Annotated in this window: 49 protein-coding genes (2 of these 49 cut by a window edge); 18 read left to right on the top strand and 31 right to left on the bottom strand. The window is 59.3% G+C overall.

Annotated features, from left to right (window positions below; all coding sequences use genetic code 11):
* Window positions 1-877 carry the 3' portion of a [FeFe] hydrogenase H-cluster maturation GTPase HydF gene (hydF, locus tag BN3659_RS08095; protein WP_091536067.1) on the top strand. The gene continues 302 nt to the left of window position 1, outside the view, so 877 of the gene's 1179 nt are visible here — the last part of the coding sequence; its start codon lies off the left edge, out of view; its stop codon occupies window positions 875-877.
* Window positions 878-1300: 423 nt separating this feature from the next.
* Here hydF and BN3659_RS08090 read toward each other — a convergent pair whose 3' ends face one another.
* Both BN3659_RS08090 and BN3659_RS08085 read right to left on the bottom strand, forming a co-directional pair.
* Window positions 1301-1855, bottom strand: coding sequence for a hypothetical protein (locus BN3659_RS08090; protein WP_141682536.1), 555 nt, complete (start codon window positions 1853-1855; stop codon window positions 1301-1303).
* A gap of 420 nt (window positions 1856-2275) precedes the next feature.
* Window positions 2276-3148: a Cbp1 family collagen-binding glycoprotein adhesin gene (locus BN3659_RS08085; RefSeq protein WP_091536064.1), complete on the bottom strand. Its 873-nt coding sequence runs from the start codon at window positions 3146-3148 to the stop codon at window positions 2276-2278.
* A 360-nt stretch (window positions 3149-3508) separates the two neighbouring features.
* Between BN3659_RS08085 and BN3659_RS08080 the strand changes: the two genes are divergently transcribed.
* Window positions 3509-3877 (top strand): DUF3127 domain-containing protein, encoded by a 369-nt coding sequence (locus BN3659_RS08080; RefSeq protein WP_091536062.1) that lies wholly within the window; start codon window positions 3509-3511, stop codon window positions 3875-3877.
* A 241-nt stretch (window positions 3878-4118) separates the two neighbouring features.
* Here BN3659_RS08080 and BN3659_RS08075 read toward each other — a convergent pair whose 3' ends face one another.
* From BN3659_RS08075 to BN3659_RS08060, 4 genes are all read right to left on the bottom strand, one after another.
* The gene (locus BN3659_RS08075) at window positions 4119-5231 is read right to left on the bottom strand and encodes an FKBP-type peptidyl-prolyl cis-trans isomerase N-terminal domain-containing protein (RefSeq protein WP_091536099.1); all 1113 of its coding nucleotides are present in this window, start codon (window positions 5229-5231) and stop codon (window positions 4119-4121) included.
* A 91-nt stretch (window positions 5232-5322) separates the two neighbouring features.
* Window positions 5323-6039: an FKBP-type peptidyl-prolyl cis-trans isomerase gene (locus tag BN3659_RS08070; protein ID WP_091536061.1), complete on the bottom strand. Its 717-nt coding sequence runs from the start codon at window positions 6037-6039 to the stop codon at window positions 5323-5325.
* A complete protein-coding gene (gene nhaA, locus BN3659_RS08065) occupies window positions 6036-7430 on the bottom strand; it encodes a Na+/H+ antiporter NhaA (RefSeq protein ID WP_224757832.1) in 1395 nt (464 codons plus the stop codon). The genes BN3659_RS08070 and nhaA overlap by 4 nt, the downstream gene beginning before the upstream one ends.
* A complete protein-coding gene (locus BN3659_RS08060; protein ID WP_091536057.1) occupies window positions 7427-8479 on the bottom strand; it encodes an agmatinase family protein in 1053 nt (350 codons plus the stop codon). The genes nhaA and BN3659_RS08060 overlap by 4 nt, the downstream gene beginning before the upstream one ends.
* Before the next feature lie 165 nt (window positions 8480-8644).
* On the opposite strand from BN3659_RS08060, the gene BN3659_RS08055 reads away from it, so the two are divergent.
* From BN3659_RS08055 to BN3659_RS08025, 6 genes are all read left to right on the top strand, one after another.
* Window positions 8645-9640 carry a 4-phosphoerythronate dehydrogenase gene (locus tag BN3659_RS08055; protein WP_091536055.1) on the top strand — a complete coding sequence of 332 codons (996 nt, stop codon included), beginning with the start codon at window positions 8645-8647 and terminating at the stop codon, window positions 9638-9640.
* Between the two features lie 29 nt (window positions 9641-9669).
* Entirely contained in the window at window positions 9670-11091 is a 1422-nt protein-coding gene (locus BN3659_RS08050; protein ID WP_091536053.1) for a quinone-dependent dihydroorotate dehydrogenase, read from the top strand.
* A 4-nt stretch (window positions 11092-11095) separates the two neighbouring features.
* Window positions 11096-12352 carry a competence/damage-inducible protein A gene (locus tag BN3659_RS08045; RefSeq protein WP_091536051.1) on the top strand — a complete coding sequence of 419 codons (1257 nt, stop codon included), beginning with the start codon at window positions 11096-11098 and terminating at the stop codon, window positions 12350-12352.
* A 739-nt stretch (window positions 12353-13091) separates the two neighbouring features.
* Window positions 13092-13325, top strand: a complete 234-nt coding sequence (gene rpmB / locus BN3659_RS08035; protein ID WP_091536048.1) for a 50S ribosomal protein L28 — start codon at window positions 13092-13094, stop codon at window positions 13323-13325.
* Between the two features lie 14 nt (window positions 13326-13339).
* Entirely contained in the window at window positions 13340-13522 is a 183-nt protein-coding gene (rpmG, locus tag BN3659_RS08030) for a 50S ribosomal protein L33 (protein WP_091536047.1), read from the top strand.
* 13 nt (window positions 13523-13535) lie between these two features.
* Window positions 13536-13694: a DUF4295 domain-containing protein gene (locus BN3659_RS08025; protein WP_091536045.1), complete on the top strand. Its 159-nt coding sequence runs from the start codon at window positions 13536-13538 to the stop codon at window positions 13692-13694.
* A gap of 211 nt (window positions 13695-13905) precedes the next feature.
* On the opposite strand, the gene BN3659_RS08020 is transcribed toward BN3659_RS08025, so the two are convergent.
* Window positions 13906-14832: a hypothetical protein gene (locus tag BN3659_RS08020; RefSeq protein WP_091536043.1), complete on the bottom strand. Its 927-nt coding sequence runs from the start codon at window positions 14830-14832 to the stop codon at window positions 13906-13908.
* Window positions 14833-15185: 353 nt separating this feature from the next.
* Between BN3659_RS08020 and ftsY the strand changes: the two genes are divergently transcribed.
* From ftsY to BN3659_RS07985, 6 genes are all read left to right on the top strand, one after another.
* Window positions 15186-16214: a signal recognition particle-docking protein FtsY gene (gene ftsY / locus BN3659_RS08015; protein WP_091536042.1), complete on the top strand. Its 1029-nt coding sequence runs from the start codon at window positions 15186-15188 to the stop codon at window positions 16212-16214.
* Between the two features lie 12 nt (window positions 16215-16226).
* Window positions 16227-17531, top strand: coding sequence for a 30S ribosomal protein S12 methylthiotransferase RimO (gene rimO / locus BN3659_RS08010; RefSeq protein ID WP_091536040.1), 1305 nt, complete (start codon window positions 16227-16229; stop codon window positions 17529-17531).
* A gap of 442 nt (window positions 17532-17973) precedes the next feature.
* Window positions 17974-18273 (top strand): hypothetical protein, encoded by a 300-nt coding sequence (locus tag BN3659_RS08000; protein ID WP_091536037.1) that lies wholly within the window; start codon window positions 17974-17976, stop codon window positions 18271-18273.
* A gap of 212 nt (window positions 18274-18485) precedes the next feature.
* Window positions 18486-18779 (top strand): cell division protein ZapA, encoded by a 294-nt coding sequence (locus BN3659_RS07995; RefSeq protein WP_091536035.1) that lies wholly within the window; start codon window positions 18486-18488, stop codon window positions 18777-18779.
* Window positions 18780-19074: 295 nt separating this feature from the next.
* On the top strand, window positions 19075-20622 hold the full coding sequence (gene rny, locus BN3659_RS07990; protein ID WP_091536034.1) for a ribonuclease Y: 1548 nt from the start codon (window positions 19075-19077) through the stop codon (window positions 20620-20622).
* An 810-nt stretch (window positions 20623-21432) separates the two neighbouring features.
* Window positions 21433-22062 (top strand): HD domain-containing protein, encoded by a 630-nt coding sequence (locus BN3659_RS07985; protein WP_091536097.1) that lies wholly within the window; start codon window positions 21433-21435, stop codon window positions 22060-22062.
* 88 nt (window positions 22063-22150) lie between these two features.
* On the opposite strand, the gene BN3659_RS07980 is transcribed toward BN3659_RS07985, so the two are convergent.
* The 18 genes from BN3659_RS07980 to BN3659_RS07895 form a co-directional block, all read right to left on the bottom strand.
* Complete coding sequence (locus tag BN3659_RS07980; protein ID WP_091536032.1) at window positions 22151-23242, bottom strand: nucleotidyltransferase domain-containing protein; 1092 nt, start codon at window positions 23240-23242, stop codon at window positions 22151-22153.
* Complete coding sequence (locus tag BN3659_RS07975; protein ID WP_091536031.1) at window positions 23239-24315, bottom strand: DUF1972 domain-containing protein; 1077 nt, start codon at window positions 24313-24315, stop codon at window positions 23239-23241. The genes BN3659_RS07980 and BN3659_RS07975 overlap by 4 nt, the downstream gene beginning before the upstream one ends.
* 10 nt (window positions 24316-24325) lie before the next feature.
* Window positions 24326-24766 carry an acyltransferase gene (locus BN3659_RS07970; RefSeq protein WP_224757831.1) on the bottom strand — a complete coding sequence of 147 codons (441 nt, stop codon included), beginning with the start codon at window positions 24764-24766 and terminating at the stop codon, window positions 24326-24328.
* Between the two features lie 126 nt (window positions 24767-24892).
* Entirely contained in the window at window positions 24893-25996 is a 1104-nt protein-coding gene (locus BN3659_RS07965) for a glycosyltransferase family 4 protein (RefSeq protein ID WP_091536028.1), read from the bottom strand.
* A gap of 27 nt (window positions 25997-26023) precedes the next feature.
* Window positions 26024-27082 (bottom strand): hypothetical protein, encoded by a 1059-nt coding sequence (locus BN3659_RS07960; protein WP_091536026.1) that lies wholly within the window; start codon window positions 27080-27082, stop codon window positions 26024-26026.
* Window positions 27079-28221 carry a glycosyltransferase family 4 protein gene (locus tag BN3659_RS07955; protein ID WP_091536025.1) on the bottom strand — a complete coding sequence of 381 codons (1143 nt, stop codon included), beginning with the start codon at window positions 28219-28221 and terminating at the stop codon, window positions 27079-27081. The genes BN3659_RS07960 and BN3659_RS07955 overlap by 4 nt, the downstream gene beginning before the upstream one ends.
* Window positions 28218-29039: a LicD family protein gene (locus BN3659_RS07950; RefSeq protein ID WP_091536023.1), complete on the bottom strand. Its 822-nt coding sequence runs from the start codon at window positions 29037-29039 to the stop codon at window positions 28218-28220. The genes BN3659_RS07955 and BN3659_RS07950 overlap by 4 nt, the downstream gene beginning before the upstream one ends.
* On the bottom strand, window positions 29032-30150 hold the full coding sequence (locus tag BN3659_RS07945; RefSeq protein WP_091536096.1) for a sugar-transfer associated ATP-grasp domain-containing protein: 1119 nt from the start codon (window positions 30148-30150) through the stop codon (window positions 29032-29034). The genes BN3659_RS07950 and BN3659_RS07945 overlap by 8 nt, the downstream gene beginning before the upstream one ends.
* A 6-nt stretch (window positions 30151-30156) precedes the next feature.
* On the bottom strand, window positions 30157-30576 hold the full coding sequence (locus BN3659_RS07940) for a hypothetical protein (protein WP_091536022.1): 420 nt from the start codon (window positions 30574-30576) through the stop codon (window positions 30157-30159).
* Window positions 30567-31997 carry a lipopolysaccharide biosynthesis protein gene (locus BN3659_RS07935; protein WP_091536020.1) on the bottom strand — a complete coding sequence of 477 codons (1431 nt, stop codon included), beginning with the start codon at window positions 31995-31997 and terminating at the stop codon, window positions 30567-30569. Before BN3659_RS07935 ends, BN3659_RS07940 begins: the two co-directional genes overlap by 10 nt.
* On the bottom strand, window positions 31985-32896 hold the full coding sequence (locus tag BN3659_RS07930) for an ornithine cyclodeaminase (RefSeq protein ID WP_091536019.1): 912 nt from the start codon (window positions 32894-32896) through the stop codon (window positions 31985-31987). The genes BN3659_RS07935 and BN3659_RS07930 overlap by 13 nt, the downstream gene beginning before the upstream one ends.
* The gene (locus BN3659_RS07925) at window positions 32893-34722 is read right to left on the bottom strand and encodes an aminotransferase class I/II-fold pyridoxal phosphate-dependent enzyme (RefSeq protein WP_091536016.1); all 1830 of its coding nucleotides are present in this window, start codon (window positions 34720-34722) and stop codon (window positions 32893-32895) included. Before BN3659_RS07925 ends, BN3659_RS07930 begins: the two co-directional genes overlap by 4 nt.
* Window positions 34723-34768: 46 nt before the next feature.
* The gene (locus tag BN3659_RS07920) at window positions 34769-35785 is read right to left on the bottom strand and encodes a metallophosphoesterase (RefSeq protein WP_091536014.1); all 1017 of its coding nucleotides are present in this window, start codon (window positions 35783-35785) and stop codon (window positions 34769-34771) included.
* Window positions 35766-36560 carry a hypothetical protein gene (locus BN3659_RS07915; protein WP_141682535.1) on the bottom strand — a complete coding sequence of 265 codons (795 nt, stop codon included), beginning with the start codon at window positions 36558-36560 and terminating at the stop codon, window positions 35766-35768. Before BN3659_RS07915 ends, BN3659_RS07920 begins: the two co-directional genes overlap by 20 nt.
* Window positions 36561-36568: 8 nt before the next feature.
* Window positions 36569-37087: a UpxY family transcription antiterminator gene (locus BN3659_RS07910; protein WP_091536009.1), complete on the bottom strand. Its 519-nt coding sequence runs from the start codon at window positions 37085-37087 to the stop codon at window positions 36569-36571.
* A gap of 505 nt (window positions 37088-37592) precedes the next feature.
* Window positions 37593-38639 (bottom strand): site-specific integrase, encoded by a 1047-nt coding sequence (locus BN3659_RS07905; protein WP_091536002.1) that lies wholly within the window; start codon window positions 38637-38639, stop codon window positions 37593-37595.
* 862 nt (window positions 38640-39501) lie between these two features.
* Window positions 39502-40842, bottom strand: coding sequence for an NADP-specific glutamate dehydrogenase (gene gdhA, locus BN3659_RS07900; protein ID WP_091536001.1), 1341 nt, complete (start codon window positions 40840-40842; stop codon window positions 39502-39504).
* Window positions 40843-40938: 96 nt separating this feature from the next.
* Window positions 40939-43911: a PEP/pyruvate-binding domain-containing protein gene (locus BN3659_RS07895; protein ID WP_091535998.1), complete on the bottom strand. Its 2973-nt coding sequence runs from the start codon at window positions 43909-43911 to the stop codon at window positions 40939-40941.
* Between the two features lie 81 nt (window positions 43912-43992).
* Between BN3659_RS07895 and BN3659_RS07890 the strand changes: the two genes are divergently transcribed.
* Window positions 43993-45198, top strand: a complete 1206-nt coding sequence (locus tag BN3659_RS07890; RefSeq protein ID WP_091535997.1) for a hypothetical protein — start codon at window positions 43993-43995, stop codon at window positions 45196-45198.
* 36 nt (window positions 45199-45234) lie between these two features.
* Window positions 45235-46335, top strand: coding sequence for a glycine cleavage system aminomethyltransferase GcvT (gene gcvT, locus BN3659_RS07885; protein WP_091535994.1), 1101 nt, complete (start codon window positions 45235-45237; stop codon window positions 46333-46335).
* 676 nt (window positions 46336-47011) lie between these two features.
* Here the strand turns inward: gcvT and BN3659_RS07880 are convergent.
* The 6 genes from BN3659_RS07880 to BN3659_RS07855 form a co-directional block, all read right to left on the bottom strand.
* Window positions 47012-49594: a calcium-translocating P-type ATPase, PMCA-type gene (locus tag BN3659_RS07880; protein ID WP_091535993.1), complete on the bottom strand. Its 2583-nt coding sequence runs from the start codon at window positions 49592-49594 to the stop codon at window positions 47012-47014.
* Between the two features lie 4 nt (window positions 49595-49598).
* On the bottom strand, window positions 49599-51044 hold the full coding sequence (rodA, locus tag BN3659_RS07875; protein WP_091535990.1) for a rod shape-determining protein RodA: 1446 nt from the start codon (window positions 51042-51044) through the stop codon (window positions 49599-49601).
* A complete protein-coding gene (gene mrdA / locus BN3659_RS07870) occupies window positions 51034-52857 on the bottom strand; it encodes a penicillin-binding protein 2 (protein ID WP_091535989.1) in 1824 nt (607 codons plus the stop codon). The genes rodA and mrdA overlap by 11 nt, the downstream gene beginning before the upstream one ends.
* Window positions 52854-53375, bottom strand: coding sequence for a rod shape-determining protein MreD (locus BN3659_RS07865; RefSeq protein WP_091535986.1), 522 nt, complete (start codon window positions 53373-53375; stop codon window positions 52854-52856). Before BN3659_RS07865 ends, mrdA begins: the two co-directional genes overlap by 4 nt.
* Window positions 53372-54214 carry a rod shape-determining protein MreC gene (gene mreC / locus BN3659_RS07860; RefSeq protein ID WP_317041652.1) on the bottom strand — a complete coding sequence of 281 codons (843 nt, stop codon included), beginning with the start codon at window positions 54212-54214 and terminating at the stop codon, window positions 53372-53374. The genes BN3659_RS07865 and mreC overlap by 4 nt, the downstream gene beginning before the upstream one ends.
* Window positions 54215-54664: 450 nt before the next feature.
* Window positions 54665-55684, bottom strand: a complete 1020-nt coding sequence (locus tag BN3659_RS07855) for a rod shape-determining protein (protein ID WP_091535981.1) — start codon at window positions 55682-55684, stop codon at window positions 54665-54667.
* A 193-nt stretch (window positions 55685-55877) separates the two neighbouring features.
* On the opposite strand from BN3659_RS07855, the gene BN3659_RS07850 reads away from it, so the two are divergent.
* Window positions 55878-56888 (top strand): NAD(P)H-dependent glycerol-3-phosphate dehydrogenase, encoded by a 1011-nt coding sequence (locus BN3659_RS07850; protein WP_091535979.1) that lies wholly within the window; start codon window positions 55878-55880, stop codon window positions 56886-56888.
* Window positions 56889-56919: 31 nt separating this feature from the next.
* Window positions 56920-57671, top strand: the 5' portion of a protein-coding gene (locus tag BN3659_RS07845; protein WP_091535976.1) for a glucose-6-phosphate isomerase. It continues 583 nt past the right edge of the window; the window shows 752 of its 1335 coding nt (coding positions 1-752); the start codon lies at window positions 56920-56922; the stop codon falls past the right edge of the window.

The following is a 57671-nucleotide window of genomic DNA, read 5'->3' as shown; positions in this document are numbered from 1 at the left end:
CGCCGCCGAGCTCGACTGGCTCGGGCAGTTCCGGGCCCGCGAAATCCCCGTCATCGCCGTCCTCGCGCAATGCGACCGGCTGACCGATCCCGCCCGTGCAGCTCGCGCCGTCGAGGAGCGCACCGCCCTGCCCCCCCTCTGCGTAAGCGCCGCGACGGGGCAGGGCATCGAAGAGCTGCGGCGAGCGCTTGCCGCAGTGCACCGGGACGAACCGCGCGAGATCACCGCAGGAGTGGCCGAACAGGGCGATACCGTGCTGCTGGTGATGCCGCAGGATGCCCAAGCCCCCAAAGGGAGGTTGATTCTGCCGCAGGTGCAGACGATCCGCGAACTGCTCGACAAAGAGTGTACGACGATATGTTGCACGCCGCAGGGCATGAGCGCGGCACTCGCGGCGCTCGCCCGTCCGCCGAAGCTGATCGTTACCGACTCGCAGGCGTTCGAGGCCGTCTACCGACAGAAGCCCGCCGCGTCGCGGCTCACCTCCTTCTCCGTACTTTTCGCCCGCTACAAGGGCGACATCGACGCTTTCACCGACGGGGCTGCCGCCATCGGACGCCTCACCCCCTCGTCGCGCGTGCTGATCGCCGAAGCCTGCACCCACGCTCCCCGGACGGAGGACATCGGCCGGGTGAAACTGCCAGCGATGCTGCGCAAAAAGATCGGAGCGGAACTTCGCGTCGACGTGATTTCGGGAGCCGATTTTCCGGACGACCTCACCCCCTACGACCTCGTGATCCACTGCGGGGCCTGCATGTTCAACCGGCGTCATGTGCTCAACCGCATCGCCCGGGCTCGGGCCCAATCCGTTCCGATCACCAACTACGGGGTAGCCATCGCCGCTCTCATCGGTATTCTCGACCGGATCGAATACTGATTCCGCACCGAACGCGAACTGCCGGCGACTGCCGGAACATACGTCCTGTTGCATACCCCGCAAAACGACCGACCGAATTCCGATACCCCGGCGAAACGGTATTTCGCACCGGACAGACCGATCCGGGCTATCGAAACGAATGGAAGAATCAGGCAACTATTTCCAATAAGAAAATAGCCGTCGTATTCTTCGAGCGAGAAGGTATCGTAACCTTGACCGCGCAAAAAGGCTTCGGCCTCTTCGAAAGTCGGAACGGCACCGGAAAGAGTGTCGGCCGCCCGAGTGAGGGCGCCCTCACTCGGATCGGACTGCGGGACAAAAACAGACTCGGTTTCATCGGACTCGCCGCATCCGACGAGACCGAAACCGGTCAAAGAAACAAATAATGCGGCAAGAAGTCTTCTTTTAAGATTTATAATTCAGTCAATAGAGGTTGGTAATTCCAGTAACATAAGAACTGTTGACGAACATCACGCCGAGACGATATGTCGGTGTACGGTAAAAGACCCCCTCTTTCTCTATGGTGAGGTAAAACTCGTAATCGCCACCTTCCGGTACGGGCAACATGATCTCTGTACACTCCATCTCCAGACCAAGGTCGGGTATGGCGAATAAGTGAAAATGGAGTTTGGCGGAAGACGACAGGGACAAATCGGCCGGCGGGTACTCCGTAGAGTAAATGTCTTCCCAGACATCGAATCTTTTGTCGGAAACGAAGTGAACCGTAGCGGTCGATTGGTCGAAAACAGATACGAGAGGGGTCTGGAAGGGAAAGTAAAAAAGCATGGTAATACTCGAATTGCTTTGATAGACTGTAAAATTAGCTCCACGAAGCTGCTGCTTGGTTATGCCTTTTAACCCCTCCAATACCGTGTATTCGGGTTCTGCAGTTTCGGATTTTTCGCAGGAAACGGACAATACCGCACAACCGAGAGTTACCGACAAAAACAAACCGGAAAAGAATGATCGAGTTTTCATACTATTTATCATTGGGTTCGAAAAATTAAATTTAATACTTCAATGAGCATACATCCGATAGACAAGATAATCATTCATTTCCACACATTCAAAATTTATCGAGGCCGTCCAACGAGTCTCAGACGGTACTTTCTCGTTCGTACTGCAATCGGGAATTTTCCCGAACAGGCGATTACCGAAGGGTCAAAAACTTGTCGGACAGCCCATTTACATGGTTGACGCTCATAAGAACAAAGAAAAACAAAGAGGACTTTCCGGCACCGGTATCGGAATCAACCGGCCCCACTCATTCAGACGATCGTATGCCTCGGCAACTGCCCGCTGTGCCGAACCGCCGTACCCCTGCCCGGGTACCGATCCGTTGTCTCTGCGCATCGTCCGCAAGCCGAAACGGCCGATCGTATTACGCGGCCAATGCCTTTATTTATAGCTGACGATCAGAATCTTCGACGCCTCCCAAAACCGTTCGGGATCGAGAATGCGAAGCGATTCGACCGTCTTGCCCTCGCCTTCGATCAGCCGGTACGAATCCTCCGGATGGCTCGTTACGACCGTAACGTTCTTATGCCCCACGGGAATCTCATCCAGAAAACGGGAATCGCCCTTGGTGAAACTGTCGAGATTGCGCTTTTCGTTGACGGTCAGCGTACGGCCGATGAATCCCGATTTGCGGACGATCTGCGTATCGAGCAACTCTTTCTGCGGTCCGACGATGTAGTACACCGCATACAGACGCGCCGTCTTATCCGCCACGTCGGCCTCCAGTTCGCCCTTCTCGGTCGTCAGCACTTCGAGCCGCTCACCCTGCTCGATCACCTGCGTCGAGAGGGTCTCGACCTGCACGCCCATCTGTGCGAGCTCCTTCTTCAGCGACCCCACCTCCCGGTTCTTTACATCGAGCTGCGCGGCGAGGTTCTCGATCATCCGCTCCAACCCCTCGATGCGTACATGGGCCTTGCGCAACTGCGCGGCCGAACGTTCGAGCGCTTCGATCTTCATACGGTTGTCCAGCAAGAGTTTGTCGATCGCAGCTATGTCTTCGTTGATCTGCTCCGCAGGACGTTTGCCGCTCTCGCCGTTGCCGACCGTCAGAATGTTCTCGCGCGTCTTGATCGCCGAGAGATTGTCCGAAATGGCATTCACGGCCGCGAAGACTTCCCCCAGCAGCGAATCCTTTCGATCGAGCGCCGCGGCGAGCGAATCCCGTTGAGTCTCGATCCTCTCGGCCGTTCCACGGCTCACGCACGACGCAAAACACGCCGCACACAGCAATACGAAACAAATTTTTTTCATAACGGTTTCAAAAAGTTTTACGACCTTGCCTGCCTCGACGACAAATATAAGCTATATAACGATACGTCGAACGCCCGGCTGCAAAAAACCGCCCCTTCGCGACACCCCGGCGGCTCCCGGGGATTTTCCGGCAATTTTCCGGAGCACCCCCATCGAAACGGAGTGTTGGGCCGCCACCCCTGCTACGCGGCGGCCCGGCACCACCGCCGAGAGCCGCCGCCGATCGGCTGGAAATCAGCCCGCGGCGAAACTGCAAGCCGACACCACGTCCCGATCCGCATCATCAAAAAAAGAGCCGAGCTGCCCGTTTTCACACAAAAAAACGCTATCTTTGCTCCACGAAACTTAATACGCTGAACTATGGAATTCGAAGGAACCGTTTACAAAATACTGCCCCTCACGAAGGGGACGTCGGCACGCGGCGACTGGCAGCGGCAGGATGTGGTATTCGAAATGAACGAAGGGTCGTTCGCGCGCAAAATCTGCGTTACATTCTTCAACAAGCCCGACGATGTGGCACGTCTGCGCGAAGGCGCCGCCTACAACGTCTCGGTGAACGTCGAATCGCGCGAATACAACGGCCGCTGGTACACCGACGTGCGTGCTTGGCGGCTCCAGCCCAAGCAGGAGCAGACCCCGCCGGCAGCTCCCGCCGGCGGCATGCCGCCCATCGTCGAGGAGCCCTCCTACGCTTCATCGCCCGCCGAAGTAGACGATCTGCCGTTCTGACACAGACACGGCGTCCCCTTCCTCCGGCAGTTAAGCCGGGGAAAGGCCGTCCAAACGAGTTTTTTCTCTTCGGAAACTACCACTCGGGAAACACCCGAACAGCAGCAGTACGAATAAGGGGGGGGGACAAGTTTTTTTAACCTTCTGAGAATTGCGTATTCGGAAAAGTTCCCGATGAGCAGTACGAATAAAAGGGGCTGTCCAAGATTTGTTAGACAGCCCCTTTTATCACGCGTTCGGCTTATTTTATCTTGACCTCCTCCAATGCGGGGACTTTGACGGCTTTCGTCGTGTCGATCTCGACATAAGGTTCGACGTCGATCAGATCCACGTCGAAGCGGAGCGCTTCGTTGGGGCCGATCAGATTGCCGGCACCGCGCTGGCCGTAGGCCAGATCGGCAGGCACCCAGAGGGTGATCTTACCGCCCTTGCCGACGAATTTCATGCCTTCGGTCCATCCCTTGATGACCTGATTGAGCGGGAAGTCGATGGGCTCGTCCTTGTCGTAATCCTCGGGGAAACGTTTTTTGAGCATCTCCTGCATCTCGGGTGTCTTATCGGCAAAACGCGATGCATCGAAAACCACTCCCTTGCGGGTCGTGCCCTTGTAGTGCACCTTCACGCGGTCGCGGTTATCCTTGGCCATCACCGACGTGTCGCCCAGCTTCTCGATCTTGTAGAGCAGTCCCGACTCGGTCTTATGAACGCCCGATTTCTTGGCCGTCTTCTCCAGCCACTCGGTCGAGGCTTTCAGGTTCTCGGCAGGAAGTTTCTCCATATAATAATATCGGATGTAGTCCTGCATCTGCTGCTCGCTCATCCGAGCCTTGCCGCCGCGGACCTCCTTCATCGCTTCGAGCACCCAGACGATCTGCACGGGAACTCCCGCCTGACGGATGCTGTACCCCCAGTTGTTGCCGAACGCATACGAAATCGAATCGCGCTCGCCGTCGGATGCGAAAAGCGACGGATCGCTGCCGTACTCGACCTTCGTCGTGTCGCCGTTGGCGCGGCGGATGCTGTCGGCCTCGGCACGCTGCGCACGCAGCGCTTGCAGGCGCGGGAAGCGCTTCGTCATGAAATAGGTGCGGAGCTGCTGCATCATCTGTTCGCGGTCGACCTTCACCTTGTTCAGCGCACCGTCCTCCATACCTTCGTCGAAGCGCGCATAATCGAACGGAATATCGCTCAGATCGCGGTCGATGCCGTAGCCGATATTCGCTCCGATCGCATAGGAAAGCGAGTCGAACTCGCCGGAGAGGCTGCCCATACGGACGCCGTCCTTATCGCTGCCGCCGCAGGCAGTCAGCATGGCGGCACAGACCATCGCTGCGCCAAAAAGTGTTTTTTTCATCGTGGTAACCATTATGTTTTAACTGTTTATCCGCTTGCCGTGTCTACAACGCGCAAATATAGCAAATAATTGTCAATGATACGCGCGCGAACTAAAAAAGCTGCGATCCGGACCTTCTGCGAGCCGAATATTTGTCCACGTCCACCAGTTCGATCTCGAAAAAGAGCGTGGCATTGGGTGCGACCCCCAGTTCGCTATCGCCCGCCGCGCCGTAGGCGCTCGCGGCAGGTACCCACGCCTCCATCTTGCCGCCCTTGCCGATCAGCCGCACGCTCTCCTGCAACCCTTTCAGCAGGTCGCCGAGCGCGGCGCGCACCGTATCTCCGCGGTCGTAGGAGGAGTAGAGCTGTTTGCCGTCCGCCGTGCGCATGACATAGCGCACCCAGACCGTATCGCGGGCATTGGCCGGAGTGAATGTTTCGTCGCCCACCGCTTCGACGGTATAGGTCAGCCCGCTTTTGGTACGGGCATAGGAGCGGTTCGACTGCCGAATATCCTCCAAAAACTGCTCTTCGTAGGCGCGGATCCGCTCGGGGCGTTCGTAGGTGATGTGACGCAGATAGTAGGTGCGGGCCTCCTCCACCGTAAACCGGGCGTTGCCGCCGAGGTAATCGCGGATGCCTTCACACACGGCATCGACACGGATTGAGGAATCCATGCGCTGGAGGTTCATCCCCACGTTCATTCCGATAATATAAGCCAGCGAGTCGGCCTCGTCGGCGAGTTTCACGCTTCCCGTGTTTTTCGAACAGGCCGCCGTCAGCAGCAGCACGGCGACGGCCAATGCGGCCGCAATCGTCTTTTTCATCGTTTATCCGGATTTTTTTTCGAGAATATCAGAATGAGCAGCGTCCCCAGCAGCGCCGCCGAAGCCGATCCCATGAGGATGGCGATCTTGCCGCGGTCGATCAGATCCGCGTCGGAGTAGGCCAGCGAATCCACGAAGATCGACATCGTAAATCCGATACCGCCCAGACAAGCTACGGCCAGAAGCATCCGCCACGACGCCCCTTCGGGCATCACGGCCAGCTTCGTCCGCACCGCCGCCCAGCTCGCAAGGAAAATTCCGAGCGGCTTGCCGGCGACCAAACCGAAGAAGACGCCCATCCCCACCGAGCCCGTCGCCGAGGTGTGGTGGAAGATATTGAGGTATTCGGCCGAAGCGATCGGCACTCCGGCGTTCGCAAGGGCGAAAACCGGCATGACGAGGAACGTTACGTAAGGCGACAGCCGGTGTTCGAGCCGGTAGCTGAGCCCCACGGAATTCAGCGAAAGGCTCGCCATCCGCCGCAGATAGTAGCGGTGTTCCTCATTGGGAAATTCGTCGTCATCCCCGCTGCACGCCACCTCGCCGATCGCCTTGCGGTAATAACGCAGCTTATGGGCGAAGTACTCCCTGCTGTAACGGGGCTTCATCGGGATGAGCATGGCCATCGCCACGCCCGAAATGGCCGAATGCACGCCCGAATAGTAGAACAGCGCCCAGACCGCGACGGCCGGCACGAGGTACCAGAACAGGCGCGTTTCGCCCAGTCGTTTCATGATGTAGACGCCGATCATGATCATCACGGCAATCAGCAGACAACCGAGCTGCACCTCACCGCCGTAAAAGAGGGCGATCACCAGAATCGCACCCAGATCGTCCGCAATGGCCAGCGCCGTGAGAAAGACCTTGAGCGACACGGGCACGCGGTCGCCGAGCATCGAGAGAATGCCGATCGCGAATGCGATGTCCGTCGCCGTGGGGATTCCCCAGCCGTTCGCGGCCGCCGTCCCGGCGTTGAACGCGAGGAAGATCGCCGCCGGCGCCAGCATGCCGCCCGCAGCGGCCAGCACCGGCAGAATCGCCTTGCGCACCGAGGAGAGCTGTCCGCAGACGATCTCGCGTTTGATTTCGAGCCCCACGACGAAAAAAAAGACTACCATCAGTCCGTCGTTGACGAACTTCTCGACGGTCATCCCGCGCGGGAACAGCCAGTCGATCACCCCATCGGGACTGCTGACTTTCAGGGCCAGATCGGTTTCGAGCAGATGCTTGTAGTAGACCGACGTAGCCGGAATGTTGGCCAGCAGCATGGCGATCGCCACACAGGCCAGCAGCACTGCGCCGCCCGCCCACGGAGCACGGAAGAATCCGCGGCCGCTCACTTCGAGCCGGTGTCTCCAGCGCACCCAGCCGTACATGGAAAAAAGTCTCATACCATCCCTCCCCTCATTTTCGAAAGAAGCGTCAAAAGACACAATTTATAAAGAACGCGCGCGCCCACTGCGGCATCCACCGGCTCTTCCGCACGGGGCACCACCTCCACCACGTCGAATCCCACGATCCGACGCCCCGAGCGGGCTGCGCACTCCACCAAGTAGAGCGCCTCGCCGAATCCGAGGCCGCCCGGAACGGGCGTACCGGTGTGGGGACAGTTTTCGAGCGTCAGTCCGTCGATGTCGAAACTCACGTACACATCCTGCGGCAGCGCGTCGACGATCCGCCGGCACTGTTCGGCCCACGCCGCACCGGCGAAACGGGCCAGCGCGAGGTCGCGGTCGCCGAACAGGGCGATCCGCTCCGACCCGGCCGCCAGACGCGCCTCGCCCTCGCTGTAATCGCGCACGCCGACCTGCACGATCCGCCGCACGGCGGGCACGTCGCGCAGGACGTTGTACATGATCGAAGCGTGCGAGAATTCGAACCCCTCGTAAGCTTCCCTCAGGTCGCAATGGGCGTCGATGTGCAGAATACCGAACTCGCCGCCGCGTTCGCCGAGCGCGCGGATCAGCCCGTAGGGCGTCGAGTGATCGCCGCCGACCAGCCCCACGGTCTTGCCCTTCGAAAGCCATGCCGAAGCCTGTGCGCGGATGTTGTCGTTCATCTGCGCGCAACCTTCGTTCACACGGCGAATCCGGCGCACGACATGATCGTCCGTCACACGGCCGCCGCTTTCGAGGTGCTCGATCACCTTCGCGGCCTCGGCGCGCAGCCGATGCGAATGCTCCAGCAGCGAGTAGTCCACATCGGCCGTAGCGATCCCGCGGCGCCAAAGCCCCGGAGCCGCCGGATCGTAGAAGTCGAGCTGCGTCGAAGCCTCGATGATCGCATCCGGCGCATAGGCCGTGCCGGCCCCGTACGAGACCGTTACGTCCCACGGTGCCGACAGAAGTACCAGCTCGGCATCGTCCGGCGCGAACGGAAAGCCGAAATAGGCGCCGTTGGCTACGCCGACGCCGTCGGGATTGAATTCATTTGCATCCATCGTCTTCAATTAAAGAGGCTTCGATCGGCAAAGATACGAAAAAGTCGGGCGCAAAAGCAAATAAATCCGCTTTTACCGGACAGGAGTATCCAAGACGAAGTCAAAGGTACGAAAATTTTAATTTTTACCTATCTTTGCCGCTCGGAATAAACCGACGAACCGTTTATGAAAATCATCGCCGACAGCGCCGTTCCGTTTCTGCGGGGCGTGCTCGAACCCTATGCGGAGGTCCGCTACCTGCCGGGACGGCAGATCGCTCCCGAGGCCGTCCGCGACGCCGACGCGCTCATCGTCCGCACGCGCACGCGATGCGACGAGACACTGCTCGCCGGCTCCTCCGTGCGGCTTGTCGCGACGGCGACCATCGGCTTCGACCACATCGACACGGCATGGTGCGCGGCGCACGGCATCCGCGTGGCGACGGCCGCCGGCTGCAATGCGCGGGGCGTCCTGCAATGGGTGGCCGCCGTGCTGGCGCACCTCGCGCGGACACAGGGCTGGGTCCCTTCCGCACGGACGCTCGGGATCGTCGGCGTGGGCCATGTCGGGTCGCTCGTGAAGGAATATGCCGAAGCGTGGGGCTTCCGCGTCGTCTGCTGCGACCCGCCGCGCGAAGCGCGCGAACACCTCGGCTTCCGTCCGCTGGAGGAGGTGGCCGCCGAGGCCGATCTCATCACGTTCCACACGCCGCTCGACGCCTCGACGCGCCGCATGGCGGGCGAGGCGCTCTTCGCCCGTATGAAGCCGTCGGCCGTCGTCATCAACTCCTCGCGCGGCGAGGTCGTAGAGGGCGACGCCCTGCTGCACAGCGGACTGGCATGCGTGCTCGACGTCTGGGAGCATGAACCGCAGATCGACCGCGCCCTGCTCGCACGCACGCTGCTCGCCACCCCCCATATCGCCGGCTACTCGGCACAGGGCAAAGCCAATGCCACGGCGCTCGCAGTGCGGGCCGTGGCCGGCTGTTTCGGTCTCCCGCTCGGCACATGGTATCCGCCCGAGGTGCGGCCCTCGGAGCCGCGGCCCGTAAGCTGGCGCGAGATGTGCGGCACGATCGGCGGACGATTCGACATCGAAGCCCAAAGTCTCGCCCTGAAAAGCGACCCGGCATCTTTCGAATCCATGCGCGACGACTACCGCTACCGCGAAGAGTACTTTTAACGGATTTTTGCGTAACTTTGTAAGAAGAAATGTATCACCGGATCATCAAACCGATTCTCTTCTCGCTCAGCATCGAGCGGGCGCACCGCGCGGTTCTCGGGCTGCTGCGGCTGGCCGGACTGATCCCCGGGGGCCGCTGGCTGCTCGGCAAATGCTGGGCCGTGCGCCATCCGGCGCTCGAACGCGAGGTCTTCGGCATCAAATTCAGCAATCCCGTCGGGCTCGCCGCCGGTTTCGACCGCGACGCGGAGGCGTTCCGCGAACTGGCGGCCATGGGATTCGGCTTCGTCGAGGTGGGGACCGTTACGCCCCGCCCCCAGCAGGGCAATCCCCGCCCCCGCGTCTTCCGCCTTCCGAAGGACCGGGCGATCGTCAACCGCATCGGTCTCTCGAACCGCGGTCTGGAGCACATGATCCGCCAGCTCCGGCGGCCCCACGAGGGCGTGATCGTCGGATGCAACATCGGCAAGAACACCGCCACGCCGCCCGATAACGGAGCGGCGGACTACCTGCGTCTGTTCCGCAACCTCTACCAGTACGCCGACTACTTCACCGTGAACATCAGCTGCGACAACGGAGGCTGCGAGCATTCGTCCCATACGCCCGAACACATTCTGCGCATCCTCGATCCGCTGTTCGATTTCCGCCGGGGGCAGAATCAGTACCGCCCCATCCTGCTGAAAATCTCGCCCGATCTGACCGACCCCGAGATCGACCGCATCACCGACCTGATGCTCGAATCGCCTCTCGACGGCATCGTAGCCACCAACGGCACCCACCTGCGCCAAGGACTGCGAACGAGCCGCGCCGCGGTCGAACGCATCGGCAACGGACGCCTCTCGGGCGCACCGCTCAACCGCCGCGCCGTCGAGGTCGTGCGCCGCATCCGCCAACGTTCGGGCAACAACTACCCGATCATCGGCTCGGGCGGCCTGATGTCCGCCGACGACGTACGAGCCATGCTCGACGCGGGCGCATCGCTCGTGCAGCTCTACACGGGCTACGTCTACGAAGGTCCCGCACTGCTGAAAAAGATCTGCCGGTCGCTCATCGCAAACCGCCCCGGCGCCGCGTCTGCCGCAGAGGCGGCGCCGAAACCTCCGGCAGAGCGAAAACTGCCGGAATCCGCCGTGGAGCGGAAAGCCGCCCCCTCGCAGGAGCCCGCCGCATCCGCTCCCCCCGAACCGGAATCGACGTCGGGATACTCCGCAAAGCACGTTTCGAAGATACGGAAGACGGAACGACCCGCACCAAAACCGGCACGGCACGGACAGGTTCCCTCAGCCGGACAATCCGAACGAAAACGGGCGCAGTCCGGGCGGATCGGCCCCGACGAGCGCCCTGCCCAAAAGCCGGTACAATCCGGACCCGACACCTCTGCCGACCAACCCGGACAAGGACCGGCGCACCCCTCTTCGCCGGATGCACGGCAGACCGAAAAACAGGCCTAACGAAATGAAAGCGTCCATTCTCACCATCGGCGACGAAATCCTCATCGGACAGATCACCGACACCAACTCGGTCTCCATCGCCCGCCGCCTCAATGCGGCCGGCATCGCGGTACTCGAAAAATGTTCGATCGGAGACGAGCGCACGCAGATCGTCTCCGCAGTCGAACGGCTCCTCGCCGCCTCCGAAATCGTCGTTCTCACGGGCGGCCTCGGCCCCACGAAGGACGACATCACCAAGAAGACCCTCGCCGACCTTTTCGGCTCGCGGCTGGTGCGCGACGAAGCCGTGGACGAACACGTCCGGCGGATGCTCGCACAGCGGGGCATCGCCTACAACGAGCTCAATCGGGGGCAGGCTCTCGTGCCGGAGTGCTGCACGGTGCTCTTCAACGCCCACGGCACCGCTCCGGGCATGTGGTTCGAACGCGGCGGACGGGTGCTCGTATCGCTCCCGGGCGTCCCCTTCGAGATGGAACACCTCATGGAGGACGAAGTGATGCCGCGTCTCAAAGCGCACTTCGCACTGCGGCAGATCGTCCACCGCACGATGATCACGGCCGGACTGGCCGAGTCGATGCTCGCCGAACGGATCGCGGCATGGGAGAACGCTCTGCCGTCCTACCTCAAACTGGCCTATCTGCCCAGTCCGGGCACCGTCAGGCTGCGGCTCTCGGCCTACGAGGTCGACGGCGCGAGCGTCGCGCAGGAGATCGACCGCCGTTTCGAAGAGCTGCGGCGCATCATCCCCCACCACTTCATCGGCTTCGAACGCGCCTCGGTGCAGGAGTTGATCCACGGCCTGCTGACCGGGCGCGGACAGACGCTCGCCACGGCCGAGAGCTGCACGGGCGGCACCGTCGCCGCCAAATTCACGGCTCTCGCCGGTGCCTCGGCCTACTTCCGCTGCGGCGTGGTGGCTTACAGCAACGACGCCAAACGCACCCTGCTCGGCGTCGGAGCCGACGCGCTCGCCCGCTGCGGCGCCGTCAGCGAAACCGTGGCCCGGCAGATGGCCGAGGGCGTGCGCCGCATTTCGGGCGCGGACTACGCCGTCGCCACGACCGGCATCGCAGGCCCCGCGGGCGGCACGCCCGAAAAACCCGTCGGGACCGTCTGGATAGCCGTAGCGACTCCCGAGCGCACGGTCGCACTCCTCAAGCAATGCGGCACCGACCGAGGTCAGATCATCGACCGCGCCGGCGCCTTCGCCCTCGGGCTGCTGCGCGACGAACTCAACGGCACAGCAGCAGCCTCGGAATAACCCTTACAGCCCCCGTTCAGGCCGTCCCCACCGGAAGCTCTCTGCGGACCGCACTCCTCAACTCCGCAAAGCTCCGCCCGGCAGAAGCCGGTCGGAACGGCCGGAAAAGACAACCGAGTGCATTCGTATCCACAATCGCCCGAATCATTCGTTCGCACGAAAAACATCCACCATCGCACTCCCCGGCACGTGTCGGTCGGCCGCCGGCGCATTCGCAGCCTGTTCCGAAGCCGCCCTCCCCAGAATCTCCGGGGGGGGGAGACCGTCCCTCTCCGGCGCGCACACCGCATCGAAGAGTGAAGCCGCGCCGTCCGGAGCGAAGACGACGTCGTGGAAATCGGCGGCATCCGCCGCTCCGCAATCCCGGCTCCAGACACCTGTTTCCGCCCCTCGGCTGAGACGTCGCGGAACAAGCGATTCCCTCCGGAATCCGCGATGCCGCCGCAGGCACACGCTCGTTTCCACAGAGCGATAAGTTCGGCTCCCCGGCCTCTTATCATGCAACAAACGGCCCCGGCCCTTGCGATTTCGACGACCGCGATCCATCCGCATCCTCCGGCGGACACTCCGGCCTCCGGCGGCCGGCAGTCCGGCCCCGACCGCCCTACCCACCCGTACGGTCCCGCACGGCCGCACCGAAAACCGCACGCCCTCCGCTTTTTCGCGGAGGGTTTTGCTATTTGCCGAAAAGGTTGTATATTTGCATCCCCTCAGAGGGGCTAATTAAATCTAAAACACAATGAAAGTCTGCGAAATCACAGGTAAGGTGGCAGTGGTGGGCAACAACGTCTCCCACTCGCACCACAAGACCAAGCGCAAATTCGCTCCGAATTTGAAAACCAAACGCTTCTGGTCCGAGCAGGAAGGCCGCTGGATCACCCTCAAGGTAACGGCCGCCGGCATGAAAACTATCAACAAAAAAGGTCTCGCGGCAGCTCTGCGCGAAGCGGCGGCTCCCAAGAAGGTCTATTAAAATCGACGTAGCAAATGGCAAAGAAAGGCAACCGCGTTCAGGTGATCCTCGAATGCACCGAACAGAAAGAGAGCGGTGTTGCGGGAATGTCCCGTTACATCACCACCAAGAACAAGAAAAACACGCCCGACCGTCTGGAACGCAGGAAGTACAATCCGTTCCTCAAGAGGGTAACCGTACACCGTGAAATCAAATAACAAGTAAGGCTATATGGCAAAGAAAGTAGTTGCAACGCTCAAAACCGGCACCGGCAAACAGTTCACCAAGTGCATCAAAATGGTCAAGTCGGAGAAGACGGGCGCCTATGTATTCAAGGAGGGTATCATTCCCAACGATCAGGTCAAAGATTTCTTCGACGGCAAGAAATAAGAACCATTTCGTTAGGCCGACCGCAGAGCCGAACTCGTTCGGGCTATGCCGAGGCGGGAAATGGACGAAAGAAATTCAAGTATTTTTAAGAGCGATCTTAAAATACAAAGGGCATCCTTTCGGGATGCCCTTTGTATTTCCGCCACCTGCGGGAGCGCCGGCCCACGGCCGCCACCGCGGTTTTCCGGAAGCACGACTGCACCGAATCCGCTCAGAATTTATGAACCGCACGCACCAGAAACCGGTCGCTTTTCGGAATAGCCCGCACATAGGGTGGCTCCGGCGACGTGTGGGTGCAGAGCGCCGACCTCGCATCCCGCTCGGTCGAAGAGTAGTAGAACACCAGTCGGTCCATCCGCTCGCCGCCGTTCTCGCGGAGCGCAGCATTGAAACGGCGGCGCGTCTCACGGTCGCTGGCGATCCGCAGACCGCCGTTGTAATTCGCACAGATCTGCAACAGCTCGTCGATGGCCGGCAGATACCACCCTTCGCCTCGGGCGCGGCACCACTCGAATGCGGGAAAATCCGCCCACGTCAGTCCGTTCTCCTCGATATGGCGCTCCACCGCCCGCATGTTGACCTCTCCGTCCGACGTGTCGTCCGCGCCCGCGGCCCGCAGACCGGATCTGCGGAGCGTACTCCACGGCAGATAAATTTCGTCGACCGACAAAATCAGCCCGTGCAATTTGTCCTCCGTAAGCGAGCACACCACGCCCCGCACTCTGCCGCATTCGTACCAATCGCCGACGGCATAGGTGCGCAGCACACGCATCTCGGACGTGTGCGGCTCCGTCTGCGCCGGTTCGTCGGATTGCGCCGTCCCGGCCAGATTCGCCGACGGAGCCGCAGCGGATTCGACAGGCGCACCCGTGAATCCGGCGGAAGACCGACCGGCAGACGTTTCGCCGAACAGGTCCGTCTCCCCGTTGGGATAGACGATCCGTCGCACCTCCGAAACAGGCAGCACATAGGTCGGACCGTTGGGGTTGGAGTACCGTTTGTAGCGCACCGTCTCGGGCGAAATCTCCAACACCTCGGCCTCGATCCGCGTCCCGTCCGTGCGGACGATCCGGTCCTGTGCGAAAACGCCTCCCGCAATGCAGGTCAGCACGAAAAGAAGCGATAGAATCTTTTTCATTCGTTCCAATGAGTTTCGGACAAAGATAGCGGATTTAACGCTTATCCGCAACGACACGTCCGGTCCGGCACAAAGAAAGAAGTGAAGGGCCGGCGATACCAGCCGACAGCCGGGCGCAGCCCGCTCCGGTCCCGGCCTTTGCGGCCGGCGGCGGCAAACGTTCGCAGAGCAGATCCGCGATTCCGTTTCCGCACCGTCGGGTACGGAAACGGCAAACGGAACGGAAATTTGTTTTTGCGAGCCGTTTGCACTATCTTTGACCTGTTTTAAGAGAGGCCGGCAGTCCGGATCCGCCCGCACGAGTGCGATTCGCCGCCCGCCTTATTGCGACATGTGGCAATTACTACGAAAGTATGGGATTTTTCGATCTTTTCAAGAAAAAACAGGATACGGCCGCCCCGCAGGAGGCCGCACAGACGGAGGCACGCTCCTCCGAAGCGCCCGCACGTCGGCAGGAAGAGCTGAACGCCGGGCTGGAGAAGACCAAATCGGGCCTCTTCTCGAAACTAGCACGGGCCGTGGCGGGCCGCTCGACGGTCGACGCCTCGGTGCTCGACGACCTCGAAGAGGTGCTCATCACGTCCGACGTGGGCGTGGAGACCACCGTGAAGATCATCGAACGCATCGAAGCCCGCGCAGCACGGGACAAATACATGAATACGGCCGAACTGCACTCCATCCTGCGCGACGAGATCGCCCGCCTGCTGGAAGAGGCGCACGGCTCGGCGGAGAATTTCGGGCTCGATGTCCGGGAGGGCGAACCCTACGTGGTGATGGTCGTGGGCGTGAACGGCGCAGGCAAGACCACCACCATCGGCAAGCTCGCGGCGAAGCTCACCCGTGCGGGCCGCAAGGTTTGGATCGGTGCGGCCGACACGTTCCGCGCTGCGGCGATCGACCAGCTCGGCGTCTGGGCCGAACGGGCCGGCGCGACGATGATCCGGCAGGAGATGGGGTCGGACCCCGCGTCGGTGGCTTTCGACACGCTCAAGTCGGCCAAGGCCAACGGCGCCGACGTCGTGCTGATCGACACGGCGGGACGCCTGCACAACAAGATCGGCCTGATGAACGAGCTGACGAAGATCCGCAACGTGATGGCTAAGGTGATCCCCGGCGCTCCGCACGAGGTGATGCTCGTGCTGGACGGATCGACCGGACAGAACGCCTTCGAACAGGCCCGGCAATTCACGCAGGCCACGCAGGTAACTTCGCTGGCGATCACCAAGCTCGACGGCACGGCCAAGGGCGGCGTGGTGATCGGCATCAGCGACCGGTTCCGCATCCCGGTGCGCTACATCGGCATCGGCGAGGGCATCGACCAGCTCCGCATGTTCGACCGCCGCGAATTCGTCGACGCGCTCTTCGGCGAAACCGGCAAATAGCGTTCGGCTCCCATGAAGAAAATCAACGTCATCACCCTCGGCTGCTCGAAGAACACCGTGGACAGCGAGCACCTGATGGCGCAGCTCGCCGCCTCGGGCTACCGGATCGCGGCCGACAGCGACCGCACGGACGCCAAGGTGGTCGTAATCAACACCTGCGGATTCATCGGCGACGCCAAGCAGGAGTCCGTCGACATGATCCTGCGCGCAGCGGCCGCCAAGCAGGCCGGGAAGATCGAACGTCTGTTCGTCATCGGCTGCCTCTCGGAGCGCTATGCCGACGAGCTCAGAGCGGAACTCCCGGAGGTGGACGAATTTTTCGGCGTGCGGGACTGGGCGGGCATCGCCCGTGCGCTGGGTGCCGAGCACCGCACGGAGCTGGAGACCGAGCGCCGGCTCACCACGCCCAAGCACTATGCCTATCTCAAGATCTCGGAGGGCTGCAACTGGCGGTGCGGCTACTGCGCCATCCCGCTCATCCGCGGTCCGCATGTCTCCGTACCGATGGAAACACTCGTCGAGGAGGCCGGGAAACTGGCCTCGCGCGGCGTGCGCGAATTGATCGTCATCGCACAGGACACGACCTACTACGGTCTCGACCTCTACGGCCGCCGCCGCCTCGCCGAACTGCTCACGCGCCTCTGCCGGATCGACGGCATCGAATGGATCCGCCTCCACTACGCCTATCCCACGGGCTTCCCCGAAGAGGTGATCGACGTGATGGCCCGCGAGCCGAAGATCTGCAAATACCTCGACATTCCGTTCCAGCACATCTCCGACGCCCAGCTCGCGGCGATGCACCGCCGCCACACCAAGGCCGAAGCCTACGAGCTGATCCGCAAACTCCGCACGGCGATCCCCGACCTCGCACTGCGGACGACCCTGCTGGCAGGCTATCCGGGCGAAACGGAGGACGATTTCGCCGAGCTGGAGCAGTTCGTGCGCGACGTGCGCTTCGAACGGCTCGGTGTTTTCGCCTACTCCGAGGAGGAGGGTACCTATTCTGCCGAGCGGCTCAAGGACGACGTGCCCGAAGCCGTGAAACAGGAGCGCGTGGAACGCATCATGGCCCTGCAAAACGGCATCGCGCTCGCCGGAAACCTTCGCCGCGTGGGAAGCGTGCAGCGCGTGGTGATCGACTCGCGGCAGGGCGACCACTACGTCGGCCGCACGCAGTACGACTCGCCCGAAGTGGATCAGGAGATCCTGATCCCGGCAGCGGGCAAACGTCTGCTGCGCGGACATTTCTACGACGTGCGCATCGTCTCAGCCTCGGACTACGACCTCTACGGAGAGGTCGCCGCCGCACGGAAATAGATTGCGAAGCCTCGCTCCGCCGGAAAGAATCGGCCGTTCATGCGGTCGTACCCGGCACCGGCTCGGCCTCCGGAAACGAAGTTCGAAGCACGCGGAGAGCGGACGCGGACGGAGCCGGGGACGCACGGCAGCCACGCGCCCGAAGACGGAAGCCAGCGGATGCCGAAGCGGACGAGGAGCGAAGACAAACGGCCGGAGACGGGAACCGGATGCACCTGAGGCGGACCGAACGGGGAGGCACGATCGAAGCGGACCGGAACCGGCCGGAACGCTTCCGTCCGATCGACAGGCGGGCGGCGGAAACTTCGTTCGCACCGAGACGGAACGACACGCCGTCCCGAAAAGACGAGGGAGGGGAGGAAGCCGGTTCCGAAAAAAATTTGCGAATATGCGTTCTTTTTCCTACCTTTGAAAGGCAAAAGACTACCTGCTCCGAAAGAATATGGCGGACAAAAGCGTGATAACCAATCTCGGAATACGGATCCGGCAGCTCATCGACGACCATCGGCGCCTGTCGGGAGTATGCGGAGAACTGACGGCGGAGTGCCGCCGCCAGAAGACCGAAAACCGAGCTTTGCAGGAGCGAATCCGCGAACTGGAAAGCGAACTGGCACGCATGCAGCTCGCCGCCGGACTGGCAGGAGACAGACGGGACAAGGAGAAAGCGCGCACACGGGTTAACCGCCTGATGCGGGAGGTGGACAAGTGCATCGCGCTGCTCGACACACCGCGGGAATCCTGAAGATCGCTTCATGCGGCCCGCTCGATCCCGAAAGCCGGAAGGCCCGAGGATCGGAGGGGGGGGGAGAGGGCAAGAGTCGGCAAACCGGAGCCCCGGACCGGAAGTTCGGAGAGGTGCCAGACCGGAAGGTCGGGGCGCAGCCGTTCCCGCTGCCTAACGGGTGGGACTGCGGCAGGAGGCAGGCGACCGCAATGTGAAATTAACGGAAAGCGATGGGCAAACAAGCGATAAAGCTCAAGATTCTGGGCAAACCCTACTCTTTCAGCATCGACAGCGAGAAAGAGGAGTTGTATCGGTTGGCCGAGCGCGAGGTGAACAACAATCTCGTCTCGATCCGGCAGAAGAACATACAGGGCTGGTCCGAAGTGGATTATCTGGGCATGACGGCGCTCAAGTTCGCCATCGAAAATTTGGATATGCGACAGAACCGCGAATTGAAGAGCGACGAACTGAAAGCGGTCGAAGCGCTCGACGCCGAGATCGACGCCTATCTCAATACGATTTGAAATCACCGGTCCGCAGCGGCCGGAGCGTTCTTTACATACGACAAGGAAAAATCTACCCGCATAGATTCCTTACAGCTTTGCGAAACTGAACATTTATTAAATTGGGGCAACTCACGGTTTTTCAAAATCAGGCCTTAACCCCTCGCGGGATGCACCGCGCGTGCCGTTGGAAGATTGCGATCTTCGGAGCCCCCACCATTGACAGATCTTGCAGATTCGTCAAACAAGACAAGGAATCCTATGCGGGATTTTTTATACGAACCATTAACAAATAACCAAATAATAACACAAACGAATGGGTATCTACATTTTAATCGCCTGCATCTCCGCCATAGCCGCTATCGGAGTGTATGTACTGGTGGTCAATTTCATCACCAAGAACAGCATCCGCAAGCGCTGCGAGGCCGCCGTGAAGGAAGCCGAAGCCGAAGGCGAGATGATCAAGAAGGAGAAGATCCTGCAGGCCAAGGAGAAGTTCATACAACTCAAGAGCGAACACGACCGCATGGTCAACGAGCGCAACCAGAAACTCGCGCAGAGCGAACAACGCGCCAAGCAGATCGAAAGCAATCTGCAAAACCAGCAGCGCGAACTGGAGAACCGCATGAAGGAGAACGAACGGCTCCGCGAGCAGATGCAGAACCAACTCCAGATTCTCGAACACAAAAAGGAGGAGGTCGATCAGATGATGCGCGAGCAAAATTCGCGTCTGGAACAGATCTCGGGCATGAGCTCCGAGGAGGCCAAGAACATCCTGATCGAGAACATGAAGGCGGAGGCCAAAGCCGATGCCGCCACCTACATCAACGAGACCATCGAAGAGGCCAAGCTCACCGCGACGAAAGAGGCCAAACGCATCATCGTATCGTCGATCCAGCGCGTAGCGACCGAGACGGCCATCGAAAACGCCGTTACGGTCTTCAACATCGAGAGCGACGAGGTGAAGGGCCGCATCATCGGCCGCGAGGGCCGCAACATCCGTGCGCTCGAAGCCGCAACCGGCATCGAAATCATCGTCGACGACACGCCCGAAGCGATCATCCTCAGCGGTTTCGATCCCGTGCGGCGCGAAATCGCCCGTCTGGCGCTCCACCAGCTCGTAACCGACGGCCGCATCCACCCCGCCCGCATCGAGGAGGTGGTGGCCAAGGTCCAGAAACAGATCGAGGAGGAGATCGTCGAAGTCGGCAAGCGCACGGCCATCGACTTGGGCATCCACGGGCTACACCCCGAGCTGATCCGCATGATCGGCAAGATGAAATACCGCTCGTCTTACGGCCAAAATCTGTTGCAACACGCCCGCGAGACGGCCAACCTCGCCGGCATCATGGCCTCGGAGCTGGGACTGAACCCCAAGACCGCCCGCCGCGCCGGCCTCCTGCACGACATCGGCAAAGTGCCCGACGACGAACCGGAACTGCCGCACGCTATCATCGGCATGAAGCTGGCCGAGAAGTACAAGGAGAAACCCGAAGTCTGCAATGCCATCGGCGCCCACCACGACGAGGTGGAGATGACTTCGCTCATCGCCCCGATCATTCAGGTCTGCGACGCCATTTCGGGTGCACGCCCCGGTGCACGCCGCGAGGTGGTCGAGAGCTACATCAAACGGCTCAAAGAGATGGAGGACATCGCGCTCTCCTACCCGGGCGTGCAGAAAACCTACGCCATTCAGGCCGGGCGCGAGCTGCGCGTGATCGTCGGATCGGACAAGCTCTCCGATACCGAATCGGAAAGCCTGTCGCACGAAATCGCCAAGAAGATTCAGGACGAAATGACCTACCCCGGACAGGTCAAAATCACGGTGATCCGCGAAACCCGCTCGGTCTCCTACGCGAAATAGACCGAAAAAATTCGCCGGACAGAACGGCACGGAAGCCGTCCCTGCCGTCTCTGCCCGGAATCCGAATGAAAAAGAGGGTGTCTGCCAAACTCAGACACCCTCTTTTTTCGTACTCCCATCCGCGAACCGTTCCGAATATGCGATTCTCAGACGGCAATAGCACTTGCCGGAGCACCTGTTTCATGCAGAAGAGCTATTTTGCCGCTCCGTCCGTTTCGGCATCCGGTCCGACCGCTCCGAGCCCGTCGGCCCCGGGTTCGGGTTCCGTCATTTCGCCGATTGCTCCGGGCGCAGAAGATCCCTCCGAATCACCGCCGGTCGCTGTTTTCCGCGACCGAATGACTGCCGGCCGAACCGCAACGAATTCCGCAAACCGCACATGCCTGCGGACCGTCGTCGCAAACGCCGAAGTCGGTGTACGAACAGCCGGCCCGGCTGCGATTTCCCACCGATCGAACGCTTCTTCGGAAACTCTGTGCTTTTTCACTTGCGGCTCAGCCGCTCTCCGTCCGGCAAAAACAAAGGAGACGAATTCTTTCCGTGTCGTCGCTCGCCGATCCGCAGCCGGTGTAGGATGCGAACGAACCATCCGGAACCGAACGGCCTTCCATACCGCGCGGTTACCGATCCGACATTCTTCGGGACTATCCGAAGAATGGACAAGCCGTCGCAATATCACGATACGGGATTATTCCGACAACGGATGAATCCGCATGCATTCTCGGATCGGTCCGGACCTCTACAAGCACCGCGCCCCGAAAAATGTCGATGAATTTGCTTTCGCACCCGATTTATCCGTACCTTTGCCCGATGCCGAACCAAGAACTCATACACTACATCGAAACGGAGATCATTCCCCGCTACGAAGCCTTCGACAAGGCACATCGCACGGACCACGTGCGGAGCGTGATCGAACGAAGTCTCGCACTCGCAACCCCGTACGGCGCCGATCCCGACATGGTCTACACCGTCGCCGCCTATCACGACACGGGGCTCTCGGTGGAACGCGAACGCCACCATCTCTATTCGGGAGCGATCCTCGCAGCGGACCTCCGTTTGCGCCGCTGGTTCACCGAAGAACAGATCGGAATCATGCGCGAAGCGGCGGAGGATCACCGCGCCTCATCGGCCCATGCACCCCGCACGATCTACGGCCGGATCGTCGCCGAAGCCGACCGACTGATCGACCCCGAAACGATCCTCCGTCGCACGGTCCAGTACGGTCTGGCCCACTACCCCGCACTCGACCGCACAGGCCACTTTCTCCGTCTGAAGGAGCATCTCGACCGCAAATACGCCGACGGAGGCTACCTGCGCCTCTGGCTTCCCGAGTCGGACAATGCGAAGCGCCTCGCGGAGTTGCGCCGCATCATCCGCGACGCCGGGCGCCTGCAGACGCTCTTCGACCGCATCTTCGACGAAGAGACACGCCGCCCCTGATCCCGTCTGTCGCTCCGCGGATAAAACAGAACAGGGCGACAGCTCCTCGTGTCTGTCGCCCTGTTTCCGCGAAGCGGTCGTCCGCCGATCACTCTTTCGAATCGAAAATCGTACCCGGATTCCTGAGATGTGTCAATGCAGAACGCCAGATGTGGCCGGCAAAGCTGCAATGCAAAACTCTTCGGAGCACCCAACGTCGCTCTATGAGCCGCGCGGTTTTGAACCGCAGAATCCCGAACGGATTCCGTGTTCGTATCGCATGGGCATGGTAATCGAGAATATAACGCAAGACTTTCTCCTGAAGCGCCTTCTCGTGCGGCGAACGGACGGGCGACTCGAAGCGGGCACCGAGGCAGTCGGTCGCAATGCCGGTCAGAATCCGGTAAAACGTCCCGAGCTTCAGTTCATCGACATAACGATCGAATTCGCTCCAGTCGATCCGCACGCTGTTCGCATGTACGAACAACATCCAGTCGCAAACGTGCCTCAGCCCGATGCCCCGCTCCAGATGGCGGGCCGTGTGTCTCAGCAGAAACAGAGCGTCGGCCGTGGGCGGCAACACCCTAAAACGCATGCCGTCCAACGACTGCTCCTCCGAAAACACCTCCTGCGCAAGAAGATACTCCTCCAGCATACGATCGATCCCGTAAAGGCTCGTATCGAGAAACGTACGATGATTCTCCACCATCACCGAACGGTAAACGAACACCGAATGTTTTTCGTTTCCCGATGCGTCCACCGTAATTCCCTGCCGCCGCATGAGTTCGTCGAACACAGGCGCCCGCTGCCCCAGATAAATGTCGATATCGCCACAGGGCCGGTGTTCGGGAATCGGATACAGACGGCTCAATGCAATACCTTTGAGCAGAACGGGATGCAAATCCCGCTCTTCGCACCATCTGAAAAGAGTCCGCGCCGCCTTCGTCTGACGATCGTAACGAGTTTCGATCTTCTCGACGTTGACCGCCCATCCGAACAACACGTCCCTCGGCGGACGAAGTTCCGCAGGCAAAGCGTTCAAACCGTCGTACGCAAGAGCCAACACCCCCTGACGCGCAGCCAGTTTATAAACCGCCAGCCACTCTTGCGCCGTCAGCGACGAGAGTGCGCTCCCGCCGGACGGCTCCTCCCGAAGCGCGCTGCGCAACAGGACGAACAAAGTGTCGTGAATCCTCTTCATCGGAACAAACGTTCGTATTTTTCGCAGATCGTCGTCCAACGGTAACGGCGGACGGCGATTCCGGCCATTTCCCGAGCTATCGCCGACAGCATTTCGGAGGTCAATCGCTCTACCTGCTCAGCTAATTCCGCAGCACTGCCGAAATAAAGTGCCTTCCCTTCGGTCGTAGCCCGATTGTATTTCACGTCGAACGCACAGACGGGAAGCCCGAGCGACATGGCCTCGACCAGCGAAGGATTGGTCCCGCCCGCACTGTGCCCATGGATGTAGAGGCGGCAATTTGCACGCAGCAGGTTGATCTCCCAAGGTTCGTAAATCGGATCCATCATCCCGATATTGGGGTACGAGGCATAGCGCCGGCGCAAGGCTCTTCCGTATTCGGAACGGTTCCAGTTGCCGACCACGACCAGCCGTTCGCGGGGAAGCATGGCGAAGGCTTCCAGTACCATCCCGATGTTGTTCTCGGGTTCGATACGTGCAACCTTGAAACAATAACCGCCGCGCTCCAATCCGTATTCGGATTTCAGCCGTTCGTCGTCGCGGACCGCCACGGCATTGTCGCCGCCGTATTCGATCACCACGGAGTTTTTCCCATAGCGGTCGGCGACATACTCCCGAATCGCCACATTGTCGGCCACGCAAACGTCGGCGGCACGGACGGCTTCGTTCATGCAGAATCTCAACACCTTTTTGGCCGCTCCGCCCCACTTTTCACGGGCACTTTCGATACCGTCTACATTGACGATCAACTTTTTGCGGCAAACCAGACGGATCAGTCGGACGATCGGACAGGAACATCCCAAAACGAGCAGCCGGTCGGCCGTGAAACAAGCGTGCAGCAAGGAAAGTGAATCGTAGACCATGGCCTGCCATCCATTCGCTTTCAGAGGCAAGTATTTCAGTTCGGCCCCTTTGTAGCAGCGTATCTTTTCGGAGTAAGCCTTCGAACTGCAATAAACACGATACGCAATATCGGGATTCCGTCTGTAGTCCAACAGGTTCTCGACGAGCGTCTCGAAGCCGCCGTAGTTCGCGGGTACGCCTACGGTGCCGATAACAGCTACCTTTTGCATAAATTCAGGGTTACAGTTTCCGGACGAAGCGAGCCGGATTTCCGGCCCACACCTCTCCGGCAGGAATATCTTTGGTAACGACGGAACCCGCCCCGACGACAGCTCCGTCGCCGATAGCCACCGATTTGCAAACGATCGTATTCACTCCGATAAAGACACCCTCGCCGACAACGACCCGGCCGGTGCGGAAATCTCGGGTGAACGGATCGTAATAATGGGTCAGAACGGTCGTTCCGGCAGTGATCAGCGTATGGTTTCCGATGGTGATGTTTTCCGGACAAAGCGTATCGAAACGTACGCCGGCCCCTATGAAAACATCGCATTCCGAGGGGGGGGGAAATTTTATACCCGCCATACGCAAAACGAAATGACGTTTGTGTCCGGGAATAGGCAATTTAGCCATTTGCAAAAACAGATAGCGACGGATTCGTCCGAACGAGTAGCGGCGCATAAGAAATAATGGATTAACGGAAATGACAGACAACCCTATCAGCAAGTACGGAGACAACAGCCGACAACATCGGCCATCTGTCCGGCTGAAGGATTAGAGAAGTTCGGTACCGACTCTTAGACGATGTCAGAGGTCGGTCAAATACGCATAATATTCCTTTGCGATGGATGCCCAGTCATATCTCCGCTCTACCGCCTGCCGGATCCTTTCGAGCCGTTCGGGATCGCGGAAAGCGGGACTGAGGCCCAATTCGATTTTTTCGATCGTCTGATCCAAATCCTCGGGATCATACGTTCCCTCTCCGAAAAAGCGGAAATCCTGCATCGCCGTGCGGTTCGAACAGATACAAGGGACACCCGCTACGGCCGCCTCCAACGGCGGGATTCCGAAACCTTCGGCAATAGACGGATAGACGAAAAGCGAGGCGCACTTGTACCATGCGAGCAACTCTTCGAACGGCTTCTGTTCGAAAAAAAACACGTTTTGCCTTATATCTTCAGGCAGTTTCTCGCAATACCTGTGCAACTCGGGTACGGGAATGGATGTCTTACCGATGAAAACAAGCGCATAGCCGCGTTCGTAGAACCGCCCTTCCACATAGGCCCGCAGCAGCAGCAAGTGATTTTTGCGGGGTTCCACACGGCTCACGTAAAGGATATATTTTCCGACCCGTCCGTCGAGCAAGGCTTCCGCCTCGCTTCGCCGGACCAGTCCGTACCTTTCGTCCACCGCATTGGGCGTTATTCGAACGGGCTTTCGCGGACGGTAAAAGCGTTCGAGACGTTCTTTGCTGTATTCGGAAACCGTAAGCAGAAGATCGGCCCTGCGCGCGGACCTTCCGAAAAGCCATTTCTTGCTGTGATAATAGGATGCGGGAAAATACTGCGGATAGTCCAGAAACAGGACATCGTGTATCGTAACGATCTCCTTGCATCTTTTGACCAAGGGCGACGTATATTGGAAATGCGCCGCATCAATTCCGAGTCGCCGGACGATACGAGGTATTTCGAAAGCCAAACGCCGGTACTTGTTTTTCGAACCGTATTTCACGTAATGGACATTCTCTCTCGTACCGAAGATACTTTCCAGACGCATCGTATCCTGTGCGGCAAAATAAAAATCGATGTCGGACGCTGTTTTCACCAACTCCTTATAAAGTCCCTCGATATAAGTCGTTACTCCCTGCGAAATACCTCCGTCGAAAGCATGCGCGTCTACGAATAATCTCATAACCAAACCAGTATTTGCGATCCGCTCTCAAGGATGGGAGCGATTCAGATATGAGTCGTATAAGATCGACCAAATGATCATATTTCCGAAAATCAACACGAACGTGAATAGGGATTCGGACAATCCGAACACGAGAAACCCGGCCAAAACGGGTAATACGCCGATCGTGCTCCGATTCATCCGTCGGACGGTTACGACATAAAGCACATAAAAAATTACGAAAGCCAAAACTCCGCCTTCGAACAGGATATGCAGATAAGAGCTGTCGATCGTCTCTTCGTTCACCAGCGGAGTCCCGAACAAATAGGCCGTTTTTCCGATACTCCCCAAGAATACGCTGTAAAGTTCCAGCCGACCCGAGAACACGAGGTTGAGCAACGGAAATTGTCCGGAATAGCGGGACATGTACAGAATACATCCCATCAAGACAATCGGAATCAAATACAGAATTCCCTTGAATTTGAGAATGACCGACCGAACCACCCGATTCCTCACACACCAATGCACCAAAAGCAAAACCAAAGTGGCAACTAAAAACGTGCGGGATTTCGTATAACAATAGACTCCTATCCCCGTCAGGAAAAGAAGCAGAGAGAGCATCCTCCCGTACTGCCGGGCGAAGTATACATAGGCGTTCACCATGATCGAATAGACGAACAGAGCGAACGTATTCGGATTTCCGTAGCCGAAGTCCCAGCGCTCGCGCTGATCGAGAAGCGATTGTTCGAACATCTCGGAATGGGTTATCCCCGCCCAGAGCATCAGGGCCGTGGCGCCGAAGACCAATGTCTGCATACAGAGATTGATCGAAGCCAGTTCCCGTATGGAAAACTCCCGAAGCGCATAGACCGAGGCAAATATCAGGAAGATATTTCTGGCTGCCGGATTCAGGACCGAAATAACGGCAAAAAGGACGACGACGAAAAATTCGGGTCGGAACTTACGGTCGACCAATCCTGCGATCAGCAGCATGTAAAGCAGCAGATCCAGCAGCAGATTGCTCTCGTCCAGCACGATCTGCACGACGAATTTCACGTACAGCGTGGCTATGAGCAGAATCAGAACGGCTCTTTTCAACTCCCTCATACCAGCAGCCGTTCGTACAGCGCCACCCACTGCTTCATCACGCGCTCCATCCGATAACGTTCCACATTGCTGCGGGCGGCCCGCCCCATTCGGCGCCGGAGCCCCTCGTCCCGCATCAGCCGCTCCATCCCTTCGGCCAGCGCCTCGCAATCGCCTGCCGGCACCAGCAACCCGTCTTCGCCGTTGCGAATGATTTCGCCGGGGCCGCATTTGCAGTCGAAAGCCACCACGGGCAGTCCGCAGGCCATCGCCTCGATGACCACCAGCCCGAAACCTTCGAAACGCGAAGAAAGGACCGAAAGGGAGCTCTCCGCAAAACGGTCGAACACATCGTTCACGGCATGCTCCAAGCGGACATCGTCCAATCCGTGCGTGGCCGCATAACGTTCGAGTTCGGGCCGGGCCTCGCCGTCGCCGTAAATGACGAGCTCCCAATCGGGAAATTCCCGCCGCACCTTCTCCCACGTCCTCAGCAGCAGATCGTATCCTTTCTGCGGCACGTACCTTCCGGCAGCCACGACCCGCTTTGCTCCGCCGTCCGAGACTCTTTCCGGAAAACAGGTCAGTGCATTCGGGATCACGGTTTTATAACGCACCTCGTGCCACGCGCGGGCGTCATCCTCAGTCAGCACGACCAACTCGTCCAGACGCCGCACGCACGCGATCAACTGACGGTTGCGAAGCCACGCCACACAGCGGCGCAACAGCGAGGATCGTCTTCCCATGGCAATGAATCCGAGCCGAAAATCCTTGTAAAAATGATTCTCTCCGATTTTCTTGCTCCCGTCCCGCAGTTTATGCAGAAAGTCGATTTCGTGCGACAGCAGCGAAGTCGTAATATCCGGCCGCAGATGCATCAACAGTTTTTCCAACTCCCGACGGTATGTGCGGATCTTACGGACATACGCCACGGACTTGCCGAGGATGCCGCATCCGTAATCCGCGCGGAAATCGAGATCCAGCTCCACGATTCGCACGGAGGGGTGCAACGGGAAATAGGGCGCTCCTTTCTGCCGTTCGGTCAGGACGATATGGATTTCCCAACCGTAGTGTTCGGCCAGATAGTTCACCTTATTGGTCAGCACACGCTCCGTACCGCCGGCCGAATCGAGCGAAGGTATGCAATAAACGAGTTTCATCGCTCTTGTTCGTAAATGATTACGTCGGCCGTATGCGGAACGATCCTGTCGAGCGGCGGCAGTTTCTCATAATCCCCGTAGATGTGCCTCAGATAAGTATCCGTATCGCAGGGGACCGGCAACATCGCCCCTTCGAACGGGATTCTCTTCAGCGGAAAAACCGTTCGAAGATCACGGCTCTTATAAAAACAGACCCCGAACGTATGGTTTACCGGATTGCGGGGCCATAATCCGTATACGGCTCTGAACAGCGGCCAAATCGCATATCGTTCGCATCCGAACAGCACGTTCGCCGCCGCACGTCCGAACCGACTGCGGCCGCTGTTTCCGGCCGACAGCCGTTGCACCCGCAGATGAAACCAGCCCAGCGCTTTAGAAAGGGGGTACTTGTTGACCTCCAACGGAAAAATATCGATGTATATCCCTCGATAGGCAAACCCGAGGTCGATGTCGTCGTTTTCCCGCAGCACCGAATGCATATCGCGCAATTTGGCGAACGGGAAAAAATAACCGTTGTCCGTGCTATGGGTCTGCAAACGGTACCTGCCCTCTTTTTCGGTACGCAGCACCCGAAGCAGTCTCTTGTAATCCCTGCGCAGCAGTTCGATGTCCACGTCGTCGTCCCACGGAATGAATCCTCCGTGGCGAACCGCCCCCAACAGAGTGCCCGAACTGAGCCAATAGGGAATATCGTGTTGCACGCACACACCGTCTATGTAGGTCAGCATCTCCAGCATCCGGAGCTGATGCCTGCGCAGAAGCGATCCGTCGGGGTTGAACCGCGCCCGCAACTCCTGTTGTAGACTCGAATTATTCATAAAACAATCTGCGGAAGTCCGCCATCAAGCCGTGTTCATAATCCTGATGTCCGTTGATCTCCCAATTGTCGTTGCCCTCGATGAATATCGGTCCCATCTCGCCGAGCGCGATGTCCCAGCCGATCGAATGCATGCCGAGAAACGAATGGAAATATTTGGCCTGCTCGATCATCGTGTCGAGGTGGGGCAGCACGAACGTTCCGAACCTGATTCCCGAATCGGGATGAACCGTCGTCGTAAGTCCGAATTCGGGTTTGAAAAATCCCAACTCATTCAATCTTCCGGTTTGCAGATCGAATCCGACCGCAATGCCGCCCTGCGAAGTGTTGTCCACCCTGCTGCCGTTCGCTCCCACGCGCAAGATCGACGGCAGCACCTCGATTCCGCCGCTTCTGAGATCGCGCACCGTTACCAATCGAACCGTGTTGACCGCACCTGCATACAATTCATCCAGCGAATGATGCTGCTTCACGCGCTCCTGCATCAGAAAGACGCCGCCGCACAGGCGAGCGTGCAAAATCCCGGCATCCGCCTCGGCACCGTCGATAAAAATCCTTCTGCCGCGGATTTCGAGTTCGAAAATACCCGTCCCGCATTCTCCGTCGAGCAGTTTGCAGAACAAATTTCCTTCGCACGTGTCGACGAATTTTTCCAACGAGACGTGCTCTCCGGTTTCGAGCAGCAGCACATCCGGCATACGCACATAGGCCACATTGGCAGGCGTGGTCAAGCCGACGGCCCGTGCGAATATGCCGAAATACAATTTATTTCTGAGTATGCACGAACTGTTGAAGGGCGAGGAAAGATTCAACCGATCCCGACGTTTCGAGAAAACGGCATAATGCACGTAGTCCCTCCTTCGGCCGGATCGCTTCACGTCCAAACCGTAGAAATAGTAAAAATGATCCACATCTCCGTACAGGAGGATATTCCGCAACTGATCGGCCAGGACAGCCGTCTTGCTTTTGGATTTCTGTTCGGGGAAATAGCTTCGACCGAGGAACCGCCCGGGATGCAGCAGCAAGCGGCACACATTCTTCGGCTTTACATAGAGATTGTCCAAAAACAGAGCCAACAGCCGCTCCGTGAATGCCAGCAATTTCTTTCTCATGGCCATCTAATAAAAGAGCCGGCTCTGCTTGCGCGGTCTTTTCAGAAAATCAATCACCTCGTCCGTCCGTTCACCGAAAATAGGACCGCAGCACATCTGCGCACCAAATATTTCAGGCCACGTCAGATTAGCTTCGATCAACAGCACACGGCCGTCCTTCGCCAAAGCCAGATCCCAACCGGCAAAAGCACAGGTCGGAATCTGTCTGTGCGCTTCGAGCGCCGTAGCGACCACACGTCCGAAATAGGCAACCACACTCTCTCCCACTCTGGTCAAACGTTCTTTTTCGTCCCCCACAAGCTCTTCCAAACGGATTTTGAAACCGTATGCCACCTCCTCCCGCGCAGCGTACCGGGATGCTTTGGCCACCCGCCAACCTTTGACGGTTCCGACAAGATGACGTTTCAGATTGTTCTTTATTTCCATAGATCCAACATAAGTCTGAACCCTTTCATTCCGAATACGCGCGAAAGGGCCATAAAAAGAAATCCGAAAAGGAGACTTCCAGTTACAATATGCACAAGATGATCCCCGAAATCCAACAGACGCAAAATTCCCCATGTCGTCGTAGCGACCACCACTGACAACAAAAGGTTCGGAAGAATGTCGGACAACTGCTCGCGGACACGGTATCCGAAAATCCGATGGGTAAAAACCAGATTGATCACATAGGAGAGAATACCCATCGCCGCAATCGCCCACATCATGCCATAAAGTCCGAATCTCACAGAATAGAGAATCATCAACAGCGAAATCAAACGTTTTACCGACTGCAAAATAAAATAAACTTTACCATTACCCAACGATTTGAACAGCAAGGCATTTGCGCAATTAAGCGGATAGAATACTCCCTCGAAACAGAGAATCTGAAAAAGCGGGATTGCCGGCGCCCACTTGTCCGTAAAGAGGACCAGCAGCAGAGGACGGGCGATGACGATCAGCAAAAACATGATCGAGAAGGATAGATAGGTAATCAACACCACGTTCTTGCGCACCAACGATTTCAACCGTTCGTATTGATCGGCAATCGACGAATAAACGGGGAACAATACCTGCGTGAGCACGGTAGTTCCGCCGTTGACCGGTACCTCTTCCAGCTTGCGCGCCTGACTGTAATAACCTAACTCCTGAACGGAAAAAGCACGGCCTATAATCAATGCCTGCATATTCTGATAGAGCGTGTTTATGACATCGGAAACGAATATCATCGAACCGAAGCGGAACATCCCCCGAAAAGACCGCCAACTGAAAATCGGCGACGGATGCCATTTGCAGAACGACCAGAGCAACACTGCCCCCACGGACGATGCGACCAACTCCTTGACGACCAAACTCCAGACGCCCCATCCCCTGTAAGCCAACAGTATGGCGACGATCGCCCCGATCATCGCCGCGGCGACCGATCGGATGGCAAGCACCTTGAACTCCAGTTTTTTAATCAGCTGCGCCGTCTGTACGATGCAGAACGAATTGATGAGCAACACGACGCTCTGCGCCCTCAGAATATCGTTCAGCGCGTCGATCCGGTAAAAGGCGGCGACGAGTGGCGAGACGAGCGCAAGAGCTCCGATTAGGAGTACGGAAAGAATCAGATTCCAATAGAAAACGGTGGAATAATCGGTTTGCGAGACCTCCTTTTTCTGGATCAGCGCTGCCGTGAATCCTCCGTCGATGAGCGTTTGCGACACCGCGACGAAAACCAGCAAAATCCCGATGCAGCCGAAATCTTCCGGCGTCAGCATCCGGACCAGTACCAAATTGGCGGCTAACGAGACGGCCAGCGTACCGAAGCGTTGCACGCCGTTCCACAAGATTCCCCGAAGGGTGCGCTTCTTCAGAGGTTGCATTGCGGGTACAGAAGCCGATAGATCCGGTTCGCAAAATAAACGTCGTGCAGTCCCAGACCGATGTTATAGGACAGGATGCGTTCCGTGTCGCTTTCGCGTCCGCGACACGTTCCGGACAGAACTTCGGCGAATTCGTGAAACTGCCTGAACTGCTGAAAATAGCGGAATCCCCGCACATGATCCGTGTCGTCAGCAAAGACCTTGTCGAAGCACAGATCGCAGTTCTGGAATCCGCGCGTATGGACCGGAACGACCAGAACCCCGGGTTTGAACAACGAATCGTCCTCGACCAGCAATCCGGCGGCATCCGTAATGCAGGAGACCAGCACATCGGCCCCGTCCGCCAGTTGTGCCATCGAATCCACCGTTTCGAAGGCGACATCGGGATACGAAGCGAAGCTCTCGATTGTCTTTTCAGCCTGATCCTTATAGCGGAACAAACGGATGCGGAGTTGTTCGTGTCCCGACGTAGCGAGCAGACACGACAAGGTCGCGCGGGCCGTGCTTCCCAATCCCACGAAAGCGTAGGTCTTCGCACGTGCGGACCGAAAGGTCCTGATGGCGAGCGTCGCCACGGCACCGGTCCGCATCGCCGTAATCCAATCGCAATCGACCAAAGCCAGCAATTCTCCGTTCGAACTGTCGAAGAGCATCAGATCGCTCTTAAGCGCGGGTTTTCTGCCGAGAATGCGCGAGACGACCTTCACGCCGAAACGGTGGCACTCATCGGGCAACAGACAGGGCATGGTGGTGAAGAAATCGTTGCCGGCAGGATGCACGGACATTTTAGCCGGCAGCTGGCACCGATTCTTGAGCAGGAAGGCGTCTTTCACCCATTCGACGCATTCCGCCGGAGCGATGTGCAAACTCTCGATTTGTTCGGCCGTAATGATTTTCATAAACCGTGTGTTTCGATTCCGTTCAGCGCTTCGATCAACCGTTCGTTGTCCGTCCGGTTCCGCACGGCGATCCGGACATACTGACGACCGTCGGTAAAGCCTTTTTTCGAAGTGCAGTCCTTGATTAAAATGCGATACCGGTCGAGCAATTCCCGCGTCAGTCCGTGAGCGGTAAGGCCGCCTCGCACCTCGCACAGGAAATAGTTGGCCTGCGAAGGAACGACCCGCAGAAACGGCACGCTCTTCAGGTCCGAAAAGAAACGGGCCCTTTCCGTCAGGAACTTCGCACACGCACGCCGGTAATCCGCTTCGTACTTCCCGAATATCTGCATGTAAAATTCGGCGAAGGAGTTGATGTTCCAAATCGGGACATCTTTTTTCATCCATGCGATCAGCCTTGCATCGGCCGATGCTGCAACTCCCAGCCGGAGCCCCGGCACACCGTATGATTTCGAAATGCTCTTCATCACGACCAGCTCGGGATGCGTTTCGAGCGTCTCGTCGCACAGCAGAGAATCGGAGGCATAATCTTCGGAGAAATCGACGAACGATTCGTCGACCACAAGTCGGACTCCCCGTCCGGCACACCAAACCGCCAACTCCAACACCTCATTCTTCGGAATGTAATTGCCCGAGGGATTGTCCGGATTGATCAGCAACAGCGCTTCGATCCGGCGGCTGCCGAAAAAGGCCGTCAGATCGGCGGCCGTGTAGGCGAAATCAGCGTTTTCGGGCACATAGGCCACGATACGCTCCGGTTCCAGCCGGTTCGGATACTCCTCGAAAGTAGGATAAACGACCCCTACATCGCCCGTAATGCATCTCATGAGACTCTTGATGAGCTCCGCCGCTCCGTTTCCTACGCACACGTATTCCTGCCGGATGCCGAAATACTTGGCTCCGAGCATGGAGTTCACCTCCATGCCCGAAGGATACTCGCGCAGCAGGGTTTCGAAATTGGCTTTCATCTCTTCGACCATGCGGCCCGACGGAAAATAGGGATTCACCAGATAGCAGAAATCCAGCATCGACGGGAAACGCCAATATCCGCCGTAGCACTGCTGATACTTCCGCAACCGGTCCGCGGTATCCGCAAAGAGGGTCTCGGCGATCCTTAAATCCTGCACATCGTCGATTTCGTACCACTTCTGTCCCTCACGCAAGGGGAGGGCCTTGAAATCGCACGAATCGAGCAGCGTGATGACGCGGAGCACCTGTTCGTAATATTCGTTGAACCCGAGGGCCCGCGTATAGGCTTCCAGAAAAGGAACGTAGCGGTCTACCGAAAATTCCCTGCTGAACTTATAGATGTTGACCGTCTTGTAGTATGTATCCGTATCCTCGTACTTGAAGGCTTTCTTCGGAATGAAGTTCACGATATTGTTCTCCTCGTCCAGCCGGACCATCGTTCCATCCATCCAACTCTCGTATTTAGCCACAAGAGCCGCATTCTTATAGGGACTATCGAGAAGCATCGGGAAAAGCGAGTCGTCGAAAATCAGATCCGATTCGACCAGCAGCGTATCGTCCTGCTGCAAAAACTCCTTGGCCAGCGCCAGCGAATAGATGTTATTGGTTTTATCGTAGATCGGATTCTCGACATATTCGACGGGCAACCCGCCGTATTCGGTCCCCACGTGTTCGCGCAGGCGAGCCCCTTCGTACCCGACGACCAGCACGATCCGCCTGAGTCCGAGTGTCGAGAGTTGGCCCAACAACCGGTCGATCAGCCGTATCCCGTTCACCTCGATCATGCACTTGGTGTTCCTGCGCGTCAGGTCTCCCAGTCGGCGCCCCATTCCGGCCGCCAAAATGATTGCTTGCATATCTATTCCATATTTGCTTCGCGCAACCGGGGATGCCTCGTCGGCATCATCTCCATCCGAATTCGAACGTCCCGTTCGGATCCTGAAGAACTTCGTTGCGAACCGTATTGTAAGTTCTGACGACGACGGTGTCCCTGTCCGGTGAAAATTCCCACAACTGGATCCATCCATCCCCGCCGTTCGCCTGATATTGAACGTTGAACAAAATCTGGGGCACCTCGCGTCCCGTCGCATTCGGCGAAAAGAGGCGCTGCACGAATCCGTTGTGTCCGCACAGCACGCACACGATGTTGTCGTTCCCGAAAACCAGCTTCTCCCAAATTTCCTCCGGCGTATTGCAGGACTGATCGACAAACTGCGCTTCGGCCGACGACCCTTTGGAGATCCGCACGCCTTTTGCCGTCAGAAATTCGTGTGTCAGCAGTATGAACCGCTGATCCGGATGTGCAGCTACATATGCGGCCGCCCACTGTACCACCTCGTCCCGAGCTCCGTACTCGAGAACGAGTACGTTGCAGCGCTCCCCGCCCAGCGTCAGGCCGATCACGACATTTTCCGTCCGCTCCGGCTCGAAGCGTTCGATCACCTCTGCCGGTGTCCCCTCGTAAGTAACGTAATCCGAAAACAATGTCGAATAGCGGTCCTCGATCTGCCAACCGTCTTCGCCCCACGTATAATCGTGATTGCCGGCACAGACGATCGTCGGAACGATCTTTCCGACCTGCCTGTAATGATACATGAAAACCTCCCAGTTGCCGACGGAATTATTCGAGGTTACGTCGCCGACCTGAAGAATACTCCGTATTTTACGGCCGTAACGGCACTGCGACCAGATCCAGTCCATCGTATGCTGAAGCCACGGCCGATAGTGTTGATTCCCCGTATATTCCTGCAAATCACCCAAGACGACCATATACTCCGACGAGTCGTTCAATAGCGGATCGCAATCGAGCAGTTCGATTCGGTAGATGGGCTCACCCTTGCTGCATCCCGCGGCGGACAGGAAGCACACGAACGACAAGATGACGCTCAGCAGCGAGCGACTATTCCGAAAAACCGGCATCTTTTATCCGCAAAAGTTCGCATGCGGCTTTTGCCGCCAACCGATACACCTGCGAGGTTCTGTCCGTTCCTGTCGCAGCATCCTGCTCGATCCGATCGCACAGAGCTTCCGCATCGGATACAGCCCCGCATCTGAGGTGCAGTTCGAGCATACGGCAGATCGTCTCCGGCTCCTCCGTACCGTAATCTCCGGCGCTCCTCACCGCGCGGAAACGTTCATCGCCCGTGTAGTCTGCGTAAGCCGCAGCGGCTTCGCACCGTGCGAGCGCCACCCCGACCGGAAGCCCCTCCGTCCCGGACGGCGAGACTGCCGTCCATCCGGAGATGATCGTGCGCGCATCTGCGGCAAGCGCCTCATCCTGCACCAGACAATAACAGTTGCACATCATCCGGCACACTTCCGCTTCGAAAAGAGCGGCCTCCGCCGTCAGACGGCCTGCTTCGTAGCGCCCGAGCACCGGCTCCGCAAGGTCGAGCATCTTCTGTTCGTATTCGGCCGCCGTGTTCGAAAGCACGAACAGCGCATTTACGCCGCGGACACGTTCGAGGTCGTCCGTTTCCCGCTCCAACCGGCAGACCAAGGCGGCCGCCACCTTCCGTATCCTCCTGCGCAGTTCTCCAGCGGATCCGTACTCTTCATCGAGCCACGGAGCCACGCAGACCAAGGTGTACAGGTTGGCGGATAGCGCCGCAAGAGCGCACAGCTCTCCGACACCGCTCCTGCCGGTACCCGCCTCTCCGATACCGGCATAGAGTTTATCCAACGTTTTATGCATAATGCGATTTATTGCTTCGGCAACCGGATGAGGTTGCTTCTGGGGATTCGGACGCTCACGGCGCACAACGTCCCGATGCGTACGACGAATTCGCGTTTTCCGCCGCAGTCGGCCAGCACCCCCTCGACACCCGCCAAGGGTCCTTCGCGGACGGCCACCCGATCGCCCGTTACGAAGACGTCGGCCAGCAGCTTCGCCCGATCCTGCATTTCGGTCATCACGCGGATGAACCGATCCATCTCCGGCTCCGGGATCACGAGAATGCGTTTGTCTTTCGAACGGATGTAAGTCATCTTGTTGGGCCAGCGCTGCTGGATGCGGAAAGCCTCCCCCCAGCCGACTCGCAGGAATATCAGATTGGGAATGACGGCTTTCTCCACCTCCCGCACGACACTCCCGAAACGCTGCAACACGAAACGGGTGGGAATGAAGTGCTCATGCCCGTTCTCGCGGAAGTAATCGCGCAGGGAAACCTCGTGGTTGCAGCGCGTGCTTGCGGCGATCCATTGAAGCTGTTTATCAGCCATTTAACTCACACAATCATTCCACATGCCACACGACCATTCCTACATGACCCCGAGTTCTGACCGGACCATGCGCGCCTGCGGAACTTCGCCGCTTTTCGACGGAAACAATCTGTCTGCATCTCTGACATTTTCGGTTTACCTCTGTGCAAGAGGTAGAAAAACAGGAGATCGGAATCGCCGATAGCTGCCGCCGGTTGCGCAGTCCGCAGCCAACGGAGGTTATTTCCGGTACTGAAAGCGCTGAATAGCAGTCGGATGACTGCGGACTGCACAACTTCGGATAATACCAAAGCAGAAAACGATGAAACGACAAATAGCTGCAATGCGCAAGTATCGAATTCCGGGAAGTACGCGGAATTTGTTCAGCCTGTCCGTCGACTGCGGCGTATTATAAAAAACATTCAATGCGGAAAAAAACCGCTGTTTGAGTTTGTTTTCCTGAAATAAATCTTAATTTTGTGCGGCGAAATCTGCTTTTTCTACCTCTTGCACAGAGGGATACAATTCAAAGAATTTCCAGTATCCTCCGGTTCGCCTCGTCGACCTCCGACTGTTCGAATGCTGCGAGGTAAATGCGCGTCGTGCGTTCCGAACCGTGCCCGAGCCCCTCGCTAATCACCTGCGTAGGGACATGCCGCCGATAGGCCGTCGTCGCCCACGTATGGCGCGCGGTATAGGAGGTCAGTCCGCATTCCAGCCTCAGCAGGCGTGAAATCTCTTTCAGACGGCGGTTGAAGCATACCAAGGCGCTGCGGTACTGGCGAAAAGCCGCAGCCGGCTCCGTCGCCGAGAGAATCGGAAGCAGATAGGGAGTCGTGCCGGCGACGGGCGCATAGCGGTCGATGATCTCCTTGATGCAGGGTTCGATCCGGATCGTTAGCTGTCGACCGGTTTTGCGCCGAAAATAGACGATCGCGCCGCCCGCGGCATCCTCTTTACGCAGGTAAGCCATATCCACGAACGACATGCCCCGCGTGTAGAAACTGAACAGAAAAAGATCCCGGGCGAGCCGCAACCGGCTGTCGGGGAATTCGGTCATGCGGAGCACGGAGAGCAATTCGGCGTCGACCGCACGCTTCCGCGTACGGCCCGTTCCCGTATAGACCTCCCGAAAGGGATCGTCCGACCGTGTCAGTCCGGCCCGCACGGCCCGCCGGTATATGGCCCTCAGAATGCGCATGTAATAAGACACGGTGTTGAACGTTACGCCCCGCCGCAGCAGCCATGTCTGATAGTTGCCCATGGATGCCGCATCTATGCGGTCCAGAGCGATCTCCTCGCGTCCGAAGCAGGTCGTCAGACTCTTCACCGCCGATCGGTATGCCTGTGCCGTTTTGAAACGCCCCTGTGCCTGCATCTCGTCCGCCAGCGACTCGGCATACCGGACGAAAGAGGTCTGCGCATCGTTCTGCACCAGTGCATGTCCCGACATCATGGTTTCGAACAATCCGAACTTACGATCCAGCACGAGCAGTGCGTCGCGCAACTGACGGACCGAACATCCGCGCATGGATGAAGCGAAGTTCTCCATCTGCAATTTTTTACTTGTCATAATCGGTCTTTTTTATCCTAAAATCGGACAAAAATAGAAACGATTCGAGGGTTCGGGTCCCTTCCCCACGCACAAAGAATATAGTTTATGCACGCTTTCCACGCGCTGCGAGCGGCGGTACGGATTTTTTTGCGCCGGCCCAATGAGCCGAAGACAACAGATGTGAAGTCTATTTACGACGATTCGGCGCGTCCGCCGTCGGGCGCCGAGCGGATCCATGCACGGGTCTCGGCGTAAAGGTCCCGCTGTGCTGTGCGGCGACGAACTGCGGGCCGAAGTCTTTGCGAAGCCGATAATCCGACAGGCCAGAAGATCCGACACGGTGCGCACGCGGACGGAACAAGAACCGGGAGGATTGGAAGGTGCGCAGCTGTTTTTCAGCGGCTGCAACGAAATTCGGCATGCACGCAGAAGTAGAGCACAGAGAAACGACGTAACGGAATCGCAAACGAGCGGCGCAAAACCGGCAAAGCGATCCCGAACGCACGAAGACAGTCTTGCCGAGCAGTACCCGAAGAATACGCACCGGCAGCGACCACAAGATAGTCCGCATGAAGCGAGGGAATCCCCCGGTCGAAAACGGTCGAAAAACGGTCGGAAGCATACGATCTGAAACCGGACGGCGTCATCCACGCCGAAAGCAGACGGAAGCACATGCCGAAATGCGACGAGAATAGGTCCTCAGAAAGAAGCAGGAGCAATCGTAAAGCAACCTGCCGGGCACACGATCGGGAAGCGGATGGGGCATATACTCCGGAAGCGGCGGACACCCCCCCCAAACCACCGGGCAGAAGCCTGCACCGCACACGAAAAAACTCCCGCCGGATACCGGACGGGAGTGAAACATACGGGAGAAGGTCGCTTAGATGATGCCCTGCTCCAGCATGGCCTGAGCGACCTTCATGAAGCCGGCGATGTTGGCGCCCTTCACATAGTCGATGCGGCCGTCGGCCTGCTTGCCGTACTTCACGCAAGCCTCGTGGATGCTCTGCATGATGAAATGGAGTTTCTCGTCCACCTCTTTGCCTGCCCACGACAGGTGCATGCAGTTCTGCGTCATTTCGAGACCCGACGTAGCTACGCCGCCGGCGTTGACAGCCTTGCCCGGGGCGAAGAGGATGCCTGCCGACTGGAAGGCGTGGATCGCTTCCGGCGTGCAGCCCATGTTCGAAACCTCGGCGCAGCACCACGTGCCGTTCTTGAGCAGCTCGGCAGCGTCGTCGCCGTTGAGCTCGTTCTGGAATGCGCAGGGCAGAGCGATGTCGCACTTCACGCTCCAAGCCTTCTTACCCGGAGTGAAGGTCGTACCGGAGAATTTCTCGGCGAACGGAGCCACGATGTTGCGGTTCGATGCGCGGAGCTCCAGCAGGTAGTCGATCATCTCCTCGTTCATGCCGTTGGGAATCGAAACGACACCGTCGGGACCCGAGATGGCGATCACCTTGGCACCCAGCTCGGTCGCCTTTTTCGAAGCGCCCCAAGCCACGTTGCCGAAGCCCGAAATCGCCACCGTAGCGCCCTTCAGGCTCTTGCCGGCCAGCTCCAGCATGTGCTGCACGAAGTAGAGGGCGCCGTAGCCCGTAGCCTCCGGACGAAGCACCGAACCGCCCCACGTCATTCCCTTGCCGGTGAGCACGCCGGTGTGGTACTTGCGGGCGAGTTTCTGATACATGCCGTTGAGGAAACCGATCTCGCGGCCGCCCACGCCCACGTCGCCTGCCGGAACGTCGGTGTCCACGCCGATGTTGTTCCACAGCTCGGTCATGAAGGCTTGGCAGAAGCGCATGATCTCAGCGTCCGATTTGCCCGTCGGATCGAAGTCCGAACCGCCTTTGGCACCGCCCATCGGGAGCGTCGTGAGGGCATTCTTGAACGTCTGCTCGAAACCGAGGAACTTCAGCATCGAGGGGTTCACCGCCTTGTGGAAACGCAGACCGCCTTTGTAAGGGCCGATCGCGCTGTTGAACTGCACGCGGTAGCCGAGGTTGGTCTGCACCTCGCCCTTGTCGTCTACCCAAGTTACACGGAACGTGAAGATACGGTCCGGCTCGACGATCCGCTCGACGATCTTGGCTTTCTCGAATTCGGGATGCTGGTTGTAAACCTCCTCGATGGACTCCAGAACCTCGCGCACGGCCTGCAGGTATTCGCTTTCGCCGGGATGCTTGCGTTCGAGTTCCGTCATTAAATTTTGTACGTTCATACTACTATAAGTTTTAGTTAGGTTCTAATTCTTAGACAAAGATAATTGTTTTTCTTATAGATTATAACTTTTTCCGTCTTTTTTTGCAAAAAGCCGTTACGCCTCGTCCACGACACCCCGGTTCGAGCGTCCGTCGACGCACACGCGCAGCGGACGGCCGAACGAGACGCGGCGCAAATAAGCGCCCTCCCACACGGCCGGCACGGCGTCGAGCCGGTCGAAGCGCAGGATGCCGTCTCCGCGGTACGGATTCACGGTCATGTATCCTACACCGAGCGACGTTACGTTCTGGAAGAAGTGCGACCCCTGCGAAGGGTCGATCTCAAAGTCGGGCAGACCGTATTCGACGATCACCTTCGCCTCGGAAATATGGGTCCATTTCACGGGGATGCCGAGCGTGGGGATCGACGAACCCCAGCGTCCCGGGCCGGCGAGCACGTAACTCCTACCTTCGTCCCGCATCCGCCGGTTCAACTCCAGCAGCTCTTCGGCGATCCGCTCGGTCGACAGTTTGTCGAATGCCTCCGGCTTCACATAGACGATGTCGCTCAACCCCTCCATCGCTCCGACGCCGAGCGCATGCTGCGAGTAGATCAGCGCCTGCGACGGATCGACCTCCGACCAATCGAGCGGACGGTTGTCCTGACTGTCGATGATCGGGCGGATTTGCAGCAGGTTGAACAGCCGGGGCTGCCCCTGCGGCACATCCATGACGACGGCGAACTCGATCTCCACCGGACAGCGCATCTCCTCGGCGCCGAGTTCGAGCAGCTCCTCGACGATTCGAGCCAACGGGAAACTGTTGTATTTGAGTATCCTGTTGAACGTAATGATCTTATGTCCCTCGGCCGACGGCGCCTCCGAAATACGGTCGTTGCGGAAATCCCACACCGAGCAGACATACTGCGCATTGCGGAATTCCCCGATCTCGGCGAGCCCGAACCGGTGGAGGTTGACCGCATCGTCCGCCGATGCCTTGAACTCCTCGGGTCTCAGGTCGAGCGCCAGCACTTCGTTCTGCGTTTCGCTCAGCGCGAGCCGGGGCGTCGAAGTCTGGAGCACCTTCTGCGGATGGCGGGGCGAGAAACGCAGCGTCCGGCCTCCGTCCACCACGAGTTTGCCGAGTCCCATCGCCACGTTGCACACGCCGTCCTCGGGACGTTCGTCGCCGACGGGATAACAGTTGACCGACCGCGCGACGCCCGAAAAAGTGGGGAAAAACCACCCTTGCTGCTGCGTGCCGCAGACCTCCTGCACGATGACGGCCATCTTTTCTTCCGAAATCAGATTCTGCGAAGTGGCGATGTAGGCTTTCGACGCCGCGAAATAGACCGAAGCATAGACGCTTTTCACGGCTTTCAGCAGCAGGCGGAGCATCTGGTCCTCGTTATCCACATGCGGGATCATATAGGTCGAATAGATGCCTGCGAAAGGCTGGTAGTGCGAGTCCTCCAGCTTCGACGACGAACGCACGGCCAGCGGCGAAGAAACCGTGCGGATGTAGGCCCTGAGCTCCTCGCGCAGTTTCTCGGGCACGGTCGAACTGATGAACTCGGAGAGGATATCCTCGTCGGAAACCTCCTGCGAGATGATGTATTCCAATCCGTTGATGCGCATGAACTCGTCGAAATAGTCCGTGGCGATCACCACCGAGCGCGGAATCCGGATACGCACCCCTTCGTGGCGGTCGTACTGCTGGTGCTTGATGAGCATGCTGTTCATGAAGGCCAGTCCGCGGGCCTTGCCGCCGAGCGATCCTTCGCCGATGCGGGCGAACGCCACGGCGTCGGTGTAGGTCTCGGGATCGAACCGCGCCACGACGCCCTGTCCGAGCAGGTTGCGATAGTCGCGGATGAGGTTCACGATGGCCGCACGGTGTCGGGCCGTAGTGTCGAACTGTCCCCTGTCGTATTCGCGGATCGCGCGGGCGATCGGGAACAACCCCCGCGAATAGAGCCACTTCGAGAGGTGATTCTGCGACGTATGATACTCGAACACCTCGTCGGGCACCGTGGCGATCAGCCGTTCCATCTGCGCGAGGTCCTTGGCACGACCGATGACCGCTCCCGTCGCGGGGTCTTTGAACACGAAATCGCCGAAAGCGAATTCGCGGGCGATGAAGTCGTGGAGCAGCGGCAGCAGAGCTTTCGAATCCTTGGCGATGAATCCGGCACGAAGCTCTGCGGCCTTACGCGCGAACTCGGTCTGTGACGACTGGAGCAGAATCGGCATCAGCGGATTGTCGGCCCGGATGACGCGGCAGAGGTCGATCCCCGCGTCGTGCTTCTCCTCGGCCGGTCTGTCGCCCTTGCGGACCGCGAAGCCCACGTCGGAGATCACGCCCAGCAGATTGTTCCTATACTTATTATATAATCCGAGCGCCTCTTCGTAATCGGTCGCCAGCAGAATCTTGGGCCGCGCCCGTTTGCGGAGCACCTGCTGCTGCTCGTTGAAGGCGTCCTTCAGGAATTCGGTGTTCTGGAGCAGGATCAGCTTGTAGAGTTCGGGCAGATAGGTCGAATAGAAACGCACGGAATCCTCGACCAGCAGGATGGCCTGCACGCCGCCCTCCGCGATGTCCTCCTCGGCGTTCATCCTGTCCTCGATGAGCTTGATGATGGCGATGATGAGCTCCGTGTTGCCGTGCCAGCAGAACACGTAGTCGAGCCCCGAGCGGTCCTGCTCGCCGATGCGGCGGTAGATGTCCTTCGAAAAGCTGGTCAGCAGCGCCACCGGGATCTGCGGATAGCGCTCCTTGACGGTGCGCGCGAATGCGAAAACGTCGGGTTCGCCGACGTTGTACATCGTCAGTATGAAATCGAACGTGCCGTCCTCGGCCAGCAGGTCGAGCGCTTCGCGCGTCGACCCCACGCGCGTGAACGAGGGCGGATTGCTCAGATTCAGTTCGAGGTATTCCGCATTGATCTGCGACTCGATATGGCCGTCCTCTTCGAGGATGTAACCGTCATAACTGCAACATACCAGCAGGATTTTATGGATGCGGTACTTCATGAGGCGGCAGGGAACCGCCTTCCCGTCTCTGAGAGACTGCTCCAGATTTTTATCCATCGGGAAACCGTTTAACCGTTATATTCATACAAATATAAGAAAAAATGGTTATCTTTGCTAAGATAACTCAAAATAAATCGGATGAAACCGGACAAATATACGTTGCAGGAAGTAACCTCCGAGGCGCTCGAACGCGAGTGGCTCGACCTGCCCAAACAAATCTACCGCGGCAACCGCAACTGGGTATGCCCGCTCGATCCGTCGATCCGCGCCGTGTTCGATCCGGCGAAAAACGAACTCTTCGCCGACGGCGAAGCGATCCGCTGGGTGGTCCGCGACCGGAAGGGAGCCGTCGTGGGGCGCATCGCGGCCTTCTACAACCGCGAAAAGGCGGCCATCGAGGAACAGCCCACGGGCGGCTGCGGTTTCTTCGAGTGCATCGACGATCAGCAGGCGGCCGATCTGATGTTCGACGCGGCCCGCATGTGGCTTTCGAGCCGCGGCATGGAGGCGATGGACGGTCCCGTGAACTTCGGCAACCGCGACTCGTGGTGGGGGCTGCTGGTCGACGGCTACGAATTCCAGCCCTTGTACGAGAATCCCTACAACCCGCCCTACTACAAGGATCTGTTCGAAAGCTACGGATTCCGCAACTATTTCAACCAGCACACCTACATCTGGCGGGTCAACATCTTCGAGACCAATCCGCGCATCTTCGACCGCGCCAAACACCTCTACGCCACCCCGGGCTATCACGTCGAGAACATCGACATGAAGAATCTGGAGGAGGCCGCCGAAAACTTCCGGATGATCTACAACAAGGCGTGGGCGCTCTTCTCGGGCGTCAAACCCCTCGGGCAGGAGGAGGCGCTGGGTCTGATGCGCCAGCTCAAGCCGATCATCGACCCGCGCATCGTCTATTTCGCCTATTTCAACGACGAACCGATCGGCTTCTTCATCACCGTCCCCGACCTCAACCGTCTGATCGGGAAATTCAACGGCAAATTCGGGCTCTGGCAGAAAATGCGCCTCATGTGGGACCTGAAGGTCAGCCGCAGCTGCGACCGCATCTTCGGCATCATCTTCGGCATCACGCCCGAATTCCACGGCAAGGGGGTCGAATCGGCCATCATGGTCAAGATGCACGAGTTCCTCGAACAGACCAAGAATCAGTACAAGACGATGGAGCTGGCGTGGATCGGTGACTTCAACCCCGTGATGAACCGCATGATCGAAACCTACGTGGGCGCCGTGAAGCACAAGATGCACACCACCTACCGCTATCTCTTCGACCGCACGAAAGAGTTCCACCGCTGTCCGCGCCTCGGCGTGAAGCGCAGGGAATAAGACGACCTACCAAAACTCAAAATCATAAAAGAGACTATGAAAACCACCGTATTCACCCAACACCACATCGACGCGGGGGCCAAGATGGCCGAATTCGCGGGATACAACATGCCGATCGAATTCACGGGCATCAACGACGAGCACCTCTGCGTGCGCGAACGCGCCGGCGTCTTCGACGTGAGCCACATGGGCGAAATCTGGGTCAAGGGCCCCAAGGCGCTCGACCTGCTGCAACGCATCACCACCAACGACGTGGCGAAACTCACGGACGGCAAGGTGCAGTACACCTGCATGCCCAACGGCCGCGGCGGCATCGTGGACGACCTGCTGGTCTACCGCATCGACGCACAGACCTATCTGCTCGTGGTGAACGCCGCCAACATCGAGAAGGACTGGAACCACATCTGCACCGAGGGCAAAGCCTTCGGCATGGAAGCCGGCCACGGCAAGGAGCTCTACAACGCATCGGACGAGATCTGCCAGCTGGCCGTGCAGGGACCGCTGGCGATGAAGATCGTTCAGAAAATGTGCGACGAACCGGTCGAGCAGATGGAGTACTACACCTTCAGGAAACTGAAAGTCGCAGGCGTGGACGCCATCCTCTCCATCACGGGCTACACCGGAGCGGGCGGCTGCGAAATCTACGTGGCCAACGAAGACGGCGAAAAACTCTGGCAGGCGCTCTGGCAGGCCGGCAAGGAATTCGGATTGCAGAACATCGGTCTCGGTGCGCGAGACACGCTGCGTCTGGAGAAGGGCTTCTGCCTCTACGGCAACGACATCGACGACACCACATCACCCATCGAAGCCGGTTTAGGCTGGATCACCAAGTTCGTAGACGGAAAGGAGTTCATCGACCGCGCCTACATGGAGAAACTCAAGGCCGAAGGGGTCGAGCGCAAGCTCGTGGGCTTCAAGATGATCGACCGCGGCATTCCGCGCCACGGCTACACGATCGCCGCTCCCGACGGCACGGAGATCGGCCGCGTAACCTCGGGCACGATGTCGCCCTGCATGAAGATCGGCTTCGGCATGGGCTATGTCAAGGCCGCCTACGCCAAGCCCGGCACCGAAATCGCCGTCGTCGTCCGCGACCGGCTGCTCAAAGCCGAGGTGGTGAAACTTCCGTTCGTTTAGCGGAAGATCGGCGACTCTCTAAGACCAAGGGGCTGTCTAAGATTTGTTAGACAGCCCCTTTTGTATTCGTACACCCAATTCGAGAGTTTTCCCGCATAGGCGATTCTCGAAGAGTTGGAAAAACCCGTCAGTCCCTCCGGTTCGCAGGAGCAGGCGACGTTCCATACATCGAGGTTCGATCCGAAAGACGTCCGCCCTTATAGGACGGCCGGGTTGCGATACCGACCCCGACACGCCGCACCGAGCGGAACGACACGACCGCCGCACCGACGCGATGCGTCCCGGGCCCGCTTCCGCAAACGAAGCGTCCGCCCGCCTGCAACGGATTGTCCGCCATTCGGAATACGCCCTGCACGCCCGCGGCGTTCGCATTCCGTGGCCTCGTCCCGCCCGATCCGCTGGCGACGCCTCTCGGCTTCGCCGGTTCACACAGCCGTACCTGCAACCGCACATCCCGTTTAGGGTTCATCCGGCGGTTCCGCCCGGCCGCACCGGCCCTCCTATCGCACCGCACTCCCGTACGACGACGGCCCGCACTCCGCAGCAGCCGTGCAGACACCTCTTCCGCAACCCACGGGCTCCGGCATCGACGGCATCCGAGCACGCACAGGCGAAAATCGGGAAAGAGGAGCCGGCAACGACGCCGGCTCCTCTTTCCGTTCGCATCGGGAGTGCGTCAGGAGCGTCCCACACGCCGCCGAACCGCCCGCACGAGCTCGCCGCCGACGGCGATCAACGACGTACCGCCGATGACCCACGCCCACTGCCTCCACGCGAGCGGCACCGTGCGGAATACTTCGCCGCCGACCTCCACGATCAACACCTGACCGATGCCGATCGCCAGCAGGATGAGGAAAAATTCCCGACATCCGCGCACACACGTAAAGACCGAATGTTTCGTTTCGAACCCTTTGGCGTTGAACATATTCCAAAATTGCAGAAAGACGAACACCGAGAAGAAGAGCGTCAGCTGCACCTCGTTCATGCCGCCCGCGGTGGCCGTCCACCAGAACATCATGCCGAGCAGCACGGCCACCACGACGATGCCGCAGGTGAAGATCGTGCGGGCCATGGCCCGCGTGATGATGAACTCGTCGCGCGGACGCGGCTTGTCGAGCATCACCTCGGGATTGGGCGGCAGCGAGGCCATCGCCATCGCCGCGAAGGTGTCCATGATGATGTTGACCCACAAGATCTGCACCACCGTCAGAGGCAGGTCCGTACCGAAAATCGCCCCGACGAAGCAGACGACGATCGCCGCGAAATTGATCGTCAGCTGGAACAGCACGAAACGCTGGATGTTGCGGTAGAGCGATCGGCCCCACATCACGGCCGTAGCGATCGACGTGAACGAGTCGTCGAGCAGCGTAATGTCCGAAGCGTCCTTCGCCACGGAGGTTCCCGTACCCATCGAAAGCCCCACGTTGGCGAAATTGAGCGCCGGTGCATCGTTCGTTCCGTCGCCCGTTACGGCCACCACCTCGCCGCATTGCTGCAACAGACGCACGAGCCGCTGTTTGTCGAGCGGACGCGCACGCGACATGATCTTCAACCCCTGCACACGCCCCAGCAGCTCCTCGTCGCTCATCGCAGCGAACTCCGTGCCGGTCATATGGTTGCGCTCGCCGTCCGCGGCGTCGTCCCACAGACCGATCTGACGGGCGATCTCGCGGGCCGTCGCCGGCGTGTCGCCCGTTACGATCTTCACGGCGATACCCGCGTCGAGGCAGGCTTTCACCGCTGCGGGCACATCCCCGCGGACCGGATCCGAGATGGCGGCCACCGCCGCGAAATGCAGACCGCCGGCCCGCACCGCCGTCTCGCAGTCGCCGGCCTCGGTCTCGGCCCATGCGACGGCCAGCGTGCGCATCGCACGGTTCTGGAAGGCGAGCAGCCGCTCGCCGATCTCCGCGCCGCGCCCGTCGTCCGCGCACATCGCCCGCACGATCTCCGGAGCCCCCTTCACGCAAAGGATGCGGCGGCCCGAGACCCCGCTGCGAATGATCGTAGCCATGTATTTGCGTTCGGTCGTGAAGGTCAGGCGGTCCTCGATTTCGGCTCCCTCGCGCAGCGCGGCATAATCTTCGCCGCCCCTGCGGAGCCATTCGAGCAGCGCACCTTCGGTCGGATTGCCGATGATACGCCCCTCGGCATCGAGAAAAGCCGTGGAGTTCGCGGCCACGATCTCGGCGAAATCGTGCAACGGCAGCGCGTCGTAACGCACCACTTCGTTCACGTGCATCTTGTTCTGCGTCAGCGTACCGGTCTTGTCGGTGCAGATGACCGTTACGGCTCCCATCGTCTCGCAGGCATGCATCCGCCGCACGAGGTTGTTCGTCTTGAGCATCCGGCGCATCGACATAGCCAGCGAAAGCGTGATGCTCATCGGCAGCCCTTCGGGCACGGCCATCACGATCAGCGCCACGGACACCATAAATATATGGAGCACCTGCTGCACGATCCGGAGCCAATCCTCTTCGAGCAGCCCGCCGATGAAGATCGCCTTGAGCAGCATCGCGCCGAAGATCACCACCGAGAGCACGATGCCGACACGGCCGATCATGCGCGACAGACGGGTGAGCTGCCGGTTGAGCGGCGTCTGCTCGTCGCTCTCGACGGTCGCCTGTTCCGTTACGCGGCCCGCCTCGGTCGCATCGCCCACGGCCGTAACGACCATCATGCCGTAGCCGTCCACTACGGTCGTACCGCGCATCACGACGTTCGACGGATAGGTCGCCTCGGGATCGAAATGTTCCTCGGCGACCGTCTTCGCCACCTCGGGTTCGCCCGTGAGCGTCGATTCGTTGATGCTGAGCGACACGGCCTCGACCAGCTCGCCGTCCGCCGGCACCGTCTCGCCGTTCTCGATGCACACCAGATCGCCCACGACCACCTCCCGCCGCGGCACCTCGCACACGGCGCCCGAGCGCATCACTTTCACGGGAGTGTCGTCGTTCACCTGATTCAACCTGCGGAAGCGCCGCATGGCGTCCCACTCGAAGACGAATCCCACGCACGTGGCCAAAATGATAGCACAAATGATGCCGATCGGTTCGAGGAACTCCTTCTCGATGAAGGCGATCACGAGCGACAGCACGGCCGCGACCAACAGAATGCGGATGATGGGATCCTTGAACTTTTCGATGAACAGTTTCCACGCCGAATCGTCCTTGGGCGGGGTGATGACATTCTCGCCATGCCTCTGACGGCTCTCGGCGACTTCGTCGGGGGTAAGACCCTGTGGATCGTAAGGTTTCATATCGTCAATATTTGGTGTTCAGAGTAAACTGGCGGGTCGAGGCGTCGAGCCGCACGGCGATGAAGACGAGGATCGTGAAGGCGATGAGCGACGAACCGCCGTAGCTCATGAAGGGCAGCGGAATGCCCATCACGGGCATCAGTCCGATCGTCATGCCGACATTCACCAGCACATGAAAGAGCAGGATCGCCGCCACGCTGTAACAATAGATGCGCCCGAAGGGCTCCTCCTGCCGTTCGCCCATGCGCATCAGACGCAGGATGAGCGCGCACAGCAGCCCGAGCACCGTCATCGCCCCGAGGAATCCCCACTCTTCGCCCACCGTACAGAAAATGAAATCGGTGTGCCGTTCGGGCACGAATCCGTACTTGATCTGGGTTCCTTGCAGAAAACCCTTTCCGGTCAAGCCGCCCGAACCGATGGCGATCTTCGCCTGATTGACGTTGTAATCCGTGCCGAGCGGATCGTTGATGATGCCCAGAAAGCTGAGGATGCGGTCGCGCTGGTGCTGCTTGAGCATCGAATTGAAGATGTAATCGGTCGTGGGCAGGAAGATCATCGACCCGACGAAGAGCGCCATCGTGATGAAGATGTTGCGCAGGTTCGCCCGGTAGGCGTAGACCGCCACGAAAACGAGCGACACGAGCGTCGCGGCGAGCAGCGCATGATAGAAATCCATCCGGCCCGGCGCCGCGAGCCCCACGAGCAGGTAGAGCACGCCGGCGGCGAGTCCCACGGCGGCGAGAAAGACGATCCGTGAACGCCACAATCCGTTCATCATCGCCTCCGAGAACGTGCACACGAGAATCAGCACCACGAGCAGCGTCATGGGCGAGAGCAGGAACGAAAAGATGAAGAGCGCAGCGATCAGCAGCACGGGGATGCAAAGCCATTTGTTCAGCCCCTCGCGGTAGAGCACGAAAAGGAACGAGCCGAGCACGATGCCCGAGCCGGTATCGTTCTGCAACACGATGATCGCCAGAGGCAGACAAATGACCAGACCGACCTTCATCAGGTCGCCCGCACGCGAAATCGAGAAGTGGTATTCGCTCATCACGCGGGCGAGGGCGAGAGCCGTGGCGATCTTGACGAACTCCACGGGCTGCACGCGGAACGAGCCGAACTCGAACCACGCTTTGGCGCCGTTGACCTCCTTGCCCGCCACGAGCGCCGCTGCGAGCAGCAGCAATCCCGCGATGTAGGCCGGATAGGCGAGCATATGATAGAACCGGTCGTCGAGCAGCAGCACCACGACCGCCGTAACGAACGCGACGCCCACCCAGACGAGCTGTTTCATGTAGAAATGCGAGAACGAAAAGAGGTCGGCCGCCCCTTCCTCGTACGAAGCCGAAACGATCGAAACGCACCCCGCCAGTACGATGAGCACATAGAGCAAGACCGTCGCGCGGTCCACGCCGTCGAAAATCCGGTTGTGTCGGCTACCTGTCATACGCGGGATAATAGATGTTCATGCTCTTCACCTGTTCGACCAGTTCGGGTCTGCGGACGGTGTCCGTGAGGTAGTACTCCTCGATGAGGCTGGCGATGGGCAGCGCGGCCGAAGCACCGAAACCTCCGTTCTCGACATAGACCGAAACGGCGATCCGGGGGTTGTTGCGCGGTGCGAACGACAGAAAAGTCGAGTGGTCTCGGCCGCGGGGATTCTGAGCCGTACCGGTCTTGCCGCACACGTCCTGCCCCTCGATCCGGGCCCGCCACGAGGTGCCGTCCCGGTTGACGCTGCTCCACATACCCTCGACGATCGGCTCGAAATATTTCGGGTCAACCTTCGTGTAGTGCCTCTCGTAGAAACGCCGGTCGAGCGAATCCCGGCCCTCGACCCGCTTCACGATATGCGGAATGTAGTAGTAGCCGCGGTTGGCGACGATCGCCGCGAGGTTGGCCATCTGCAACGGCGTGCAGCCCAGCTCGCCCTGTCCGATGGCGAGCGACAGCACCGTGAGCGAATTCCACGACCCGCGGTAGCGACGATCGTAGAACGCACGGTCGGGGACATAGCCGTTGCCTTCGTTCAGAAAGTCGGAACCGAGCTTGCGGCCGAAGCCGAAACTTTCGACATACTCCCTCCACACGTCGAAGCCGTTTTTCGCGCCGCCGTACTTCGGATTGTCCAGAATATCGCGGAAGACATAGCAGAAGTAGGCGTTGCACGAAGTCGAAACCGCATAGCGCAGATCGACCGGCGATGCGTGCTCGTGGCACTTCATCGAGAGGCGCCCCACCTGATAGCCCTCGCGGCACGGATGGCGATCCGAGGGACGGAGCACCCCCTCCTGCAATCCGATCAACCCCTGCACGAGTTTGAAGGTCGAACCCGGCGGATATTTCGCGCTCACAGCCCGGTTGAACAACGGATGGCGCTTGTTGTTCATCATCTCGACGTAGTGGTTGCCTCGTTCGCGGCCCACCAGTTCGTCGGGGTCGTACGTGGGCGAGGAGACCATCATCAGGATCTCGCCCGTCGCCGGTTCGATGGCTACGGCCGCCCCCACCTTGCCGCGCATGAGCTCCTCGGCGAAAAGCTGCAACCGGGCGTCGATCGTGCAGACGATGTACTTCCCGGGCTCGGGCACCGTATCGTACCGGCCGTTCATGTAGGAGCCCTTGATCGCTCCGTGTGTGTCGATCTCCCGGATACGCACCCCCTTCCGTCCCCGGAGTTCGGATTCGTAGGCCGATTCCACGCCGCTCACCCCGACGTATTCGCCGGGTCTGTATTCGGGGTAGCGCCGCAGCATCGAGGAGTTCACTTCGCCTACATAGCCCAGCAGATTGCCCCCCACCTTGCGCGGATACTGCCGCGCGGTACGGTAGACGGTATAGAAGCCGCGGAAATTGCATTCGTCGAAACGGAGTTTATCCTCCTTGGAGATATAGTTCGCTATCATGCGGGGTGCCCGCGGATAGGCCGCGGCATTGCGCAGCTCCTTTTCGAGCTTCTCGCGCGGGATGCCCGTAACGGAACAGAGCAACGCCGTGTCGAATCCGCGGCGGTCTATGTCGCGCGAGACGACCATCAGGTCGTAGCACTCGCGGCTCTGGACCAGAAATTCGCCGTTTCGGTCGTACACCTCGCCCCGCGGCGGGTAGAGCACTTCGCGGCGCAGTGCGTTGGCCTTGGCCAGCTCCGCATACTTCGTATCGAAAAGTTGCAGATAACAGAGCCGCGCCGCGATCACCCCGAAGACGACGAGCACCACGACCTGCAACGTCCGCATCCGCACATACTCCTCCCCACTCATACGCGAACCGTGAGTTTAGAGGTGAAGAGCCGCGCCGCGAGCCATGTGAGGGCTACGGCAGCCGTACCGCTCACCGCCACCCGCAGCAACGTCTGCCCGAAACGGGCCCACGAAAGCGCTTCGAGCGCGAAGAACACGAAGTGGTGCAACAGCACGAAGACGGCGAGATAGCGCAGGAAACCCCATCGTCCCAGCCGCTCGGACGAAGGGATGCCCCCTTCGCGGATGTTCTCCTTCTCGAACAGCAGCGCGAGCAGGAAAGGCCGCACGAACGCCGCGAATACCGTGGCGATCGTGTTGATTCCCGCACCGCCCATGAACCAGTCGGCCGCGAAGCCCGCCGCGAGGCCCCCGAGCAGTACGAGGCCGTGCGGGGTTTCGAGCGGCAGCAGAGCCACGAACGCGACGTATATGAGCGGATTGAACCATACGCTGAGCGTCAGGTTGTTGAACAGAAATGCCTGCAACAGCTGCGTCGCCGCGAAAAGCACGAAATAGAGGATTCTGCGATGTGTCATGGCCTTTCGTTCAGTTCTTTGACTTTATCGCTCGCACGCAGCGTCTCGACCTCGTGCAGGTCGTTGTTGCGCACGAGAATCACATCGCCCAATCCCGACACGTCCACCGCCAGCCGCACATCGACCGTATAGGCCGTCCGTGCTTCGTTCAGCACGACCCGTTCGATGGTGCCGATCGGAATTTCGGCGGGGAAATACTGCGAAAAACCGGTCGAAACCACTTCGTCGCCCACCTGTGGTTCGGCGTATTTCGAAAGCTCGGCCATCGTTACGCGGTACGGGTCCGAACCGTCCCAGAGAATCGACCCGAAATAGTCGCTCCCGGCGATCTTGCCGCTGGCACGGAACGAAGTATTGAGGATGGAGATCGCCACGGCGTAACGCTCCGAGCACTCCACGACGTAGCCGACCATCGCGCCGTCGGGCGAAAGCACGGCCATGTCGGGTGCGACGCCGTCGCGCAGACCGCGGTTCAGCACGATGAAGTTGCGCTGCTTGTTGATCGAGTTCGAGACCACGGCCGCGGTCGTCAATTCGTATTGCGTATGGGCGTTGCCGTCCATGTAGCCGTCGAGACGCGCCTCGGTCTCGGCGCTCCGATACTCGGACAACAACGTCTGCAACTCCGCTACGCGGGCCGTGAGGAGACGGTTCTCGCGGCCGAGTTCGAAATAGTGCTTCACACCCGCGAAAAAGCCGTGCACGCTTCCCGCCACCTCGTTCGAGCGCGCGAGCAACCGCGCCTCGGTATAGGCGGACGAATGCGCGTAGCAACGGAAAGCCACGGCTTCGATCACCACGAACAGCAGCACGACATAGGTGCTTCGGATAAACTCCAAAAGTTTGTACAACGGTTCTTCCTTTCATTCAAGATTGCGGACACGCCCGTGCCCGCAATCGTTCTATCTATCGTTCCCATCCATCGGCGCGGCCGGCCGCGCCCGCCGCCCCTCGTTCTCATTTTCCGCCTTATCGTCCGGCATCATTCCCGACCGATCCGATCCGCCATCGCTCCCATCCGTTCCGGCCGGCACGCGCTCCGGGGCGGCGGCCCGACTTCTTGCATCCCCACGGTCTCTTCGCATCGCACGGAATCGGCCGAAAGCGCCGTCGTCCGCATCTTGCGCCGGACCGCTCCGGATCCCGTCCGAACCGCCCCGGCGTCCCAGCCCATCGTCTCATCTCCTCACCGCCTCAAGCGCCCCGCCGCCGTCAGGACACCCGAGGCGCCGGCCTCTTCCCGTCGGTTTGCGGCGCACTCCGAAAATCCTCCCCGCGCGCCGTGCGCCTCATTTCATCAGGAACGAGAAGCGGTTGATGTTCTTTAAGGCGATGCCCGTGCCGCGGGCGATCGCCCGCAAGGGATCTTCGGCGATGTGGAACGGAATGCCCGTCTTCTCGGACAGACGACGGTCGAGCCCCTTGATGAGGGCGCCGCCGCCCGCCAGATAGATCCCGTTCTTCACGATGTCGGCGTAGAGCTCCGGCGGCATGGATTCGAGCACCTTCATCAGCGCCGCGTCGATCTTGACGAGCGACTTTTCGAGCGCATAGGCGATTTCGCTGTAACTAAGCGACACCGTTTGGGGCAGCGCCGTGAGCATGTTGGGACCCGTTACCACGAAATCCTCGGGTTCGGGCTCCAGATCGGAGATCGCGGCGCCGATCGAACATTTGATCGCCTCGGCCGTGCGTTCGCCGATACGGATGTTGTGCTGCTGGCGGACATAGCTCTGAATATCGGTCGTGAAAACGTCGCCCGCGATGTTGATCGACTCCGAGCAGACGATGCCGCCCAGCGAAATGCAGGCGATCTCGGTCGTACCGCCGCCGATGTCTATGACCATGTTGCCCTCGGGCGCCTCGACGTCGAGCCCTGCGCCCAGCGCCGCGGCCATCGGCTCGTAGATCATGTAGACCTCGCGGCCGCCGGCATGTTCGGCCGAGTCGCGCACGGCGCGGATTTCGACGTTGGTCGAACCCGACGGGATGCAGATCACCATCCTCAGCGACGGAGAAAAGAGGCTTCCCGAAGTCTTCACCTTCTTGATCATTCCGCGCAGCATCAGCTCCGTGGCGTTGAAGTCGGCGATCACGCCGTCCTTCAGCGGACGGATCGTCTTGATGTTGGGATTGGTCTTCTCGTGCATCTGCCGCGCCTGCTGGCCGATGGCCACCAGTTTGCCCGAATGCACGTCGAGCGCCACGATCGACGGTTCGTCCACCACGACCTTCCCGTTATAGATTATAAGCGTGTTGGCCGTACCGAGGTCTATGGCCAACTCCTGCGTCAATGAAAAAAGTCCCATACCGAATTATCGTCTCTTTATTCCAACTGATCTTCCACATTGCGAGCACGATAGGCATCCGCCCGTCTCCGTGGCGCGTCCCCGCTCCGCCGAAGGGAGTAAGATTCGGACAAAGGTAACAAAAAGATAGGGATATTTTTATCATTCGTTTTAATTTTTTTGGCTACATTTGTATTTCAAATCCATACATCCTATGACGGAATACAAAATCGGGAAAGACGCCCGCTGCGCGGTCATCGGCTACGGGAGCTGGGCCACGGCGCTCGTGAAAGTGCTCGCCGAGAACGAAGCCCGCGTGGGCTGGTATGTCCGCAACCCCGAGGTGCTCGAATCGCTGCGCACCGAAGGGCGCAACCCCCGCTACCTCGCCGACGTGGAGTTCGACCCCGCATGCATCGCCCCCTCCGACGATCTCGACGCCGTGGTCTCCGCTGCCGACATCGTGATTCTGGCCACTCCGTCGGCCTATCTCAAGGAGTTTCTCGCACCGCTCACGACCCCGCTGTCCGACAAGTTCGTCGTCTCGGCGATCAAAGGCATCGTCCCGGGCGAATACCAGACCGTCGCGGAGTATGTCTGCGAACGCTACGGGCTCACCTACAAACAGTTCGGCATCGTCTCGGGGCCCTCGCACGCCGAGGAGGTCTCGCTCGAACGCCTCTCGTACCTCACGGTGGGATGCTGCGACATGGAGAACGCCCGGCTGCTGGGCGCCAAGCTCTCGACGAAATACATCGCCCTGAGCTACTCGACCGACCTCTACGGGATCGAATACGCCTCCATTCTGAAAAACATCTATGCGCTCGCGGTGGGCATCGCCGTGGGATTGGGCTACGGCGACAACTTCCTCGCCGTGCTGATCTCGAACAGCGCGATGGAGCTTTCGCGGTTCCTCCGGGAGAGCTATCCGGCCGAGCGCGACACGCAGGCTTCGGCCTATCTGGGCGACCTGCTCGTAACCTGCTACTCGGTGTACAGCCGCAACCGGCGCCTCGGACTTCTCATCGGACACGGGGTATCGGTCCGCTCGGCCCTCAACGAGATGACGCAGGTGGCCGAAGGCTACTTCGCCGCCGACACCGTCCGCCACATCAACATGCGCCACAACGTCCCGATGCCCATCGCCGAGATGGTCTACGACGTGCTCTACCGAGGGGCATCGGCCCGCAAATCCATGAAAGAACTCACATCGAAACTGATATAAGAAAAAACACAAGGTTAAAGTTAGTTAAGTTATGCAAGAGACCATCAAACTGGACATTTCGAAATCGGGCGCAGAACTCACGCCCGACATGCAGGAGAAGGCATCGAAAGCCAACGAACTGCTCCACACGAAGCAGGGGGCGGGAAGCGATTTTCTGGGCTGGGTCGGTCTGCCGTCGTCGATCGCGGCGGAGGAGCTCGCGGCCCTCGAAGCCGCGGCGGCGAAACTCCGCGCGAAGGCCGAGGCGATCGTCTGCATCGGCATCGGCGGCTCCTACCTCGGCGCGAAAGCGCTGCTCGAAGCCCTGAGCGACCCGTTCAGGCTGCTCCGCCGCAAACAGAGCGGGCCGATCCTCCTCTTCGCCGGACAGAACATTTCGGAAGATTACACCTGCGAACTGCTCGATGCCCTCGCCGAGTATTCGATCGCAGCGATCGTGATCTCCAAATCGGGCACCACGACCGAACCGGCCATCGCCTTCCGGCTGCTGAAAGCCGAGATCGAACGACGCTACGGCAAGCAGGAGGCCGCCGAGCGGATCGTAGCCATCACGGACAAGGCGCGCGGTGCACTGAAAACCCTCGCAACGAACGAAGGCTACCCCACGTTCGTCATCCCCGACGACGTCGGCGGACGCTACTCGGTGCTGACCCCCGTGGGGCTGCTGCCGCTCGCGGCGGCAGGCATCGACATCGCGGAGCTGGTCCGCGGCGCACAGGCCATGGAGCGCGCCACGGCACCCGGCGTCCCCTTCGCCGAGAACCCCTCCGCCGTCTACGCCGC

It is taken from the genome of Alistipes sp. CHKCI003, assembly GCF_900021155.1.
Taxonomy (GTDB): domain Bacteria; phylum Bacteroidota; class Bacteroidia; order Bacteroidales; family Rikenellaceae; genus Alistipes; species Alistipes excrementavium.
The sequence above is the reverse complement of the archived record's forward strand: the minus strand, read 5'-3'. Positions and strand labels throughout refer to the sequence as shown.

Bases quoted from the DNA above. Each gene is read 5' to 3' on its own strand.
- BN3659_RS08090 (WP_141682536.1), bottom strand. From the start codon at position 1,855: ATGAAAACTCGATCATTCTTTTCCGGTTTGTTTTTGTCGGTAACTCTC.
- BN3659_RS08085 (WP_091536064.1), bottom strand. From the start codon at position 3,148: ATGAAAAAAATTTGTTTCGTATTGCTGTGTGCGGCGTGTTTTGCGTCG.
- BN3659_RS08080 (WP_091536062.1), top strand. From the start codon at position 3,509: ATGGAATTCGAAGGAACCGTTTACAAAATACTGCCCCTCACGAAGGGG.
- BN3659_RS08075 (WP_091536099.1), bottom strand. From the start codon at position 5,231: ATGAAAAAAACACTTTTTGGCGCAGCGATGGTCTGTGCCGCCATGCTG.
- BN3659_RS08070 (WP_091536061.1), bottom strand. From the start codon at position 6,039: ATGAAAAAGACGATTGCGGCCGCATTGGCCGTCGCCGTGCTGCTGCTG.
- nhaA (WP_224757832.1), bottom strand. From the start codon at position 7,430: ATGAGACTTTTTTCCATGTACGGCTGGGTGCGCTGGAGACACCGGCTC.
- BN3659_RS08060 (WP_091536057.1), bottom strand. From the start codon at position 8,479: ATGGATGCAAATGAATTCAATCCCGACGGCGTCGGCGTAGCCAACGGC.
- BN3659_RS08055 (WP_091536055.1), top strand. From the start codon at position 8,645: ATGAAAATCATCGCCGACAGCGCCGTTCCGTTTCTGCGGGGCGTGCTC.
- BN3659_RS08050 (WP_091536053.1), top strand. From the start codon at position 9,670: ATGTATCACCGGATCATCAAACCGATTCTCTTCTCGCTCAGCATCGAG.
- BN3659_RS08045 (WP_091536051.1), top strand. From the start codon at position 11,096: ATGAAAGCGTCCATTCTCACCATCGGCGACGAAATCCTCATCGGACAG.
- rpmB (WP_091536048.1), top strand. From the start codon at position 13,092: ATGAAAGTCTGCGAAATCACAGGTAAGGTGGCAGTGGTGGGCAACAAC.
- rpmG (WP_091536047.1), top strand. From the start codon at position 13,340: ATGGCAAAGAAAGGCAACCGCGTTCAGGTGATCCTCGAATGCACCGAA.
- BN3659_RS08025 (WP_091536045.1), top strand. From the start codon at position 13,536: ATGGCAAAGAAAGTAGTTGCAACGCTCAAAACCGGCACCGGCAAACAG.
- BN3659_RS08020 (WP_091536043.1), bottom strand. From the start codon at position 14,832: ATGAAAAAGATTCTATCGCTTCTTTTCGTGCTGACCTGCATTGCGGGA.
- ftsY (WP_091536042.1), top strand. From the start codon at position 15,186: ATGGGATTTTTCGATCTTTTCAAGAAAAAACAGGATACGGCCGCCCCG.
- rimO (WP_091536040.1), top strand. From the start codon at position 16,227: ATGAAGAAAATCAACGTCATCACCCTCGGCTGCTCGAAGAACACCGTG.
- BN3659_RS08000 (WP_091536037.1), top strand. From the start codon at position 17,974: ATGGCGGACAAAAGCGTGATAACCAATCTCGGAATACGGATCCGGCAG.
- BN3659_RS07995 (WP_091536035.1), top strand. From the start codon at position 18,486: ATGGGCAAACAAGCGATAAAGCTCAAGATTCTGGGCAAACCCTACTCT.
- rny (WP_091536034.1), top strand. From the start codon at position 19,075: ATGGGTATCTACATTTTAATCGCCTGCATCTCCGCCATAGCCGCTATC.
- BN3659_RS07985 (WP_091536097.1), top strand. From the start codon at position 21,433: ATGCCGAACCAAGAACTCATACACTACATCGAAACGGAGATCATTCCC.
- BN3659_RS07980 (WP_091536032.1), bottom strand. From the start codon at position 23,242: ATGAAGAGGATTCACGACACTTTGTTCGTCCTGTTGCGCAGCGCGCTT.
- BN3659_RS07975 (WP_091536031.1), bottom strand. From the start codon at position 24,315: ATGCAAAAGGTAGCTGTTATCGGCACCGTAGGCGTACCCGCGAACTAC.
- BN3659_RS07970 (WP_224757831.1), bottom strand. From the start codon at position 24,766: ATGCGCCGCTACTCGTTCGGACGAATCCGTCGCTATCTGTTTTTGCAA.
- BN3659_RS07965 (WP_091536028.1), bottom strand. From the start codon at position 25,996: ATGAGATTATTCGTAGACGCGCATGCTTTCGACGGAGGTATTTCGCAG.
- BN3659_RS07960 (WP_091536026.1), bottom strand. From the start codon at position 27,082: ATGAGGGAGTTGAAAAGAGCCGTTCTGATTCTGCTCATAGCCACGCTG.
- BN3659_RS07955 (WP_091536025.1), bottom strand. From the start codon at position 28,221: ATGAAACTCGTTTATTGCATACCTTCGCTCGATTCGGCCGGCGGTACG.
- BN3659_RS07950 (WP_091536023.1), bottom strand. From the start codon at position 29,039: ATGAATAATTCGAGTCTACAACAGGAGTTGCGGGCGCGGTTCAACCCC.
- BN3659_RS07945 (WP_091536096.1), bottom strand. From the start codon at position 30,150: ATGAGAAAGAAATTGCTGGCATTCACGGAGCGGCTGTTGGCTCTGTTT.
- BN3659_RS07940 (WP_091536022.1), bottom strand. From the start codon at position 30,576: ATGGAAATAAAGAACAATCTGAAACGTCATCTTGTCGGAACCGTCAAA.
- BN3659_RS07935 (WP_091536020.1), bottom strand. From the start codon at position 31,997: ATGCAACCTCTGAAGAAGCGCACCCTTCGGGGAATCTTGTGGAACGGC.
- BN3659_RS07930 (WP_091536019.1), bottom strand. From the start codon at position 32,896: ATGAAAATCATTACGGCCGAACAAATCGAGAGTTTGCACATCGCTCCG.
- BN3659_RS07925 (WP_091536016.1), bottom strand. From the start codon at position 34,722: ATGCAAGCAATCATTTTGGCGGCCGGAATGGGGCGCCGACTGGGAGAC.
- BN3659_RS07920 (WP_091536014.1), bottom strand. From the start codon at position 35,785: ATGCCGGTTTTTCGGAATAGTCGCTCGCTGCTGAGCGTCATCTTGTCG.
- BN3659_RS07915 (WP_141682535.1), bottom strand. From the start codon at position 36,560: ATGCATAAAACGTTGGATAAACTCTATGCCGGTATCGGAGAGGCGGGT.
- BN3659_RS07910 (WP_091536009.1), bottom strand. From the start codon at position 37,087: ATGGCTGATAAACAGCTTCAATGGATCGCCGCAAGCACGCGCTGCAAC.
- BN3659_RS07905 (WP_091536002.1), bottom strand. From the start codon at position 38,639: ATGACAAGTAAAAAATTGCAGATGGAGAACTTCGCTTCATCCATGCGC.
- gdhA (WP_091536001.1), bottom strand. From the start codon at position 40,842: ATGAACGTACAAAATTTAATGACGGAACTCGAACGCAAGCATCCCGGC.
- BN3659_RS07895 (WP_091535998.1), bottom strand. From the start codon at position 43,911: ATGGATAAAAATCTGGAGCAGTCTCTCAGAGACGGGAAGGCGGTTCCC.
- BN3659_RS07890 (WP_091535997.1), top strand. From the start codon at position 43,993: ATGAAACCGGACAAATATACGTTGCAGGAAGTAACCTCCGAGGCGCTC.
- gcvT (WP_091535994.1), top strand. From the start codon at position 45,235: ATGAAAACCACCGTATTCACCCAACACCACATCGACGCGGGGGCCAAG.
- BN3659_RS07880 (WP_091535993.1), bottom strand. From the start codon at position 49,594: ATGAAACCTTACGATCCACAGGGTCTTACCCCCGACGAAGTCGCCGAG.
- rodA (WP_091535990.1), bottom strand. From the start codon at position 51,044: ATGACAGGTAGCCGACACAACCGGATTTTCGACGGCGTGGACCGCGCG.
- mrdA (WP_091535989.1), bottom strand. From the start codon at position 52,857: ATGAGTGGGGAGGAGTATGTGCGGATGCGGACGTTGCAGGTCGTGGTG.
- BN3659_RS07865 (WP_091535986.1), bottom strand. From the start codon at position 53,375: ATGACACATCGCAGAATCCTCTATTTCGTGCTTTTCGCGGCGACGCAG.
- BN3659_RS07855 (WP_091535981.1), bottom strand. From the start codon at position 55,684: ATGGGACTTTTTTCATTGACGCAGGAGTTGGCCATAGACCTCGGTACG.
- BN3659_RS07850 (WP_091535979.1), top strand. From the start codon at position 55,878: ATGACGGAATACAAAATCGGGAAAGACGCCCGCTGCGCGGTCATCGGC.